This window comes from Nocardia carnea NBRC 14403, assembly GCF_000308515.1.
In the GTDB taxonomy this organism is placed as follows: Bacteria; Actinomycetota; Actinomycetes; order Mycobacteriales; family Mycobacteriaceae; genus Nocardia; species Nocardia carnea.
The window spans coordinates 1-57258 of the sequence record NZ_BAFV01000029.1 but is presented as its reverse complement, the minus strand read 5'-3'; the positions used below and the strand labels follow the sequence as shown (position 1 = coordinate 57258).

Here is a 57258-nt window from a genome sequence, read left to right as displayed (position 1 = left end):
TGCCCACATCCACGACCTGGAAGGAATCCTCGTCCTGGCGGAACTCGGCGTGACGGCGGCTGACAGTGACATCGTCGAGGAAGATATCGCTGTCGGGATGGCGGCCGGCCGAAGTGGTCGGCTGATCCAGCAGGAACCGCGAACCCGCGTTCGGGCCGCGTTTGACCACCAGCAGTGCCGCTCCGACCGGAAGACCTTCGACACCCTGCACCGGCTGTTCGCCGGTCGGCTCGCCGGAGCGCGATGCGTCGACCTCGTTCAGGAAATCCGCGCGGAAGACCGACGTCGTCTCGGCCGCGGTCTCCCCGTAACCCGGGTCTTTGTTCTCGCTCACCGTTTCTCTCCTCCTCGAACCTCATAAACCATGCAGGCAGATGCCGCGGTGCGACGTGGCTCGGCGGCCCCGACTCCGGGCGGCACATCCGTTGGCATTGACCGTACCCTGCCGGGCCGTGCCCGTGCAGGTAGAACCGGGAAGGCTGGATCAGCCCCCGATAACTCCTTGATAACCTGCGGCATCGAGCAGTTCACCGAGACTCGAGTCCAGTGCGGAGGCACTGTCCACCTCGAGTTCGAACAACCACCCGCCACCGTAGGGATCGGTGTTCAGCGTTTCCGGCTTCGCCTCCAGTTCCTGGTTCACCGCAACGACTTTCGCGCTCAGGGGAGCGTAGATGTCGGAAACGCTCTTGGTCGATTCGACCTCGCCGATACCGTCCCCGGCGGCAACGGCGGCACCGGTTTCGGGCAACTGAACGAACACGACGTCACCGAGTTGCGACTGCGCGTAATCGGTGATTCCCACCCGGACCCGGGTGGGCTCGATCCGACGCACCCATTCGTGTTCGGTGGTGTAGCGCAGGTCCTCCGGAGCCGGATTCACGTGGTGTCCTTTCCTCGTGTCGTCGTGCACGATGCAGCAACTCTATGCGAGCCCGTCACCGTTTGCCGCGCCGGTATCCCGGGCGGGCTCACCGCCGGGACGGGCCGGGGATCGGGGCACCGTCCGCGCGACGGCGATCGCGCGCCCCAGGTACAACAGTCCCGTCCAGACGTAGACCGCGGTGCCCCAGATCAGCAGCGCCGAACCGAACGCCCAGCTGAACCCGTCACCCGGCCAGTCCATCTCACCGGCCAGCAGCCAGGGAAACGCGGACATGAGCGCGAAGGTGGCGGCCTTTCCCAGGTAGATGACCTCGGGGGGATCGAGGCCGCGACGGCGATAGATCGGCAGTGTGAGCATGAGTACCGCATCGCGGCCGATCAACAGGACCGCCACCCACCAGGGAATGATGTCCCGGGCTACGAACGCGGCCAGCGTGGTCACCAGGTACAGGCGATCGACGAACGGGTCGAGCAGGGCCCCCAGCCGGGAGGACTGGTCCAGCAGACGAGCGAGTTTGCCGTCCAGGAAGTCGGTGACCGGGCTCAGGATCAGCAGGACGAACGCCCAGCCGTCGGCATGCTGCACCAGGAGCAGCCAGAGGAAGAGCGGCACGCTGAGCAAGCGCAAGACACTCAGCACATTGGGGACGGTGAGCATCCGATCCGACAGCACCGCCGCGAGGGCACCACCGGATCGCCGGTCCGCGGCCGCGGGCTCGGTTCCGCCGGTTCCCGAATCACTCGTCACATGCCAGTGCTTACCGCACGACCCCTGCCGATGCCAGCACGACCCCCCGTACGGTCTGCGGAGAAGTAACGAGCATCGAATACTCGGCGCCGCCGGTATGAGTGAGAGAAAGATCATGTCGGTGCGGGCCGCCCTGTCCGGCTCGCCCGTCCGGTCCCACCCTCCGGCTCCGGCACGTCGCCGCCTTCCCGCCACCCAGCCGATGGGTGTACGGGTCCCGGCCGCAGCCGGTGGTCCCGCTCCCGGGTGGCGTACCGGGCCCGCGCCGTGATGCCGGGCACGGTCCGGGGCGCCCGTGGGTACGGTTATCCGGTGTCGAACAGTCGTATCCCCTTGCGCTCGTATATCCCCGCCGAGGACATGCTGGCCCGCGGCCGTGCGGTCCGCGACCGGGTGTCACGGACCGCGCGCGATCGCGCGATCCGTACCGAGGGGCGGCCGTCGATCGTCGAATTCGTCGAGGCCACCAACAAGGGCCGGCTCGAGCATCTGGTCCCGTTGCGGATCGGCCGGATGCTGGCGTCGCCGTTCGCGTTCTACCGGGGCGCGGCCGGTCTGATGGCCCTCGACCTCGCGGGCAGCCCCGATACCGGGTTCCACGCCCAGCTCTGCGGCGACGCACATGCGGGCAACTTCGGCCTGTACGGCACCTCGCGGGGCGAAATCGTCATGGATATCAACGATTTCGACGAAACTGTGCCGGGGCCGTGGGAATGGGACCTGGAGCGGCTGGCGGCGAGCTTGGTCCTGGCCGGGCGGGTCGGCGGTGCGGACGAGGACGAATGCCGTACCGCCGCGGCCGATGCCGCGCGCAGCTATCGGCGCACCGCCGCGGCGCTCGCGCAGCGGCCGTTCCTGACCTCGTGGTCGGCACTGGCCGACGAATCGATTCTGGATCGCGTCGAGGCCGACGATCTGCTCGACAATTTCAAGAAGGCCGCCAAGAAGGCGCGTAAGAACACCAGTGAGAAGGTCGTCCGCAAGTGGACACATATCGACGATCACGAAACGGGTATAGAAAGTCACCGCTTCGTCAGTGATCCGCCGATCCTCACCACCGTGGCACAGGAGGTGGAGGACGCGGCCATCGATGCGTTGGAACGTTACGGGTCGAGTCTGCGCGAATCCCGGCAGGGACTGCTGGGACGGTTCGCCGTCGCCGATATCGCGTTCCGGATCGTCGGCACCGGCAGCGTCGGGATGCACAGCTATGTCGCTCTGCTGCACGGGAATTCAGGTGAAGTACTGGTATTGCAGCTCAAGCAGGCCGCCCCTTCGGCCTTGGCGCCGGTACTCGGTATCGCCGCACCGAAACACGAAGGTAAGCGAATTGTCCAGGGCGCCAGGCTGGTTCAGACGGAGACCGATATCCTTCTCGGCTGGACCACCATGGATATTCCGCAGCCCGGCGGCGGCAGCCGGGAACTGCCGTTCATCGTCCGCCAGTTCCGCAATCTCAAGGGCGGAATAGCGCCCGAAGAACTCGAACCGCACGATCTCGACGATTACGGCCGGCTCGCCGGCGCCCTGCTGGCGCGCGCCCACGCCCGCTCCCTCGATCCCCGGTTGATCAGCGGCTACCTCGGCGAAGAAGCCGACTTCGACGGAGCCGTGGCCGATTTCGCGGTGCGCTACGCCGATCGCACGGAAGCCGATCACGAGGAACTCGCCGCCGCGGTTCGGGCCGGGAAACTTCCGGCGGAGGAGCCGGACCGGTAGTTTCGAAAGGTGCGCCGCGCTCGGCGCCGCAGGAGTCTCGGTTCGGACGCGAAGGGCGGTCACCATGCTCGTGCAGGTTCAGGACAGCACCGACAGTTTTGCCGAGCGGTCCCTGATCGATTGGCTCAGCGGCTGGGGCACGGTCGACAGTCCGCACGGAGTGGCGATTCTCAACTGCGATCTGCGGTACGACAACGAGACCCACCACTTCGATGCCGTGGTGTGGACGCCCACCAGCTGCGTTGTCATCGATGTGGCGGGCCTGCGCAGCGAACAGGGTGGCACTCTGCACGTTCCGCTCACCGGCAGGTCGACGCTCAACGGGGTCCGCGCGGACTTGGAAGCCGCCGACGATCGCTCGCTACTGGAACGGTCCCGCGAACACACCTTCGCGATGCAGAACTGGCTCGCCGCGCGTGGGCTGGGACAGCGCATGGTCCACGGCGTCGCGTTGATCGTGCCGTTCCAGCCGGTACCGGTCCAGATCGACCAGAAGGTGCAGGATCCGAGTTTCGATGTGATCGTCGGTAACGACCCCGAACGACTCCGGCACTATTTCGGTGTCCTCGCCGAACGCGAATCACACCGCTGGACCGCCAACGATGTGGCCGCCGCATTCCGCGGCCTGGGAATCCTGGCGTACCTACCCGCACCCCAGCCACTGATCGACGAGGGTTTCCTCGGCCCGATCGATGTCACACGGTGGCACGGCAGCCCGGCCCAGGCCGAGGCGGAGCAGTACGCCGAGGATCTGGCCGAATTGGAACGGCTCGCGGGAGCACGCCGATTCCGCGCACCCTGGTACAGCCCGTGGTTGCTGTATCCCAGAGAGCCCGGCGATATCGACTTCGGCCGGGCCGTCATGCGCGCGCTCTACGCGCTCGGCATTTTCGTCGCGGTCGCGTGGGTCCTGTGGTTCGTGATCACGGCCTTCGTGACCTACGGGCCCGGCTGAACCGCGGCAGATCGGTGAGCCGGCCGACGGCAGCGGGCGTATCGGCACGACCGGACCGAGCCGGCCGTACATCGCTGCGCCGAACCGTCGCAGCACGACGGATTACCTCGTGGCCGCCCGCGATGGATATGGTCGGCTCGTGAGCACCGCATCCGGCGCGCCGAACCAGTGTCCCGCGGATCGGCCTACCGGAGACGATCACCGCCCGGCCGAGAACCGCCTGGGGCCACCGGCGCACCTGCCCCCTGCCCGCCGGGGTCGACCGCCGGGCCCGCACCCGGTTACCGCCTCGACTCCACCGGCCGCCGGTCCCGTGACCACCGGAATCGTCGGGGCGACCGCGGGGGCGGTGGCGGCGGCGTTACCGTGGTCGTTCCCGCCCGGTGGCGGGGCCACCACCTTCGATCTGGCTGTCGGGTCACGCGTGGACCCACGGCTGGACCCACGGCCCTGGGTGGCCGAGGTCCTCGCGCTGGCGACCAACACCGGAGTCGTACTCGCCCTGCTCTGCGGCAGTGCCGTGTGGTTCGCCTGGCAACGCCGGTGGTGGGAGACGGCGACCATGGTCCTGGCGCCGGAGCTCGCGGTGGCTGTCAACACCTGGGCGCTGAAACCCTGGTGGGGGCGGCCGCTGCACGACTATCTCGCGTATCCGAGCGGCCACACCGTGCATCTCGTATCGGTGATCACGGCATTGGTCCTGCTGCTGCGCTCCGCGCGGGCCCGGGCGGTGATCGTCGCGATCGCCACGGCCGCTTGGTGTGCGGGTACGGTCGGCATGATCGCGCTCGATTACCACTACGCCACCGATATCATCGGCGGGGCAGCCGTAGGAATCTCGCTGACCATCGGCCTCTATTGGGTCTCGGTGTGGATCCGCCGCACTTTCGGGCCGCGCCCGCGCTGACCCCTACGCCACGGCACCGCACCATCCGGCTCATCCCTGCCCCGCGGCGCCCAGCGCGACAGCCGCGACCACACACATCCATCCGGACCACGGCCAAGCGTGACCCACGGGACATCCGGTCTCGAGCGACCGGATCCGGGCCCGCCCGTAGTGGTCGAGACCGTACGCACCGATCGGTGCAATGGTCGACGTACACATCGGAGACGGGCCCGGCTGCCCGCAGGGCCGGCGCCCCGCTATTGCCGTTCGTAGACGCTGGCGTCGTCCAGCATGGCGGCGTCCAGCATCGATTCCGGCACACCGAGTGCTTCCACCAGAGTGAGGGCATCCGGGCGGAGGCGGTCGACCAGTTCGTTCATCCCGCGCCGGACGGCCTTCGCCCGTTCCACCGAGATGAAACGGTGCATGATGAACCAGGCCGAGTTCTCCTCCAGCACGGAGTACACGTAGAGATCGCAGACGGTTTCGGCGAGCGCACGAGCCTGCTCGTCCTCGATATCGGCGATCCCCTCGATGAACGCCTCGAGTACCAGCCGGTCGATATGGGCGGATCCGGCGGCGAGGATATGGTCCTGCGCGTTGTTGAATGCCTCGAAGGGCCCGGTTTCCTCGGCCCGGGCGCGTAGCCGGTGGGCGGCGGTGCGGGTGAGATAGTCCTCGCGGTCGGCGAACAGCGCCAACTGAGTGGCGCGTTTACCGAGATCGCCCTCGTCGACGGTTTCGCCGCCACGGTCGCGCAGGGTCTGGATCAGCTGGCGTACGCCGGAACGTTTGCGCACCACATCACCGGCCATGGTCGCGGCGAAACGGACCCAGCCGAGAGCATCCAGGTCGCGCACCTCGTCGGCGTAGGCGGTGAGAATTTCCTTGGCGACCAGCTGGGTGAGCACCACATTGTCGCCCTCGAAGGTGGTGAACACATCGGTATCGGCCTTCAGGGTGACCAGGCGGTTCTCGGTGAGATAGCCGGCACCGCCGCAGGCCTCCCGGCATTCCTGGATGGCGCGGGTCGCATGCCGGGTCTGCGCCACCTTCAGCCCCGCGGCCCGTTTCTCGAGGGCGCGCTGCGAATGCGGGTCGATATCCTGGCCGGTCTGCACCAGATGCATCCGGCGGACCAGATCGTTCTGCGCGAAGGCCAGCGCGTAGGAGCGGGCCAGCAGCGGTAGCAGCCGGCGCTGATGCATCCGGTAGTCCAGCAGCAGGGTTTCGCCGCCGTCGTCGGGGTTGCCGAACTGGCGGCGTTTCAGTGCGTAGCGCAGCGCGATACTCAAGGCGACCCGGGCACCGGCGGCCGCGGCGCCACCGACACTCACCCGGCCGCGCACCAAGGTGCCGAGAGTGGTGAAGAAACGGCGGCTGGGGTTGTCGATATCGGAGCTGTAGGTGCCGTCCGGGGCAACCTCGCCGTAGCGGTTGAGCAGATTCTCCCGCGGTATCCGCACCTGGTCGAAAACGATCCGGCCGTTGTCCACCCCCGGAAGGCCGCCTTTGCGGCCGCAGTCGGAGGTGGTGACACCGGGCAGATCGTTGCCCTGTTCGTCCCGGATCGGGACCAGCAGGCAGTGCACCCCGTGTTCACCCGCCGGTGTCCGCAGCTGCGCGAACACCGCTGCCATCCGGGCGTGTTCGGCGGCACCGCCGATATAGTCCTTGCGCGCCGAGGGGGTGGGGGTGTGGATCACGAACTCTTCGGTGGCCGGATCGTAGGTGGCGGTGGTTTCCAGATTCGCGACATCGCTGCCATGCCCGGATTCGGTCATCGCGAAACAACCGAGCAGGTCCAGCGTGATCAGGCGCCGGATGTATTCGGTATGCCGTTCGGTGCCCAGATTCTCCACGGCACCGCCGAACAGACCCCACTGCACACCCGATTTCACCCAGAGTGAGAGGTCGGCGTAGGCGAGCATCTCCAATCCGACCACGGCGGCGCCGGGTTCACTTGTGCCGCCGTGCTCGCGCCGGAACCCGCGATCGGCGAGGCCGAGTTTCGCTATCTCGCGCATCTGGTCCAGTACCCGGGCGCGGGCTGCGGGGACGTCCAGACCGGGGTCACCGGCGAATCGCCCGTCCGCGAGCTGGGTGCGGGCTTCTTCCCGGACTTCGCTCCACGGCCCGTCCAGTGCCTGCCGTAACTGTTGTGCTGTCGCAGTGCTGCCGGTGCTCATGCCTTCGACCCTAACGGCCGTGGTGGGGCGGAGCCCGGCGACAAACCGCACAGGGTCGCGGTGTCGGCGGGCGTACATGGTTGCGCGATGAGCGGGTATGCCCGGAACGCAGGGCCGGGCCGGCCGGAGTGCGCACCGCGGCCGGTGTGATGCGCGGAACGTATCGGCGTGGGGTGCGTAACGCAGGTCCGGCGCCGGCCGACGGCATAGGTGAAACCTCGCCTATCTGGGCAAACGCGTCTCTATTTCCATTTGAAACCTGGAATAAACCGACACGTAACGAAGATCACATTCATCCGACCTATTTTCCGGTGGATAAGAGCCCCCTTCGGCCACTACCTTCGCGGCTATGGCTGCGCAAGGATTCCTGGAAGGAGCGACCTCCCCACCACAGATCTCTCCGGACCCGTCGGGTTACGCCGAACATCGGCGCACTCCCCTGCGTTTGCCTGTGATCACCGGTGCCATCAAGAAACTGGTCGCCGACCGCCCCGCCACCGCCGATACGATCGTCTCCGCACCCGCCCCGCTGCAGCCGATCGACCTCACCGACGAAGCCACAGTGGCCGAGGTGATGGATCTGGCCATCCGGATGGGCGAAGTGGTGCTGGCCTCCGGCTCCGCCGTCACCGATACCGAGACCACGGTGCGCTTCATCGTCGCCACCTACGGCCTGTCGGAGTGCGATGTCGAGGTCACCTACAACGCCATCCGTATCTCGGTGCATCGCGGCCGGCGGCTGCCGCCGGCCAGCTCCATGCGGGTGGTGCAGTACCGCTCGCTGGACTTCACCCGGCTCGCGGCAGTGGACCGGCTCACCCGCCGGATCCGTCGCGAGATCGTGCCGCCGCACGAGGCACGTGCGGCCCTGGACGCCATCACCTCGGCACCGCATCCCTACAAGCGGTGGACGGCAACCTTCGGCTGGTCACTGATGGCCGCGGCGATCTCACTGCTGCTCGGCGGCGGCGTTCTCGTCGTCGCACTGAGCTTCATCACCACCGCCTTGATCGACCGGACCAACCGCGCACTCAATCGGTACGGGCTGCCGTTCTTCTTCCAGCATCTGGTGGGCGGTGCCATTGCGGCCACACCGGCGGTGGCGCTCGCCGCCGTCGCCGAACCGCTGGGTATCTCGGTGAGTCCGACGCTGATCATCGCGGCCGGGATCACTGTGCTGCTCAGTGGGCTGAGCCTGGTGGGTTCGGTGCAGGACGCGATCACCGGGGCGCCGATCACCGCGGGCGCACGGATGCTCGAACTGCTGATGATGACGGGTGGAATCATCGCCGGTATCGCGCTCACTCTGCGGGTCGGCGAGGCGTTCGACGCGACGGTGCCCCTGGACATCGGCCCGAGCCATGCGCTGACCAATCTGCCGGTACAGGTCCTGGCCGGAGCCACCGCGGCACTGGCGTTCTGCCTCGCCTGCTACGCGGAGAAACGGGCACTGGCCGCGGCCGCCGGGGGCGGGGCCATGGGCACCATCTGCTACCTGCTGGTGATGGCGGCCGGATTCGGTCCGGTGTTCGCCGCAGGTGCGGCGGCCGTGGTGATCGGTATGGTCGGTGGTCTGCTCGCCCGGCGGGCACTGACGCCGCCGCTGGTCGTAGCGCTGGCCGGGATCACCCCGTTGCTGCCGGGCCTCAGCATCTACCGCGGCCTGTACGGCATGCTCAACGACGAGATCACCCGCGGCGCGGACCAACTACTGGCCGCGTTCGGTGTCGGCTGCGCGCTGGCCGGCGGGGTAACGCTCGGTGAATGGTTCGACCGGACCGTGCGCCGCCCGCCGATCCTGCGCAAGTTCGGCGCCCTGCGGCGCCCGGTGGTCACGCGCAAGCGGTTGCCTTCGGTGAACCTGGCCAAACGCCTGTACTCGGTGAACCTCGGCAAGCGGCGGGCCGCGCCGTTGGGTCGCACGCACGGCCCGGTGCTGGGCGCCGCGCCCGCCGCGGTGATGGCTTCACCGGATATGCCGGTGGGATTCCCGGTCGCGGGACAACTGCCGCGGGCACCCATCCCGGTCGCCGCGCAGACCCCGCGGCCCACCACACCACGGGCTCCGCGGCCCACCGCACCGTATCCGGCGGTGCCGTCCGGGCGCGGCCGGTCCACGGTATCCGGTGTGGATCACCACGTCTGGACCCGCGATCTGGATCCGGCGCCGTTGAGTTCGGCCGTATCGGCGCAGTCGCCGGCCTCGGCCGCCGATACCGCGGGAACGGCCGCGGCGCCGGAGATGCGTGAGATGCCGGTACTACCCGCGGATCTGCTGTCGCTGCCCACCGCCGCACTGGGCATGGCCGAGGATATGCTGCCCACCGCGGCGATACCGTTCACCGCGCCCGAGCCGGTCGGCGTCGGCGCCGCCCCCGAGCCGGTGGGCGTGGGGGCCGGCGAATCCGGCCCGGTGCCGACCGAGCCGCTACCGGCGTCCCGGCGTTCCGACGCCGGCTGACGGACATCCCCACAGGTGATGCGCGCCCGGTATCGTCGGGTTGCCGGCTGTCGGCGGCGTGGTGATATGCCACGCCGCCGCCGGCCGCGTGATGGTGCGGCGATCGGCCGCCGTGTTCGCAGGAAGGGTTCGTTGTATGCCGGAGACCACCGAGACCGCCGACCCGGCCGCCCCCTTTTCCACGCGCATCCGGGAGGCCACCGCGCGCGAACACGAGGAAGCGGAGAATTCCACCTTCATCACCGAGATGCTCGCCGGAGTACTCGGCATCGAGTCCTACCGCCGCTACACCGCGCAGCTCTGGTTCATCTACCGGGCGCTGGAGGAGCACACCGCCGCCCTCGCCGACGACCCGGTGGCGGGCCCGTTCATCAAACCGGAACTCGCGCGTACGGCGGAGCTGGAACGCGATCTGGCGCATCTGGCCGGGCCCGGCTGGCGCGAACAGCTGGACCCGCTCCCCGCGACCGCCGCCTACGCCGCGCGGATCGAGGAATGCGCCCGCACCTGGCCGGGTGGCTATATCGCGCACCACTACACGCGGTATCTGGGCGATCTGTCCGGCGGGCAGGTGATCCGCGGGCATGCCGAAAAGCTCTGGGATCTGCCGCATCGCGGGGATGGCGTGCGCTTCTACGTTTTCGACGGCATCGGTAATCCGGCGGCGTTCAAACGGGAATACCGCGCCCTGCTCGACCGTATCGGCGCCGACGAGCTCGAACAGCGCCGCATTCTGGACGAGGGGAAACAGGCCTTCGTCTTGAATCGGGCGGTGTTCACCGAACTGGCGGGCGAATTCGCGGCCCGGCGTCCCGGCTGAACCCCGGTCGGCCATCCCGCGGGTCTGATAAGTTTCCCGCCGGTAACTACCGTGAGCGAAGGGTGAACCGTGTCCGAAACCTCCCCCGGTGACCGGGTATCCGGCGAATATCCGGTGATCGTCGTCGGCGCCGGACTGGCCGGGCTCGTCGCCACCTACGAACTGACCCGGGCCGGGCATCGTGTGCTCGTCGTCGACCAGGAGAACCGCAACAACCTGGGCGGGCAGGCCTTCTGGTCGCTCGGCGGGCTGTTCTTCGTCGACAGCCCCGAACAGCGACGGCTCGGAATCCACGACTCCTACGAACTCGCGCTGCAGGACTGGCTGGGTTCGGCCGGGTTCGACCGGGACGACGAGGACCACTGGGCCCGGCAGTGGGCGCAGGCCTACGTGCAGTTCGCGGCCACCGAGAAACGCGACTACCTCTACGACCTCGGGCTGCGGGTCACGCCGCTGGTGGGCTGGGCCGAACGCGGTGGAGCCCTCGCCGACGGCCACGGCAATTCGGTGCCGCGATTCCATATCTCCTGGGGCACGGGCCCCGGGGTGCTCGAAGTCTTCCTGAACCCCGTCCTGGAAGCGGAACGCAACGGTTTGGTGCGGTTCGCGTTCCGGCACCGAGTCGACGACCTGCTGGTCGACGACGGTGCGGTCACCGGAATCCGCGGCAGTGTGCTGGAACCCACGGAGCTGCCCCGTGGCGTCGCCACCTCGCGCACGGTGGTGGACGATTTCGAATTCCGGGCCGGCGCGGTCGTCGTCACCACCGGCGGTATCGGTCACAATCACGACCTCATCCGGCGCAACTGGCCGGCCGACCGGCTGGGCCCCGCGCCCCGCACCATGATCTCCGGGGTGCCCGCACATGTGGACGGCCGGATGCTCGGTATCGCCGAATCCGCCGGCGCCGCCCTGGTGAACCGGGACCGCATGTGGCATTACACCGAGGGCATCAACAACTGGGATCCGATCTGGCCCGACCATGCGATCCGGATCATTCCCGGTCCGTCGTCGCTGTGGTTCGACGCGAACGGTAAACGGCTGCCGGCACCGTGTTTCCCCGGTTTCGATACCAACACCACGATGAAGGCCATTCTGTCGACCGGTCACGACTATTCGTGGTTCGTGCTGACCCAGGCGATCATCGAGAAGGAGTTCGCGCTCTCGGGATCGGAGCAGAACCCCGATATCACCAGCAAAGACCGGCTCACCACCGTACGCAGCAGGTTCACCAAGGGCGCCCCGGCTCCCGTCGAGGCATTCAAGGAACACGGCGCCGATTTCGTGGTCGCCGATACCCTCCGCGAACTGGTGGACGGTATGAACGCAATCGCCCGCGGCCCGCAGCTCGACTGTGCGGATATGGAACGCCAGATCGTCGCACGCGACCGGGAGATCACCAACAAGTTCACCAAGGACGCCCAGGTGAGCGCGATCCACAACGCGCGCAGCTACTTCGGCGACAAGACCGCTCGCGTCGCGAAACCGCACCGGATCCTCGACCCGGCGGCGGGCCCACTCATCGCGGTCCGGCTCAATGTTCTCACCCGCAAAACCCTCGGCGGCCTGCAAACCGATCTGGACTCCCGGGTGATGCGCTCCGACGGCACGCCCTTCCCCGGGCTGTACGCCGCGGGTGAGGTCGCCGGATTCGGCGGCGGTGGCCTGCACGGCTATAACGCGCTGGAAGGGACGTTCCTGGGCGGATGCATCTTCTCCGGCCGCGCCGCGGGCCGTGCGCTCGCGCGGTCCCTGACAAAATCCTGACCAGGCTGTCACCTCGGACGATTACGGCCCGGGGCCTCGTCATATCGTCGAGCTGCCGTCAATTCCGCGTAGGCCTCATCGAAGAGCTCCCAGCCGTCGAGCGGACCGGCTGAGCGTACTTCGGCCGGCCATCCGCGCCGAACGGCCACGTCGAGGAGCGCCCGGACCGCGCCGGGCTCGTGGTTACCGGGCCTCATTCGCGGGAGAGCAGCCGGCCCGCTTCGGCCGCCAGCGCACCCAGTTGCCGCGCCTGGCGGCCGGTGTCGACGACGGGTCGGCCTGCGCCTATCCGGGTGGCCAGTGACAGCGCGGCCACCGCGACGCCGCGACGCCGGACGGGTACTGCCACGCAGCCGATTCCGGTGACCGCTTCCTCGTTGTCCACCGCGACCCCCTGGCGGCTGCGGATCCGGGCCAGTTCCCGGTGCAGTTCCAGCCGGTCACCGATCGTGCGGGCAGTGAGCCGGGGAAGCTGTTCGCGCAGCGATGTTTCCACGACACCGGGATCCAGGCCGGCCAGCAGCGCTTTACCGAGCGCGGTGCTGTGTGCCGGCAGCCGGCCGCCGACCCGGGTGGGGACCGTGGCGCTGTTGCGGCCACCGGTTTTGTCCAGGTACACCACGTCGCGACCGTCCAGGACACCGAGATGTCCCACCGAGGCGGTCCGCTGGCACAGTTCGTGCAGTAGCGGGCCGATCACTGCGCGCAGTTCGTTGTGCCCGGCGGCCAGCCCGCCCAGTTCCAGGGTGCGCAGGCCCAGGCGGTAGCCGCCGGGCGAATGCGCGAGCCAGCGCAACCGGATCATCTGGTCCAGGATGCGGTGCACCGTGGACCGGGGCAGACCGGTGCGCTCCACCAGGTCCTGCAGGGTGAGCACCGGTGTGGCGGGCGCGAACGCGTCCAGGATCGATGTCATCCGCTCGATCATCGATACCGGTGGAGCCGGCCGGACCGGCTGTTGCCCGCCCTGCCACGACCCGCCCGGTTCCGGGTCGGCCAGTACCTCGACCGTCAAGACTTACCTCCATCGTGCAGCCCGGCCAGCTTATGCGTAGCGAACCGGACGCTATCGACGATGCCCCGTTCCGGCGGTGTGCAAACCCTCACAGCACATTATCCCGGCATGAAAGGCGCATCGAACACGCTGCACAGCCACCGGCCGTCGACGAGTTCCATCACGGTGGACACCGAGAGTTCCCGTGATGTCTCGGCGGCACCGGGTTCGGCGTTGAGGGTGGTGAGCTGCACTTCGACCTCGGCACGGGTGTCGCCGGCGCTCATCGTCGCCGTGCAGGTGGCCTCCTGGACCCGGGACCGCTCGGGGTCGGCGGAGATGAGGACCCGGGCCATCGGCAGGACGGTTTCAGCCTGGCTCTTCCATTGTCCGGTGGCACCGGCCTGCACTTGCTGTTCCCAGCCCGCCGGGTCCGCGTAGTCGTATGTGCCGACCAATGTCGTGTACGCGCAGGCGGCCTGTTCGGCGGCGGCTGTCGCATTCGCGGGCGGTGCCGGTGGACCATCGGAGCCGGCGGTGCCGGTGCGCGATATCCCGGTGAGCCAGGCGGCCGTGCCGAATACCGCCAGGGCGAGGGCAGCGGCGAGCGCTGTCAGTACCCGCCGGCGGCCGCGCGGCGACCGGCCCGGTGGAGGCGGCGCGGACGGTGCGACCGGCGGCACGGGCAAGGTGGCCGGCATGGTGACCGCGGGTTCGGTGAGCGCCCGGCGAGCGGCCAGAGCCAGTTCACCGCAGCTCGGGAAACGCTCGTAGGGGTTCTTCGCCATGGCCTTGGCGATCACCCCGTCGAAACTGCGGGGCACCCGCGGATCGGCCTCCGACGGCCGCGGTACCGGGGCATTGAGGTGGGCGTTGATCAACGCGCCGGTGGTGGTGGCCGGATACGGTAACCGGCCGGTCAGCAGGTAGTACAGCGTGCAGCCCAGCGAGTACACATCGGCGCGGCGGTCGATATCGGGGCGCATCTCGAAGTATTCGGGCGCGGCGTAGTGGAAACTCGCGTACAGCTCGCCGGTGCGGGTGAGCCCGTCGGAACGGTCGAGTGCCTTGGCGATACCGAAATCGGAGAGGTACACCCGCTGGTGCTCGCCCCAGGCCAGCAGGATGTTCGCGGGTTTCACATCGCGGTGCAGGACCCCGGCGGTATGCGCGTGGTCGAGGGCGCGCGCGGTTTCCTCGGTGATCCGTACCGCGTGGTCGGGGCGGACGGGACCGTCATGCAGGACCGCCGCGACATCGGTGCCCTCGATGTACTGCATCGCCATCCAGAGGCGATTCTGTTCTTCCCCGCGGGCATATACGGCGACGATATTCGGGTGGGCGAACCGCGCCACGGTATCGGCCTCGCGCAGGAACCGGGCCCGGACCTCCCGCTCGTCCCCGGCCATCGGGTTCAGCAATTTCAGGGCGACCGGACGCGGCAGGTCACGGTCGCGGGCCAGATAGACCTGGCCCATCCCGCCCGTTCCCAGAAGCCGTTCGATGCGGTAACCGGCGAATACCGTGCCCGGTTCGAGTGCGCCGGTCACAGACCCGGCCAGCCGTAGGACTGCCGTCCCGGGGCCGGCCCGGCCCGGCCCGCCGCAGGTTCCGCGGGCACCGCCGTCTCCCGGGCCGGCTGCCGGTGTTCGCGCCGGAAGGTCTCCATATCCATCCACCGGATCTGCTGGACCAGTTCCTCGAGCTGATCGGCGGGCAGGAAACCGGCCTTCGAGTAGACCAGCATCCCCTCGCGGAACGCCATGATCCACGGGTAGCGGTCGACCTGCCCCGCCGCTGCCAGCGCGGGTTCGGCCTCGGCCTCGACCGTGGCGTGCACGATATCGCGATGCGTTTCGGCGGAGGCCTCGTAGACCGGTGCGAACCGGGTGCACCAACCACACCAGGTCGCCCAGAAATCCACCAGCACAATATGGTTGGTGGCCACGACCGTCTGGAAGTTCTGCTGGGTCAGTGGCGTCGTCGGCATCTGTCGTCCTCCCGGCGGCCCGAGCCGACCGCCCCGCGTGCGTATCACCTCGTCCGGAAATCCTCCCACGGACGGGCAGCGACCGCCCGGCGAAAAAGGGACTGCCGGACAGCCGTTGCCGGGCAGCCTACGCGGCCCGAGCAGCGCGGGGACGGCCGGTGCGCGGGCGCGCGAAAGTGCCCCGCCCGGCCGCGGCCCCGGACCCGAACGATAACGTGTTCTCATGAGCGAAGACGAGGCCGGGAACGCACTCCCCAGCGCGGAGCATCACGAAGGCGGATTCCGGCCGATGTCGGAGCTGATGAATCAGGTCCGATCGGTGGATACCAGCCGCGGCGGACCGCACTACGGCGATTTCGTCGAACAGGTCCGGACGCTCATGGACCGGGCGCGGCTGGCGGTACCGCCCGACGATCTGGTGCAGGAAGCGGCCGGCATCCTGGAGAAACTCAACGACCGGCTCGGCGCCCACGTCCACGAGGAATGGGACGCGCCCGGCTGGACCCGGTTCGATCTGCCGTCCCGGGGCAATGTGACCCTGCCGCCCTACCGGGTGGATCGCGCGAAACCGGACGGCGTGCAGGCCCGGATCACCTACCGCACCTTCCACCTGGGCGGAAACGCGGCGGCGCACGGCGGATACGTCTCGCTGGGCTTCGACGATCTGATGGGTCTGGCCGGTTCGCTGTATTCCGGGTCGGTCACCCGGACGGCCTCGCTCACCGTCGATTACCGGGCGATCACACCGCTGAACAAGGAACTGCAGCTGCGTGCCTGGGGCGAACGCCGGGAGGGCCGCAAGGTGTGGATCAAGGCCACCCTGCACGACGGTGACCTGCTCTGCGCCGAAGCCCACGGCCTGTTCATCGTGCTGAAACCCGGCCAGCCCTGAAACTCGAGCGTGAACAGGGCAGCCGCCACACCTTCTCGGCCGGACCCCGGAGACGCTCTCGGCAAGTGGCCTGAGACGAGTACACGCCATCGGGAGGAGGTCCGCCGAAGTGAACGCCGACCTACCCGCCGACCTGTACGACGTCGCTGCCGACACGGCCGTCCGCACCGGGGCGACGACCGGGCAGTGAGTGCCGGTACGGCTCACACTGCCCGGGCGCTCGGTTACTTACGGCTACCGCCCGGGTAGTGCTCGGCGAGGTACGGGGCGAACGCTTCGTCGACCCGGTCGGCCGTGAGACCGAAATCGGCCAGTGAGTACTTGTGGGCGGGTCGTGCCGCGCCCGAGGTGGATTCGCTGTGCAGGCCGGCCATCTCCGAGCGTGCTGCTTCGGTGAATTCGATCCCGAAGTGGTCGTAGACCCGCTCGACGGTGGCGATCGGATCGGTGACGAAATCCTCGTAGTACACATCGCAGAATTGCGCCGCGGGATACTTCGCGCGATCGGCGAGGAAGGTCCGTGCGCCGCGGGACCACAGCTCCAGCTGCGCCTCCCCTACCACCGGCCCGCGGAACTTCTCCGACCAGCCGTCGGTGGCCTGTTCGTTCAGACTGCATACCGAGGCCACAATGGTGCGTGGCTGCCGATGCATCTGGATGATCAGTGCGTCGGGGTAGACGGCGAGCAGGGCGTCGAGCGCGAACAGGTGGCTCGGGTTCTTCAGCACCCACCGGCGATCCGGATCGTTGAGCCCGATCAGCTGCAGGTTGCGGCGGTGGCGTTCGTAGGCGGATGTCCAGTCCTGGTCGCGTAGCCATTCGGAGTAGCGCGGCAGGTAGGCCAGGCATTCGTAGGAGATCGACATCGCCGACTGCCGCAGCAGCTGCCAGCATTCCTCCACCTGGTCGGCCGAGATATGGTGCACGCCCATGAACTCCGGATGCTCCACATGATGTTTCTCGTAGGCCGCCTGGAGCCGCTGGAACACCGGGTTCTGTTCCCACGTCTCCCGCGGAGGTCGCGGCTGCGGCATCTCCGTCAGCCACATCTCCAGGCCCTGATGGCCGGGGTCGGCGGTGAGCAGCCGGTGCACAGCGGTCGTGCCCGAGCGCGGTAGCCCGGTGACGAAGATCGGGCGGTCGACGGGTACCTCGGCATGCTGCGGATACTGTTTCCAGCCGGCTTCGCTCAACGCCCGGGCGATGAGCGCGCCGCGCAGGAATGCCCGGTTGACCTTGTTGCCGAACGGGGTGAGTTCGGCGTCGCGTTCGAACGATTCCAGCAGCACCGACAGTCCGGTGCGGTAATCGTCGGCGCCGAAATCGTCCAGGCCGATCACCTTGGTGGCGGAGGCGTGCAGATCGTCGATCGTGCCGACGTCTTCCCTGCCGATCATTTCTGTTTTCTCCTCAGTGGTGGAATTCGCCGCAGTTCACATCGAGACAGGTCCCGGTGATCGCCCGGGACATCTCGGAGGCGAAGAAGATGACGGCATCGGCGATTTCGTCGGGTTCGGGCAGCCTGCGCAGATCGATATCGGCGGCCGTCTCGGTGTAGACCTCCTCGGCCGTGACCCCGCGTTCCTTCGCCAGATAGCCGAAATACCATTTCAGCGTGTCGGCCCAGATCCAGCCCGGCGCCACCGAATTCACCCGGATACCCCGGGGTCCCAGTTCGGTGGCCAGGCTCTGCGCCAGCGCCAGCAGCGTGGTCTTGGCCATCTTGTACGGACCGTAGGGTTGCCGGGAATGGCGCAGGACGGCCGAGTTGATCATCACCACCGACCCGTTGCGTTCGGCGAGCGCCGGTGCGAACAGGCGGGTCAGGCGTAGCGCGGCGAAGACGTTGGTTTCGAAACTGGCGCGCAGATCGTCGATCGCCACATCGGCGAGGTCGGCCATCGGCGGCATGGCGAACGCATTGTTCACCAGGGCGTCGACCCGCCCGAACTCCTCCTGGGTGGCGTGCACGAGTTCCTGCGCCGCCGCGTCGTCGGTGATATCGGTGGGCACCACCAGTGCGCGACCGCCCAGTTCCTCGATTTCGGCCGCGACTTTGCGTAACCGTTTCTCGGTACGCGAGGCGAGTACGACCTTCGCGCCGGCCTTCGCACTCTGCACCGCGATGGCCTGGCCGAGCCCGGGGCCGATCCCCGAAACGACCACCACTTTGTCCCGCAACAGCATCAGCCCAGCATCCTTTCCGCCACCGCGGCCTGCCGGCCGGCGATACGCGCCATCCAGTCCTGCGGGGTGATCCGGGATTCCTGGTAGTAGGGCAGCCGGTCCGGCAGTTCGTCGAAGGACACCAGTTCCACCGTCGGACCGTCCTCGGGCTTCAGTTCCCGGGACAGGCGCTGCCAGCGGAACTGCACGTAGGCACGTTCGTGGCCGGTGCGTTCGATCCAGTTGACCAGGCCGGGGTCGCGTTCGCTGATCACCAGGCGGATCATGCCGTCCGGGTCCGTCTTCGCCTGGTCGGCGTTGAGGCTGGTCTGGTGGTTGATGTAGTCCAGCGACAGGTACCACATACTGCCGAGCTGGAAGCCCTGGTAGGGGGCATCGGATTTCGGCACGGTCAGGATCATGACCTGATCGCCGGTGAGTTCGTAGTGTCCGACCGAGGAGAACTGCGTGGACAGCCCGCCGGGGGTGCGCCGCGGTTCGGTCATGGTGTTGACCGGCAGGTTCAGATAGAACCACTCCGGGAAGGCCAGGAAGGTCTTCAGCCGGGAGACCAGCATCTTGCCGGCGACTTCGTACCGTTTGGCCATCAGATCGGTGGTGACCGCCGGTGGGGCCGTGCCCGCGGTGTCGACCCGGCGGATCCGGACGGTACCGGCCTTCTCGTTCGCCCAGTCGCCGTAGACCTCACGTACCGCGAGCATGGTCGAATCGGCGGCGAGCTGGATATGGTTGCGGCCGCCCGTGCCGGGTCCCAGTGTCAGTTCGTAGGTACCGTCGGCCGCGATATCGATGGAGCGGTCGTCGAAGGCAGTTTCCCCACCGGGTACCTCCGACGGCGAGTAGTTGCCGTTGAGCACCTGGAAGCTCAGGTCGCGGGTGGTGCCGCGGGTTCCGGTGACCACGTATTCCGCGTCGGAACGCAGATTGGCGTGCCAATAGAGGGTGTCCGGGTTGTCCAGACCCATCTTCGTGTAGGGACCGGTGGAGGTCACGAAGAACGGGTAGTCCCGTTCGAAGGCCCACGACATCTGGATGGCGGCGCGGATACTGGCGCCCAGGTAGTCGTAGCCCTCAGCCAGATCCTGTTCGGTGCGGATATGGGGGGCGCCCTTGATGATTTCCTCGGCGGCGGCGATCGCGTCCGCGAACGGCTGAGTGAGCACGATACTCCCGGTGTTCCATATATGTACCACCCTGGTACATTCTGATATCGAAAAGATTAGAACCTGTTCTAGGAGTGGTCAATGGCAACGGGCTCGGCGGAGGTGCGCGAGGTGGGTCGGCGGTCCGCGCCCACCCAACGTGTGATCCAGGTGATCGACTACCTCACCGCACGGCGGGGCCGGCGGGCCGGACTGTCGGAAATAGCGCGCGACCTGGACCTGGCCAAACCCACCTGCCTGGGCATCCTCACCGAACTCACCGCCGCCGGTTACCTCACCCGTGACCCACGCACCCGCGACTACGGCCCGGGCCCCGCGCTCATCGCCGCGGGCCGGGTCGCCCAGGACAGTTTCGCCATCGCCGGCCTGGCCCACCCGGAGCTGGAACGCCTCAGTGCCGAATACGGCACCACCTGCACCGCTTCGGCCGTGGTCGGCGAACGGATCAGCGTCCTGGACAGTGCGGGACCGGCCATGGTGCGGGTCGGGGCGACCTATCGTTTCGCACCACCGGTCGGCCTGATGTACGTGCTGTGGGATACCGATGCCGCCTTCGACGCCTGGCTGGCAACCCCGCCGACGGTCCCCCTGAACCAGGACGAGACCCGGCTGCGCCGCCTCGTCGAGGAATGCCAGGAGCGCGGCTACCTGGTGGAGAGCATGACCGGCGCGGGCCGGCAGTTGTATTCCATGCTGGCCGGGGTCGGTGGTCACGAAATGCCCGATGAGCTGCGCACCGCCGTCGCGGAACTGGTGACCACACTCGGCGAGCGGGTGTACCTGGGTGCCGATCTGCGGCCGCGTAAGGAGCATCCGGTGAGCCTGCTGGCCGCGCCGACCTTCGACACCGACGGCCGCCAGCAACTGGTGCTCACCATGTACGTGGGTACCTCGATCACCGGCGCCGAGATCGCCCGCCGCGGCAGCGCGCTGGTCGCCGCGGCCGATGCGGTCACCGCGGCGGCGGGCGGGCACCGGCCGCCACACCATTGACCGATCATAGAAACGTGTTCTAGTTTTTAAGCGTGAGCCAGCACACGAAGTCGGCGGCGGGCACCTACGAGCTCTCGCATCAGGCCGCACTCGAGGCCGAATCGGTCCACATCCTGCGGGAGGTGGCCGCAACATTCGAACGACCGGTTCTCCTGTTCTCCGGCGGCAAGGATTCGGTGGTGATGCTGCACCTGGCCACCAAAGCGTTCTGGCCGGCGCCGGTACCGTTCCCGATCCTGCATATCGATACCGGGCACAACTTCGACGAGGTGATCACCTACCGCGACCAGGCCGTCGCGAAGTACGGGTTACGCCTGCTCGTGGGCCGGGTCCAGGACGATATCGACGCCGGGCGGGTCACCGAGGACACCAGCCCCCGAGGCAGCCGCAACCGGCTGCAGACCACGACGCTGTTGCGCAGTGTGCGCGAAGGCCGGTTCGACGCCGTATTCGGCGGCGCCCGCCGCGACGAAGAGAAGGCCCGCGCGAAAGAACGGGTGTTCAGTTTCCGCGACGAGTACGGCCAATGGGATCCGCGCCGGCAGCGCCCGGAACTGTGGAATCTGTACAACGGCAAACACCGTCCGGGCGAACATATCCGGGTCTTCCCGCTGTCCAACTGGACCGAGCTCGATATCTGGAGCTATATCGCGGCCGAAGGTATCGACCTGCCGCCGCTGTACTACGCCCACCGCCGGCCGGTGGTCCAGCGCGACGGGATGCTGCTGGCCCACACCCGGTTCCTGACCCTGCTCGACGGTGAGGAACCGCAGGAGGCACTGGTCCGGTTCCGCACCGTGGGTGATGCCACCTGCACCGGCTGCGTGGAATCCACTGCGGCCACACCGGCCGAGGTGGTTGCCGAGGTGGCGGCCGCCCGGGTCACCGAACGCGGCGCCACCCGCGCCGACGACCGGATCTCCGAGGCCGGTATGGAAGACCGTAAACGAGAGGGTTACTTCTGATGGGCTCCCTGCTGCGCCTGGCCACAGCGGGCAGTGTCGACGACGGGAAATCGACCCTCATCGGCCGGCTGCTGTTCGATTCCAAAACCCTGTTCACCGATCAGCTCGACGCGGTGGAACGCACCAGCCGCGATCGCGGCGAGGACCTTCCGAACCTGGCATTGCTCACCGACGGGTTACGCGCGGAACGGGAACAGGGCATCACCATCGATGTCGCACACCGCTATTTCGCCACCCCGCGCCGTAAATTCATCATCGCCGACACCCCGGGGCATGTGCAGTACACCCGCAACATGGTGACCGGCGCTTCGACCGCCGATCTGGCGCTGATCCTGGTGGATGCCCGCCACGGCGTGGTGGAACAGACCCGCCGGCATGCCTTCCTGGCCTCACTGCTCGGTGTACCGCATCTCGTGCTGTGTGTGAACAAGATGGACCTGGTGGACTGGTCGGCCCAGCGGTTCACCGAGATCCGGGAGGAATTCGCGGGTTTCGCGTCCCGGCTCAATATCGCCGATCTGACCTTCATCCCGATGTCGGCGCTGCACGGCGACAATATCGTGCACCGCAGCGCCACCATGGACTGGTACGAGGGCACGCCGCTACTGCACCACCTCGAAGAGGTGCATATCGCCTCCGACCGCAACCTCATCGACGCCCGATTGCCGGTGCAGTATGTGATTCGCAGCCACACACCGGATTTCCGCGGGTATGCGGGAACGATCGCCAGCGGCGTCTGGTCGCCCGGTGACGAGATCACCGTTCTGCCGTCGGGGCTCTCCACCACGGTGACCGGAATCTGGGGCCCGGGCGGCGCCCCGCTCACCGAGGCGTTCCCGCCGCAGGCGGTGACCGTCGCGCTGGCCGATCAGCTCGATATCGGCCGCGGGGATATGCTGTGTCGCCCGGCCAACCGGCCGCAGACCAGCCGCGATCTGGACACGATGGTCTGCTGGTTCAGCGACGAGGCCGAACTGCGGCCCGGCGCCTCGTACACGGTGCGGCACACCACCCGCAGCGTCGCGGCGGAGATCCGTTCCCTGGACTACCGGCTCGATGTGAACACGCTGCACCGCGACGAGAACGCGAATGCCTTGGCGCTCAATCAGATCGGTCGCGTCCAGTTGCGCACCCGGCAGGCGCTGCAGTTCGACCCGTATCGCCGTAACCGCACCACCGGCAGCTTCCTGCTGATCGACGACACCACCGGCGATACCGTCGGCGCCGGTATGATCACCGGGCCCAGCCTGCCCGCCTCCCGGGTGGTGTGGCATTCGAGCGCGGTCGGCCGCGCCGAACGTCCGACGCGTGGTCGCACGGTCTGGCTCACCGGACTGTCCGGTTCCGGGAAATCGTCGGTGGCGGTGGAACTCGAACGCCGCTTGGTGGCGGCGGGGCGGCCGGCGTTCCTGCTCGACGGCGACAATCTGCGGCACGGTCTCAACTCCGATCTGGGATTCTCGGCCGCGGACCGGACGGAGAACATCCGCCGTGTGGGTGAGGTCGCGCGGCTGTTCGCCGAGTCGGGGACGGTCGCCATCGTCTCGCTCATCAGTCCCTACCGAGCCGACCGTGAACGGGCCCGGGCGGTGCACGACGCCGCCGGTATCCCGTTCCTGGAGGTCTTCGTGGACACCCCGCTAGATATCTGCGAGGCCCGCGATCCCAAAGGCTTGTACGCCAAGGCCAGGACCGGGGAAATCCGCGGGTTCACCGGTATCGACGATCCCTACGAACCGCCCGCGACCCCGGCACTGGTGCTCCGGCCGGAGGACGGTGACCCCGCCGCGATGGCCACCGCGATCCTCGCATTGCTGGCCAGGGACGACGACGCCTGAGAGACACAGCCGGCCCAGCACAGAAACCCACGGCACCACGCCGGTCGCGGGGTGACGGTGATACTGGATTCGGGCGAGCGTACGGCCCGGTTCGGAACCACGACCTCCGGCCATATTTGATACTCTGGCCGCAACTTGTACCGAAAGGGTGGTTATGCGGTCTACTCTGCTGTCCCGGCGTGACCTGGAGTTCCTGCTCTACGAATGGCTCGATGTCGAGAGCCTCACCCGGCGGGCCCGGTATGCCGAGCATTCGCGGGAGACCTTCGATGCCGTCCTCGACCTGAGCGAGCAGCTGGCCACGAAATATTTCGCCACCCACAACAAGCTGAACGACACCCGCGAACCCACCTTCGACGGTGACAAGGTCACCCTCATCCCCGAGGTCGAGCAGGCGCTGGCCGCGTTCGCCGAGGCCGGGATGGTCGGCGCGACCATGGACGCCGAACTCGGTGGTGCGCAGCTTCCCGCCGCGGTCGCGCAGGCAGGTTTCGCCTGGTTCCACGCCGCCAACCCGGGTACCAGCGCCTATCCCCTGCTCACCATCGGCAACGCCAACCTGCTCGCCGCCCACGCCGACCCAGGCCTGGTACGGCGGTTCGTACTACCGATGATCGACGGCCGGTTCTTCGGCACGATGTGCTTGTCGGAACCGCAGGCCGGATCCTCGCTCGCCGATATCGTCACTCGTGCCGAGCCTCGTGACGACGGCGTTTACCGGTTGTTCGGCACCAAGATGTGGATCTCGGGCGGCGATCACGAACTCGGCGACAATATCGTGCACCTGGTGCTGGCGAAGATCCCCGGCGGCCCGGCGGGCACCAAGGGAATCTCACTGTTCGTGGTACCGCGGTTCCTGGTGCACGAGGACGGCTCGCTCGGCGAGCGCAACGATGTGGCACTGGCCGGGCTGAACCACAAAATGGGATTCCGTGGCACCGTCAACACGGTCCTCAACTTCGGCGAGGGCCGCTGGACACCGCAGGGCGGGGCGGGTGCGATCGGCTATCTGGTCGGCGAACCGCACCAGGGCCTGAAATATATGTTCCACATGATGAACGAGGCGCGCAGTGGGGTCGGTCTTGTCGCGGCCGCTCTCGGCTACACCGGCTACCTCGAATCCCTCGAGTACGCCCGGGCCCGCCCCCAGGGCCGTACCAAGGGTGCCGCCGATCCGGCCGCCCCACAGCGCCCGATCATCGAACACGCCGATGTGAAACGGATGCTGCTGGCGCAGAAGAGTTACGCCGAGGGCGGGCTGGCCCTGGTGCTGTACTGCGCCCGGCTGATCGACGAACAGCACACGGCCGAATCCGACGAGGAACGCCGCGCCCGCACGCTGCTGCTGGATATCCTCACCCCGATCGCCAAGAGCTGGCCCTCGCAGTGGTGCCTGACCGCCAACGATCTCGCCATCCAGGTTCTCGGCGGGTACGGCTACACCCGCGAATACAACGTCGAACAGCACTACCGCGATAACCGCCTCAACCCCATCCACGAGGGCACACACGGCATCCAGGGCCTGGACCTGCTGGGCCGCAAGGTCACCCAGCAGGGCGGGGCGAGCCTGCGGGAACTCGACGGCCGCATCCGGGCCACCCTGGCGGCCGCACAGGAACTCGGCGGTGAGCCCGCCGAACTCGCCGGCCGGCTGGAGAAATCCTGGACCCGCCTGATCGCGGTCACCGGCAGTCTGTTCGCCACCGGGGATATCGAGGCCGCCCTGGCCAACAGCTCGGTCTATCTGGAAGCCTTCGGCCACCACGTGGTGGCGTGGATCTGGCTGGACCAGATGCTCGCGACCCACGGCCGCACCGGCGATTTCTACGACGGCAAACGGCACGCGGCCCGCTATTTCTTCCGCCACGAACTCCCCCGCACCGGACCTCAGCTGGATCTGCTGGCCGATCTGGACACCACCACTGTCGATATGGCCGAGAGCTGGTTCTGAGAAAACCGGGCGACAGGCGCCTCCGGGTGCCGATAGGTTCGGTGGGATGACCTGGATCGCACCCCATATCGACCGGATCGAGACCGAACCCACCGGCCCGGAACGACCGATGCTGCAATCCTGGCTGGACTTCCACCGGCAGACCCTGCTCGCCAAATGCTCCGGCCTCGGTACCGCGCAGCTGAAACAGTGCGCGGTACCGCCTTCGGCGCTGTCGTTGCACGGTTTGGTACGCCATATGTCCGAGGTGGAGCGCGGCTGGTTGCGGATCACCGCGGCCGGACAGCGGCTCGAGTACCTCTACTGCACCGAAACGGACCCGAACGGCGACTTCGACAATATCGGCACCGCCGATCCCGCCGCCGATTTCACCGTGTACCGGCGGGAGACAGAGCTGGCGGACGCAGCGGTGGCCGAACTCCCGCTCGACCACCGCTGCCGCCATCCCGCCGGCACCGAGTACAGCCTCCGCTGGGTGTATCTGCATCTCATCGAGGAATACGCCCGGCACAACGGTCACGCGGATCTACTGCGCGAGCAGATCGACGGCCGTACCGGAGAATGAGCGCCGGCGCCCCGGCTCAGTGCGTCCGGTCGCCACCACGAAGGACCGCACAGCCGGCTCAGCTGCGCTCGGTCGTCCCGGCTGCCCGGACCACCGCCGCCACAGCGGCCGCTGACGCGGAATCGGCTCGAGCACAGGACCATCCGATCCGGCCTGCCCGCCGATACTCCAGATAGGCGATCGTATGCCCGGCGACGGGATGCCCGGACAGGCTCAGCACCTCGATCGGCCGGCCCGCCTGCCCGAGTGCCGACACCACGGCGGATACCTGGTCTTTCTCCTCATGGGTGCTCCGGTGTGGCCGGCCGTCGACCACGAGCCCCACGGTGAGCACCGCAGACTCCGCCGGACCGGTCACGCGCAGATCCTTCAACTGCACCTCCGGTGGTTCGGGCGTATCCAGATAGGTCGCGTCGAACAGCGCACGCAGTTCGGCCGCACTGATTTCCGCCCCGGAACCGTCGGTGTGGCGCTGCACCTGCCGGGCGAAATCGATCTGCAACCGCCGGGGCAGGTCCAGACCGTGTTCGGCCTCGAGCAGATAGGCGATTCCCCCCTTTCCGGACTGCGAATTCACCCGGACCACAGCGTCGTAACCACGCCCGATATCGGCCGGGTCGATCGGCAGGTAAGGCACCCGCCATTCGATCTCGCGTTCGGGGCGGGCCGTGCGCGCGGCGCGTTCCCGATGCTCGGCGAAGCCCTTCTTGATGGCGTCCTGGTGGGTACCGGAGAAGGCCGTATGCACCAAATCACCGACATAGGGGTGCCGCGGGTGGACCGGCAGGCGGGTGCAGTATTCGACGGTGCGCCGGATCTCGTCGATATCGGAGAAATCGATCATCGGGTCCACCCCCTGGGCATGCAGATTCAGGGCGAGGGTGGCGATATCGACGTTGCCGGTGCGTTCGCCGTTGCCGAATACGCAGCCCTCCACCCGTTGCGCACCCGCCAGGACCGCGAGTTCGGCGCAGGCCACCCCGGTGCCGCGGTCGTTGTGCGGATGCACCGACAGGACCACGCTGTCGCGGCGGGCCAGGTTGCGGTGCATGTATTCGATCTGGTCGGCGTACACGTTGGGGGTCGCGATCTCCACCGTGGCCGGCAGATTCAGCGTGACCGGGCGCTGAGGGTTCGCCTGCCACAGGTCGGTGACGCTGTCACAAATATCCAGGACATAGCCGGGTTCGGTCTGGTTGAACACCTCCGGGGAGAACTGGAAGCGCACCCGTGGCAGGTCACCGGCGAGTTCGAGAACATCGCGGGCGCCGACCAGAATCAGTTCGCGCACCTCGCGAGAATCCTTTCCCAGCACGGTATCCCGCCACACCGGGGCGGTCGCGGTGTACAGGTGGATCACGACCTCGTTGGCCAGCCCGCGTACCGATTCGACCGTGCGTGCGATCAGATCCCGCCGGGCCGGGGTGAACACCACCACGGTGACGTCCGGCGGCGCGATACCGGTATCGGCCAGTAGCCGCACGAAATCGAAATCGTCCTGCGAGGCAGACGGATAGCCGACCTCGATCTCCTTGTACCCCATGGCGACCAGGAGCGTGAAGAACCGGCGTTTGCGGTCGGGATCCATCGGTTCGGCCAAGGCCTGGTTACCGTCGCGCAGATCCACCGGCACCCACAGCGGAGCCTGCCGGATGCGGGCACTCGGCCAGTGCCGCTCCTGTTCCGGAATCTGCACACGATCGTGGATATCGCGGTACCGGTGCGACGGCATCTGTGAGCGACGCTGCCGGAACCAGTCCGGCGCGGTCTCGGGGATCGCACCGGCGGGGGTATCGATGGCGGGGTATGTCTGCGTGGTCATGGGGATCTCCCCGACCCTTTCTGTTCGTTCGGCCGCACGGAAACGGTGATCGGCCGACGACAAGACCCCACGGCGGGGTGGCCGATCGTTCAGGCCCCGCCGTGGCGGCCGAGGAGAAGCTGCTGCGACATATGGCAGACTGTACACAACTCCTCAGACAAGTAGCGAGGTTCGGATGGTTACCCAGGTGCGACGCCACCCCTTGGCCGAGCAAGCAGCCGATCTACTGCTCGCGCGTATCCGCGCCGGCGAATGGCCGCTCGGACACAAACTTCCCGGCGAGACGACGCTCGCCGCTCAGCTCGGCGTGGGCCGTTCGACACTGCGCGAGGCCGTACGTGCCCTCGCCGGCAAGGGCGTCCTCGCCAGCCGGCAGGGCGCGGGCGTCTTCGTGACGGCACTGGATATCCCCGAGGACTGGGATACCGTGCTGCGCCGGGCCACCATCGCCGCGGTTCTCGAAGCCCGGATCGCCATCGAGGCCGAGGCCGCCGCATTGGCCGCCGAGCGGCGCACTCCGGCCGATCTACGGGCCATCCGGCGGACACTGTCGGTCCGGGCCACCCAGAGCCGGACGATCACCGACCTCGTCGATGCCGATACGGCGTTCCACCGCGCCGTGATCGTCGCCGCCCACAACGACATCCTGACCCAGCTCTTCGATACCTTTCTCCCCCGTTCCCGCGCCGCGATGATCGATATGCTGCAACTGCGCCCGATGCCCGCCCCGGACGAGGATCACGCCGCACACGAACGGCTGGCCGAGGCGATCGCCGCCCGCGACCCCAAGGCAGCAGCCACATACAGCCGCGCGCATCTCCACACCATCAAGGAAGCCTTTGCGTAAGCGCGCCCCCGGCCGCCATCGTGGTGATCGCCGATCGGTCGAACCCGCCGGCTCCGGCGTCGAGCAACGCCGGGCGGCCACGCCTGGCAGCGGAGGCTCCACCCCGTTCCGCACCCGGCCGCACAGCATGAGCGAGGCGCCCCGGAGCCACCGGCCATGCCTCACCCAGAGCCCCTCCCCGGACCCGAAGGAAGAACAGTGCGCACAACCGTTCTGGAGCTGACCGACGTCACCTTCCGGCGCGACGGTAATCCGATCATCGACGGTATTTCGCTGACCGTCCGCGCGGGTGAACACTGGGCCCTGCTCGGCCCGAACGGGGCGGGTAAGAGCACCCTGCTCGGTTTCTGTGGCGCGCTCACCCATCCCACCGGCGGCACGGTGCGCATCCTCGGGGAGCAACTCGGACGGGTGGAACTGCAGAAACTGCGACGCTCCATCGGGCATGTGAATCCGCGCCACCCGCTGCGGTCGCCGCTGACAGTGCGGGAGGTCGTGCTCACCGGACTCACCGGCACGGTCGACATCCCGATGCGCTGGACAGCGGGCCGGGCCGATATCGATGCTGCGACCGATGCGCTCGAGGCGGTCGGCATGGCCGCCAAGGCCGAACGGACCTGGCCCACACTCTCCCAGGGCGAGCGGGGCCGTACCCTGATCGCCCGCGCGCTGATCACCGCACCACGACTGCTACTGCTCGACGAGCCGACGACCGGCCTCGATGTGGCAGCGCGCGAACAACTGCTGCATACCGTCGACACCCTGGACCGGACATTGCCCGGCCTCGCGTCCGTCCTGGTGACCCACCATCTGGAGGAACTTCCGACGAGCACCTCTCATGCGTTGCTGATCGCCGCGGGGCGTACGGTCGCCGCGGGGGTGGCGGACGAAACCATCACCACGGCAAATATTTCCGCCGCATTCGACCATCCCGTCCTCGTCGACCGCCGGGGCGGCCGCTGGTCCGCCCGATCCCCGCTGACCCTGCCGGTGGCCTGAGGCCTACACTCGGAGCCCGGTGCCCGCCGGAATCCCCCTTTAGATACACGAGACATTATGTGTATCGTAATTGGGGTGACCACAGCCAGCCGCACCTCCCGACCGCCCGGCCGCCCCGCCTCGGCCACCCGCGAAGAAGTCGTCGCCCTCGCCCGGCAGGCCTTCCTGGCGGGCGAACGCGTCGATGTCCAGGCGATCGCCGCCCAGCTCAAATTGAGCCGCGCCTCGATCTACCGCTGGTTCGGCTCCCGCGACGGTGTCCTGGGCGCGGTCCTGTCCGGGGAGTTCGAATCACTCATCGAACGTGCGGACGCCCGGCGCAAGGATACGGCCGCCCGCCGCATCCTGACGGTGCTCGACCGGGTCAACCGCTGGATGGCCGGTAACGAACCGTTCCGGCGTTATTTCGAGAACGAACCCCTGGCCGGGCTCCGCATCCTGACCTCCAGCGACGGCCCGGTCCAGCCGCGCGTCCTGACCGCGGTGGAAAAACTCATCACCCGCGCCGAGGAACAGGACGGATACGCACCGCAGCTGGAACGCCCCCTGCTCGCCTACTCCCTGGTGCGGCTGGGCGAGGCATTCCTGTACCACGACAACGTGACCGGTCTGCGCGGCGACGTCGACCGGCTGCACCAGGTGCAGGCCGCGCTGCTGGGTATCGATCTGCCGCAGGAATAGGCCGGGCAGTCGTGAATGCCGACAACGTACGCGCGGACGCCGCGGGGATCGTACTCGCCGCCGGCGCCGGACGCCGGTTCGGCGGGCCGAAGGCGGAGGTGCGGTTCGCCGGGGAGCGGCTGGTGGACCGCGCAGTCGGGTTGCTACGTGACGGCGGTTGCGCGCGGGTGGTGGTGGTATCAGGTGCGGTGGCGTTGCAGGTCGAGGGTGCCACGGTGGTGCACAACCACGACTGGGCCACCGGCATGAGCTCGTCGCTGACGGCTGGGTTGCGTGCGGTCCACGAAAGTGCGGCGGTGGTGGTGCCGGTCGATACGCCCTGGCTGGGGTCCGGTGCCGTGCGCAGGCTTCTCGACAGCGGTGCACGCCTCGCTGTAGCGACCTACGGCGAACGCACCGGGCACCCAGTACTCCTGGGGTCCGAATATTTCCCGGCGATCACGGCCACCGCAGTCGGCGATATCGGCGCACGCACTTTCTTGGCTGCCAATCGGGAACTGGTTCAATACGTTCCGTGCGACGACACCGGCTCACCCGATGATGTCGACACTCCCCAGGACCTGATCCGCTGATCCCCGGACCACTCCGCCGCGACGGACACGTGAATCGGCCGGGTAGTGGCCGACAGCGACCGCGCCGAACCACCGTGCCGGTGCGCGACGATCTCCGCACCGATGGCGACTGCCGTCTCCTCGGGCGTACGGCCACCCAATTCGAGTCCGATCGGGGAATGCAACCGGGCGAGTCCGGCCGTGGTGACGCCGGCCTCGCGCAGCCGGGCCCGGCGTTCGGTATCGGCCCGGCGCGACCCCATCGCGCCCACATACGCAACCGGGAGCCGGAGCGCTTCGACCAGTACCGGGATATCGAACTTCGGGTCGTGGGTGAGCACGCACAGCACGGTCCGCGAATCCACCTCGGTGGTGCGCAGATAGCGGTCCGGCCATTCGGTGACCACGTCGTCGACGTCCGGGTACCCGGCACGGTCGGCGAAAACCGGCCGGGCCTCGCAGAGGGTGATGTGATATCCCAGCAGCCGCCCCACCCGGGCGAGCGCGCCGGCGAACACATTCGCGCCGAAGACGATCAACCGTGGCGGTGCGGCGAAGGATTCGACGAATACCTCCCGGGCCGCGGGCCCGCATCCGATCGTCCGTATTCCACAGGAGCCCTGGAGCACCATGGCGCGGGCGAGGTCCACCGTCGAATCCGGCGGGTCGCCCGCTGATCCGATCGCCGAATCCGGCGTGACGGCTACCGTCTCGCCGGTCACGAGATCGCGGACCAGCGCCGCGGAACCGGGTGCGTGCCACGCCGCGTCCAGCACCGGCCGCTCGGCCGCGGTGACCCGCTGGACGTAAACCTCGAGTTCACCGCCGCAGGTGAGGCCCACGGCGAACGCGTCGGAATCGCTGTAACCGAAGCTCTGCCGGGCAGGTACTCCCGAGGCCAGCACCGCGATACACAGGTCGTAGACGGCGCCCTCGACACATCCTCCGGACAGGCTGCCGCGGACCGATCCGGCGGCGTCCACCGCCATACTCGCCCCGAGCGGTAGCGGTGCGCTTCCACGGATATCCACCACTGTCGCCAGGGCGTACTCGACCCCCTCGGCATGCCACCCGGCAAGCTGTGCGGCCAATTCGCGCATACGCCACCTCCTCACCGCAGCGGTAGCCGGAAACCTCGGACCACATGCGAGAATACCACTTTCCTAAATCGACATTGCAATTCTTGCAATCGACATATTCTATATTGACACTGCAGAGAGGCCGATGCTAAACAAGTGCTCAGCACCGGTGTGCCGAACCCCGCAACACCGGCCCGCCGACCGGACCGGGCCGGCCGGATCGGGTACCGCACAGCGGTTCCGGGCGCCCGCACACCGGCACCCGGGATATCCCGCGAACGGAGGAACGCACCGGATGGGTCGAAACAGGCTGTTCCGCAGCGCCACACCCCCTACCCCGACGCGACGGAGCCGACCATGAGCACAACCGAGAAAACAACAGCCGTCGGCGCACGTGTCCCCCGGATCGAGGATCTGCGCCTGCTCACCGGCGCCGGGACCTTTGTCGACGACATCACCCGCCCCGGCATGGTCCACGCCAATTTCGTGCGCAGCCCGCTGCCCAGAGCCCGGATCACGGCGATCGACATCACCGAGGCCGCCGCGCTCGACGGCGTCGTGGCCGTCTACACGGCCGCCGAACTGAACCCGCTGGTCACCGAGATCTCCTACGCCCTGGACACTCCGGGCTTCCCCGAGGTGCCCCGGCCGCCACTGGCCGAGGGCGAGGTGCGTTTCGTCGGCGACCCGGTCGTCATGGTGGTCGCGACCGACCGCTATATCGCCGAGGACGCCGCCGAACTGGTCGTCGTCGACTACGACCCACTCGAACCCGTGGTCGACTACGAAACCGCCGGTACCGCCACCGAACTCGTCCACGCCGAACATCCGGGCAACTCCGCGGGCGGTCTGGCCGGGCGGGCCCCCGCCGATCTCGCCCCGGTCTTCGACGCGGCCCCGCATGTGGTACGCCAGACCGTGCACCAGCAGGCCTACGCTCCGGTCCCGCTGGAAACGCGCGGCATCGTCGCGGAATGGACCGCGCCCACCGGCGAAATGACCATCTGGACCTCCACTCAGTCGCCACACGAAGTACGCGGCTTCTGTTCCCGGCTGCTCGGTGTCGACGAACACCGGGTCCGGGTGATCGTGCGCGATACCGGTGGCGGATTCGGGCAGAAAGTGGCGCCGCAGCGGGAAGACACCTGCGTGATGCTGGCCGCCCGCACCCTGCGGTATGCGGTGAAATGGATCGAGGACCGGCAGGAGAACCTGATGGCCGCCGGGGCCGCCCGCCACGAACACGGCGAGGTCGCCATGGCCTTCGACGACGACGGCCGCATCCTGGCCGCCACCATCGAGCATGTGCAGAACGTGGGCGCCTACCCGATCCCCTCGCCGCTCACCTCCTCGATCGCGGTCGGGATGCTGTTCCCCGGCCCGTACCGGATTCCGGAAGCCGGATTCAGCACCGCCTCGTACTATTCGAACACCGTGGGCCGGGTCGCCTACCGTGGCCCGTGGCAGTTCGAATCGGTATCCCGCGAGCTGCTGCTGGATACGGCCGCCCGCCGGCTCGGCCTGGACCCGGTGGAACTGCGGCGGCGGAATATGCTCAGCCACAAGGAGATGCCGGTCGCCAACCCGAACGGTATGCCCTACTCCGATGCCTCGCCGCTGGAAACCTTCGAACAGGCGCTGCAGATCCTCGATTACGACGCCTTCCGTGCCGAACAGGCCCGGGCCCGCGCCGAAGGCCGCTATCTGGGCGTCGGAACCTGCACCTATGTGGAACCCACCACCGGCAGCACCCCGTTCCTGAGCACCGAGGGCGCGACCATCCGGATCTCGGCCACCGGCAAGGTGAACGTCTATCTCTCGGGCGGCTCGGCGGGTAACAGCCTGGAGACCACCGCGATCCAGCTCACCGCCGACGCGCTCGGCGTGGATATCGCCGATGTGCAGACGGTCCAGGGCGATACCGCGGTGGCCCCGCAGGGTGGCGGCACGAACGGCAGCCGGTCCGGTTCCATGGCCGCCGGCGCCATCGCGCAGACGGCGGCGGTACTGCGCGAACGAATCATCGCCATCGCGGCACATCAGCTCGGCGCCGCGGTCGAGGATGTGGAGTTCGCACACGGCCGCGCGGGAGTCGCGGGGACCGAGAAATCACTGTCGCTGGCCGAGATCGCGCAGATCGCGTACTTCCAGACCGAACTCCTCCCGGAGGGTGTCGTCCCCGGGCTCGAGGCCACCGGCCGCCACCGCGCCGATCAGATGATGATCTGGGCCAATGCCTCCCACGTCTGCACCTGTGAGGTCGATATCGACACCGGTGCGGTGAAACTGCTGCGGTTCGTCGTCAGCGAGGACGTCGGACCGATGATCAATCCGAATGTGGTGGAGGGCCAGATCTACGGCGGCACCGTGCAGGGTATCGGCGGCGCGCTCTACGAGCACCTCGCCTACGACGACGACGGGAACCCGGTCGCCACCACCTTCCTGGACTATCTGCTGCCCACCGCAGCCGAGGTCCCGGTGATCGAACTCGGCCATGTGGAGACTCCGAGCTCCGGGCCGGGCGGGTTCAAAGGTGTCGGCGAGGGCGGCGCGATCGGCTCGACCCCCGCGGTCCTCAATGCCGTCGCCGACGCGCTGGCGCCGTTCGGCGTACAGATCGACCGGCTCCCCCTCTCCCCGGCCCGGATCGTGGCCATGATCGACGAAGCCCGCGCGAACGGGAACACGGAGGTGACAGCATGAAACCCGCGGCCTTCGACTATCACGCCCCCGCCACCGCGGACGAGGCAGTGGCCCTGCTGGCGGATCTCGGCGACGAAGCCAAGATCATCGCCGGCGGGCAGAGCCTGGTGCCGATGCTGGCACTGCGGCTCGCCGTCTTCGACCATCTGGTCGACCTGCGCCGCCTGGACGAACTCCGCGGTATCGAAACCCGCGGCGATTCGGTATGGATCGGCGCCGGCACCACGCACGCCGCGGTGGGCCGGTCCGCGGAGATCCGCCGCGATCTACCGCTACTGCACCGGGCGACCCCACTGATCGGCCATTTCCAGATCCGCAATCGCGGCACCCTCGGTGGTGCGATCGCCCACGCCGACGCCGCCGGCGAATATCCGGTCGTGGCGCTGACACTCGATGCGCGGATGCACACCCTGTCGCCGCGCGGGACCCGCGATATCGCGGCGGCGGACTACTTCACCGGAATGTGGAGTACCGCCATGGAACCCGACGAACTGCTCACCGGGATCACCTTCCCGGCGTGGCGGGGACGTACCGGTTTCGCGATCGAGGAATTCGCCCGCCGGGCCGGTGATTTCGCCATGGCCGGCGCGACGATCGCGGTCCGGCTGGATGCGGACTCCCGGATCGAGCAGGTCGCGCTGGGGCTGTTCGGCCTGGCACCGACCCCGATGCGGGCCACCACCACCGAATCCGAAGTGCTCGGGCGCCCGGCAGCCGATATCGATCCGGCGGAGGTCGGGCGGGCGGCCACCGCGGCACTGAACGCTGTACCCGCCGATATCCACGGATCCGCCGAATACCGGCGCCGGATCGGGGCGGTCATGGTCGCGCGGGCCTGGACCCGCGCGGTAGAGGAGGCGAGCAATGACTGATATCGAGATCTCGGTGGTGGTCAACGGGGTCCGGCGCCGGGACCGGATCCCGCCCCGGCGCACCCTGGCCGACTACCTGCGCGAAACCTGCGGACTCACCGGCACCCACCTCGGCTGCGAGCACGGTGTCTGCGGTGCCTGTTCGGTCCTGCTCGACGGGGCGGCGGTGCGCGCCTGTCTGGTGTTCGCGGTCCAGGCCGACGGCGCCGAGGTGACCACGATCGAAGGCCTGGCCGAACCGGACGGCCGGCTCTCCCCGGTGCAGCAGGCGTTCCGCGATCATCACGGCCTGCAGTGCGGCTTCTGCACACCGGGATTCGTCGTCTCCGCCACCGCCTTCCTCGCGGAGAACCCCGATCCCGATGACGACGAGATCCGCGAGGCACTGTCCGGGAACATCTGCCGGTGCACCGGCTATCAGAGCATCATCCGGGCCGTCCGGGACGCCGCCACCACGATCGACGCCGAAACCCCCGCGACACCGCAGGCCTGAACCGGCCCACCGAAGCCAAGGACCGCGTATGAAACTCGAGAACACTTTCCGGATCCCCGTTCCCGCCGACGACGCCTGGCCCGTTCTGCTCGACCTCGAGCGGCTCGCGCCCTGCGTTCCGGGTGCCACCCTCACCTCCCGGGACGGCGACGACTTCCACGGCAAGATCAAGGTGAAACTCGGGCCGGTGGGACTCACCTACAACGGTGTCATCAAAATCCTGTCCCAGGACGCGGACGCCAAAATCGCGGTCCTCGAGGGCGGCGGCCGCGAAACCCGCGGTAACGGCACCGCGAAAGCGGTGATCACCTGCCGCCTGGTCGAATCGGGCAGGGTCACCGATGTTTTCGTCGACACCGATCTGGCGATCACCGGTAAACCCGCCCAGTTCGGCCGGGGCGCCCTGGCCGATGTGGCGGGCACGCTGATCGGCACCTTCGCCGACAACCTCGCCGCGGAGATCACCTCGTCGGCGGGCGAAGTCACCGACGAGGCACTCGGCGCGGCAAGCAGCTCCGCCTCCGCTGAGGCCACCGGGTCCGTGACCGCCGCGCCCACCGAAGTCGCCGACACCGAACTCGGCGGGGCGACAGGATCCACGCCTGGCACCATGTCCGCCCCTGTCGGGTCGGCATCGAGGCCCCAACCGGCTGCGCCGACGCGTATCGCCGCGCGACCCGCCGCCGAGCCCATCGACCTGATGGCGGCGGCCGGCTTGTCCGCCAACCGCCAACTCCTGCTCGCGCTGGGTGCGGCAGCACTGGTGATCCTGTTCCTGCTCACCCGAAAACGCTGCAACCTCGCCGAATAGCCTCCGCCTCTCGAGCCGCGCGGTCTGTATCCGAACCTCACCGCGGGGCGGCGTGGGCAGTGCCGAACTTCCCGGCTGCTGCGGCCGCACCCCGGCGTGGCACCGACACACCGCACGGATGCGACCTGCGTCGGCGTCGCCGAGAACAGCGTCGACCAGGGTGACGCCCACGATGTCGGGCGAATCGCTCGCCACCTACTCGGGTTCGAGGCACCCCGGCCAGATGGATTCTCCCGTGGGGTCCCACGCTGCCCCACGGGGCGGGCATGGCACGACGCCTTCCGCTCCCCGCTCGTTGCCTAGCTCGATTGCTTCGCGTCCGTCCGCGCCGCCCGCCGGTCCCAGGGCTCCAGGCCACCCTGGTGCAGCGCGGAAGGCGCGCGGGCAGCCGGCATGGACCTCAGCCCAGCGGCCCAGTTCCAGCGGCTCCTCGCCCCGACGGGCCAGATCGTCGACGAGCACCCGGTAGCCCATGGCATCGGCCGCAGTCATGTCCAGGTGCACTCGCCCGGTCGCATATACGCGGATCTCCCGGGGCGGGACGCCGTGCGCGTCGATGCGGCAATATGTACGTTTGTCCATGGACAGACGTACATATTACGGAGGGACCGGTCATGGCACTGGTAATGCTCGGGCTGGCGATCGTCGCCGAAATCGTGGGGACCAGCCTGCTCAAGGCCACCGAAGGCTTCACCAAGCTCTGGCCGACCGTCGCGTCGCTGGCCGCGTACACCGTCGCCTTCGTTCTCCTGGCCCAGGCCATCGCACGCGGAATGCAGGTCGGTTTCGCGTATGCGGTGTGGTCGGGCCTGGGCACGACGTTGATCGTCATCGTCGGCGCATTGTTCCTGGGCGAATCGCTCGGCCCCGCCAAAATCGCCGGGGTGGCGCTGGTGGTCGCCGGTGTGGTGACCCTCAACCTGGCGGGCGCGCATTGACACCGCGGGACCCGCATCGCCGTCGGCGCATCCTCGACGCCACCCGCGCACTGATCCCCCGTCACGGAATCGCGGGAATCACCCATCGCCTGGTGGCGGCCGAAGCCGGAGTTCCGGTCGGCTCGACGACCTATTACTTCGCCGACCTGGCCGATCTCACCGCGGCAGCGCTCGCCGAAACCACCGCGGCCACCCGCGACGCCCTGACAGAGTGGGCCGAGGAACTGGCCGGCACCGCCGACCTCCCCGCAACCCTGTCCGCGCTCACCGCGCATTGTCTCGACCACCCCGAGCAGATGCTCACCGTGAACGAGCTCTATCTCGCCGCGACCCGCCATCCCGGACTACGCCCGCTGGCCCGGGTCTGGTTCGACGGACTCGTCGATATCCTCACCCCCCATATCGGCACCACCGCAGCCCGAGCGACCGCAATGTATCTCGACGGGGTGCTGCTGCACGCCCTCTCCAGCGATTCCGTGGTCGACGCGACCACACTCACCGCCCCCCTGGCCGCCCTCGCCACCCTCGGAGAAGACCCGTCGGCCGGCTGACCGGGACGCAGCGCGTCCGTGACGTCCGGAGACCACGAACACCGCCTCCGATCCGTCGATGGCGATACCACGCCTGAGCGCCCGCGGGGAGTCCGTTCCCTGCGCCGGAACAGTGCGGCGATTCGCCATGAGCCCGGCCCGCGGAGGTCCGGAGGAGCCGGCGGTAGCTCCGGCTCTGCTGGATCCTGGTGCTCCGACCGCGGGCCCCGGCGGCGGCGGTCCGCAGCGGACAGACCCGGTGAGCGAGCGGGACGGGCGGCGATTCGACGCCGCCGATAGACCCGCGACGGCCCCGGGGAAGACGGGAAGCGACCCGGCCGCGCGAAACACGGCCGGGTCACCCCGTACGGTCAGCCTTCCAGGATCGCCTGCATCTCCGCGATCTCGGCCTGCTGGGCGTCGATGATCTGCTGGGCCACGGTCCGGGCCTGCGGATCGCCGCCCTCGGCCAGCTCGGTCTGCGCCATCTGGACCGCGCCTTCGTGGTGGTCGATCATCATGGTCAGCCACATCCGGTCGAATTCCGCGCCGTGGGCTGCCTCGAGTTCGGCCATCTGCTCATCGGTCATCATGCCCGGCATACCGTCGTGATGGGCGCCGGAATGGCCGGTGCCCTCGGGTACCGGGGCGCCCCACGCCTGCAGCCACCCCGTCATCGCGGTGATCTCGGGGTCCTGCGCCTGCTGGATGCGGGCAGCCAGGTCGATCACGCGGGGGTCGGTCGAATGCGTGGGCACCAGCGCCGCCATCTCCACAGCTTGCCGATGATGCGGGATCATCTCCTGCGCGAACCGGATATCGGCCTCGTTGTGCTCACCGTCCACCGGCGCAGTGCCCGACGGGCTCGCGGATTCCGATGTCGTCATCGCTCCACTCGTCGCCGGTGTACCCGATTCGCCGGTGTCGTCGCCGCAGGCGGTGAGCACCGCGGCCGAGGCGAGGAGGGCGATTGCGGTGGCGGTCAGCGGCTTTCTGTTCATGAGTTCGTTCTCCCTGAGTGTCGGTTGTCGTGACTGGCACAACAGCGCCGCGACCCGGATCACCGGGTCCGGCGGGCGTCGGTCACAGCCGCAACACACCCAGGGCGGCCAAACGTCGGGAGAGCGGTGGCGGGGGTCGCGCCCAGACGAGCGGGACGGCCGGGATCACCGCAGCGGGGGTATGTCCGGTCACTCCGCAGGCGACGACGAACAATGCCAGCACGATTCCGGCCAATGCGGTCAGCACGGCCATGCACAGATGCAGCAGGTCGTGACCCGCACCGTGATCGCCGGGACTGTCGTGCCCGGGCTCCGGCGCGAGCACCGCCGCCGTCGTACAGCAGTGCGCCGGATCGGACTGTGCACCGACCGGCGGACCGGCTTCCGGTTCGACAGACCGGAGCAGCTCATGCTGTGTAGAAGCGGCAGCGGGCTCGCCGGCGGGGAGGTGATGCATGCCCAGCAGGGCCACTGCCAAGAAGAGCGGCAGCAACCACCGAACGAATGTTCCCGCGGCGCCGGAGTGCACGAACCCGAATCTAGCAACCACTCCGAACGCGGCCGGCACGGGCAGTACCGTGACCTGAAACGGTGGGACCGGTCAGGCGCCCATGATGGCGTTCATGATCGTGCCCGCACTGGTGGCGACCGCACCGCCCATCATGGCGCCGGCGATCTGTTTCGGCGCCGTGAGCGCGCCGCCGTTCCATTTCTCCCAGGCGAACTTGCCGCCGCCGAACATGATCGCGGTGACGCCGGAGAGCAGGACGAACCAGGTCAGATACCTGGTCATCTGGGTGATCTTGTCCGACAGTGGCGGCGCCTCGGGGGTCGGATTGCCGACTTGGGCCAGTGTCGTATAGCTGTCGTGCAGGGCGGGAAGGCCGTCGTGCAGTGCGGTGAGGATCATGCTCATTCTGGTCGTGCCCCTCTCGGATGCCGGTGTATCCGGTGGCGGACGAATGCCGTTTCCGTAAAGCCGAACCCGATCGGTTATTGAAGCGCAATCGCGGCCTCCATGGGGAGAGACTCGCCGATTTCTTCTGGTCAGCGCCGTAAATCGCGGCGTGTCGCCGATGCGACACGCGGGGAGGGCTCCGGGACAGCACTCGATCGGCATCCGATTCGCCCCGGTGGTCGCGCAGGGTCACCGAAGCGTTGCGGTTCCACGACAGCTGCGTCACAGGCTCCGCGCGGCGGCCGACGCAACACCCGGAGCCGGGCCCGTCACGGCGAACGGTGCCGCGGTCGCACGGAGTAGCCCGTGGTCGCACGCAGTAGCCGGCGGACCGTGCGGTCGACTGTCCAGATCAGGAGGCCGGCGCCACGGATACCCCGAACAGCTCCATCAGTTCGGCGAAGGTCTGCGCGGAGGCCACCTGCCGGTCGGGCAGTTCGATCTCGTACTTCTTCTCGACCAGCACGATGATCGACAACACGGTGAGCGAATCCAGCCCCAGTTCGGCCGGGGTCGCCTGGGGTTCGATGGTGTCGAATTCCAGATCGCAGTGGGTACGCAGGAATTCGGCGATATAGTCGCGGATCGGCATATCGGACATGGCGACTGGCCTTCCCCGGCGCATGGAACCGGTCGAGAGAGGTGGACAGTGGTCGTCGCGGTCACCGACCCGTACCAGGATATCGCACCGAGACGACGACCAACGGATCCGCTCTACTGCGAATGGTTTTCGTCCGCCGGCTGCCGCCGGGTTCCCGGACCGGGAACCGTACGCCGCCTCACCAGGTGAGTACCGGTTTGATCACCGAACCCGCATGCTGGGCGGCCAGCGCCGTCTCGATTTCGGTGTGGGGGAATCGGGTCACCAGCCGGTCCACCGGCAACTCGCCCTTGCCGTACAAGTCGAGCAGGTGCGGGATGAAGGTGGCCGGGTCCGCATCGCCTTCGAGACAGCCGCGGATCGTTTTGCCCTGCAGCACCATATCGCGCACATCGATCGGCGGCACACCGGCACCGAGACCCACCGCGACCACCGTTGCCCCGGTCGTGAGAGCCGCGAACGCATCGGCGAGCACGGCGGGAATCCCGGTGGTGTCCAACGCATGGGTGGACCCGCCGCCGGTGATCTCCCGAACCGTTTCCGCGGTACCCGCGCCGGCCGGGTCCAGGACGATATCTGCGCCCAGTCCCGTGGCCAGCTCGCGCCGCGCCGCGGAGGTTTCCACCACGACGGTCCGCACACCGGCAACGGTGCGGGCGGCGAGCAGTGCCGCCGAACCGACCGCTCCCCCACCGTAGATCGCGAGCCAGGCCCCGGGTTCCGGCCGCAGGGCGTTGAGTACCGCGCCCGCGCCGGTCTGGAATCCGCAACCGAAGGAGGCCACGACGGCCGGATCGGCCGCCGGGTCGACGACGACGGTGTTGTCCGCGGTGGCTATTGCGTACCCGGCGAAACTGGATTGCCCGAAGAAACCGTCCCGTACCGGGGCACCGTCGACGGTGACGCGCGGTGATCTGTCGGCGCGGCGGCCGAAATGGTTGAGCGCGGTGGAGTGCCGGCAGTAGGCGGGGCGGCCGGCCATGCAGTTCGGGCAGGCGCCGCAGTGCCGGAATGTGAGAACCACATGGTCGCCGGGCGCCACCGAGGTCACCGACGCACCGACCGCGGCCACGACTCCGGCGCCCTCGTGTCCCAGCAGCACCGGCCGATCGGGTTTGCCCAGCACCCGGTTGACCAGGTCGGTATGGCAGATCCCCGAGGCGAGGATGCGCACCAGGATCTCGTCGTCACGGGGATCGTCGAGATCGACCGCTTCCGCGGTGAACGGTGCGGACGGATCCCGGGACAGGAGCGCCGTGGTCCGCATCGCTACGCCCGTTCCAGCAGGAAGTAGAAGTATTCGCCGCCGGCCAGGACGAGTTCCGGGCGGCCGTTCATGATGCCCATCAGAGTGGTGTCGTCGAGCCATTTGAAATGGTCGAAAACGGCGCGGCCGTCGTAGACCATGGTGGCGGTCACCTCACCGCGGAATTCGATATTCCACAGGGTGGCCTCGCCGCCGCCGAGTTCCACATTGGAGAACAGCGTGCCGTCTTCGGCCCGGCAGATCAGCGGCTTCGCATCGTCGAGCGCATGGAAGGTTTTGCCGTACCAGCGGCTCTTGGGCAATGCCCGGCACAGTGGATGGCCGGTCTGGAAGGCGTCACCGCGCCATTCGCCGAGAATGTCCTCGGCGCGCGCGGGCCGCAGCCGCCCCCAGAGATCGTCGAGTTCGGCGACCGACACGCCCTCGGTCTGCTCCCGCAACTGCTGCCACCGTGGCGTGTCCGCACTCATATCTGTCCCATCGACCGGTTCGGCGAACCATCTGGTTCGGCAACGACCTTAGTTCCGAACCAGATGGTTCGGCAAGCTACGATTCCCGGTATGCGTGCGGCAGGCCAGGCGACCCGGGAGCGGATCCTCGCGGCGGCCAAAGCGGAGTTCGCCGAATACGGCACCGCCGGTGCGCGGATCAATCGGATCGCCGCGGCCGCGCAGGCCAGCAAGGATCGCCTCTACGCCTACTTCCCGGGTAAATCGGAACTGTACGCCGCGGTCACCGAACAATGGACCGCGCAGACCACCACCGAAACCGCTCTGCGCGCCGACGATCTCCCCGGCTACGTGGGCCGGCTGTTCGACCATTTCCGTGCCCACCCGGAGAACGCGCGATTACAGGCATGGGCGGAGCTGGAACCGGCCGACGAGCGGATCGCACAGGTACTGCGCCGCACACTCGACCCCAAGCTGGCCGAGATCAGACGTGGACAGCGCGCGGGATCGGTCACCACCGATATCGCGGCGCCGACCCTGTTACGCATGCTCACCGAACTGGCCCGGAGTACCGCGGTCCACAGCGGCCAGGGGCCGGCCCGCCGGGTCGCCGAGCAGCGCGCCGCCGTCGTACTGGCTGCGCGGCGGCTGGTCGAACCTGCGGCCTGAGCCCGCCGCGACGTCAGGCCGGGCCGGTCGGCGCGTCACCGTAGACCACCAGCCAGATCGAGCGGCCCAGGGTCCGCGCCAGTTCCGCATCGGAGATGCCGGTACGCACCGCGAACGCCGTGCTGATGGACCGCTCCACCATGGCCGCCAGTACCAGCGCCGTCGCGGCCGGATCCAGTTCAGGCGCCACCCGGCCGGCGGCCCGGTCGGCCTCGAGGCGATGGCGTACCAGCTCGACGAAACCGGCGACCCGGCCGCGCCAATAGGCGCCGACATCGCGATCATAGGAGGCGAGTTCACTCAGGGCGAGCAGCAGATACCGGTGCCGGCGGAAGCCCGCGATCATGGCGCTCATCGCGTTGCGCACACCCGCTTCACGGTCGGTGTGTTCCGCGCTCCACCAGCGCTCGGCGGCGGCGAACAGATCGCTGGTCGCCAATTCCGCCATCCGGATGAGCAATCGGCTCTTGTCCGGGAAGTAGCGATAGAAGGTGGACCGCGCCACCTCGGCGGTCGCGGCGATCTTCTGTACCGCGATCTCGGTGTACGGAGTGCCGTCGGCGAGCAGATCCTCGACCGCGCGCAGGACCCGCTGCTCGAATTCGGCCCGGCGATCGTCATCCGGTTTCCGGGCGGGCCGCCGGGCCCGGGTCAGCGAGGGCATCCGGGGACCGCCGTATCGCTCGGCCACGGGCGTGGATATCCGCTCACAAGGTCCATGGGCCCATTGTGCCCGTCGGCCGGGCTCGGATCACCGTTGCCGGCTCTCTACTTCTGCGGAAAACTGTGCGGGACAGTGCGGCCCGGATGGTTGACAATGCCGCCACCGCACCGCACCATCAATCGGACATAGTGTCCGAGACTCGATGACCGAGGCGGTTCGTATGACTGACTCCCCCGCCGCGGTCGAACAAGCCGATGTCGTGGTCGTGGGTGCCCGCTGTGCAGGTTCCGCCACCGCGGCCACGCTGGCCCGGGCCGGACGCCGGGTCGTCGTCCTGGACAGCGCCCGTTTTCCGTCGGACACGCTGTCCACCCATCTGTTGTGGCCGGCCGCGGTCGCCGAACTGTCCCGGCTGGGTGCGCTCGACGCGGTCTCCGAACTCGGCGCTCCCGCACTCACCCATGCCTTCGCGGCAGGCTCCGGGTATACCATCGCGACACCGTTTCCCGAGGTGGGCGGTATCGACTACACGCTGTGTGTCCGCCGGACCGGCCTCGATCACGCACTCGTCCGCACAGCCACCGATGCGGGGGCCGAGGTACGGCAGCGCTGCCGGGTGACCGAACTGGTCTGGGACGGTGCGCGGTGCATCGGCGTCCACTACACCGGACCCGAGGAACGCACCGTCGAACTCCGTGCCGCGTTGGTGGTCGGGGCGGACGGCCGGCGCAGTACCGTCGCGCGACTGGCGGGCGTGGAAACACCGTACGAGGCCGACCCCAGCGGCCGCGACTGCTATTTCGCCTACTGGCGCGACAACTCCACCGAATGGCGCTCGACCGCCGCGCAATGGCGGGTGGGAGCCGATCTCGGCACGGCTTTCCCCTGCGACGACGGCCTGCTGCTCTGTCTGGTCCAGCCGCCCGCCGCCCCCGGCCGGCTCCGTCCCGGCGATGCCGAACGGCGCTACGCCGCGGCCCTGGACCGGATCCCGCCGCTGCGTGAACGTCTGCGCGGCTGCGAACGGGTCGGGCGGGTGCGGTCGGCCACCGGAATCGTTTCCTATTTCCGGCGGTCGAGCGGGCCCGGGTGGGCCTTACCCGGCGACTCCGGGCATTTCAAGGATCCGGTGACCGCCCAGGGGATTCGCGACGCTCTGCACTACGGCCGTCTGCTGGCCGAGGAAGTGGCCCCAGTGCTCGACGATCCCGTGCGACTGGACCACACGGTCGCCGCGTGGGAACAACGCCGCGTTCGCGAATGCCGGGAGATCTACCACTGGACCAACCGGCTCGCCCGCGGTACGGCGATGAGTCCGCTGGAGGTCGAACTGTATCGCGCCGCGACCACCGACCCGGATCTGGCGGCCGTCACCACCGGAATCTTCTCCCGCACCAGACGTCCCGCCGAGCTCTACACACCGGCCCGGATGGCCCGGCTCACGGCCGGCGCCCTGTGGCGGCACCGTCGCGCCCCCGGGCCGGTGTTCCGCGATATCGCGCACGAGGCCGCTTCCACCGCCCGCGAATTCCGTACGTCGCGCACCACGCTGCGCGGCGCCCCACCCGTCACCGGAATCTCAACCGTTTGACCAGGAGAGCACCATGTCGGATCAGCTGCCGAAGAAGTCAGCATCGATCGACCGCCGCACCGCGCTACGCGGCGCATTCGCCGGCGCGGCGATACTCGCCGCCGGACAGGCGACCGCCACCGCGGCCCCGGCCCGGCACCGAACCCCCGGCCTACGCACCGGTGGTAAGGAGGTCGCGATCTTCGGCGGTGGAATGGCGGGTTTATCGGCCGCCCACGAACTCGCCGAACGCGGTTTCCGGGTGACCGTCTACGAACCGTCCTATCTGGGCGGGAAGGCGCGCAGTATGGGAGTTCCCGGCACCGGCACCGGCGGACGCGCCGATCTGCCCGGTGAGCACGGGTTCCGGTTCTTCCCGGGCTGCTACCGGAACATTCCCGACACCATGCGCCGGATCCCGTTCCCCGGCAATCCGAACGGTGTCCTGGACAACTTGATCCGCGTCGAGGGCACCGTGGCCGGTTTCCGCGACCGGCCACCGATCGTGGCGCCGGTGGAGATCGCCGGATTCGATCAGCTCACACCGCAGAACCTGCAGAACAGCATCGTCAGCGCATTCGGCTTCATCCCGGAACTGCCGCCGCACGAACTGGCCTTCTTCGGCAAGCAGATGCTCATGTGGTTCACCTCGAGTACCGAACGGCGGTTCGGGCAATGGGAATACCTGACCTGGGAACAGATCATGCAGGCCGACGGCAAATCCGCAGCCTACCGGGCGTATCTGGTCAACGCGCTGACCCGCATCACGGTGGCCGCCAAACCGCATCTGAGTTCGGCGCGCACCATCGGCACCATCGGCGAAGCACTGGTACTCGCCGGGAGCGGGATGATCCCGGAGTTCTCCGGTGGTGTGGACCGAATCCTGAACCGGCCCACGAACGCGGCGTGGATCGACCCGTGGGTGGCCTATCTACAGTCGCGCGGCGTGCAATTCGTCATGGGACAGCGGGCGAGCCGGCTGTCCTGTGCGGGCGGCCGGATCGACTCGGTCACCGTCACCGACGCACAAGGCACCGCGACCTCCGCGGTCGCGGATCACTACATCTGCGCCATGCCGGTGGAGAGAACAGTGCCGTTGCTGAACGACCAGGTCCTCTCGGCCGATCCGCACCTGGCCGGGATGCGGGAACTGCTCACCGATTGGATGGTCGGGATCCAGTTCTATCTGCGCCGCCCCACCGAGATCCCGGAGGGCCATATCGCCGCCCTGGGTTCACCGTGGGCACTCACGGCGCTGCGCCAGGCACCGATGTGGGTCGGCGATTTCGCCGGCCAGTACGGCGACGGGTCGGTACAGGAATGTTTCTCGGTGGATATCTCCGATTGGGATACCCCGGGGATCCTGTACCGGCGGCCCGCCAAACAGTGCACCGCCGCGGAGATCGCGGCCGAAGTCTGGGCCCAGCTGAAGGTATGGCTGAACGCCGGGACCGGCTGGCTGCGCGACGAGGATATTCATTCCTGGCATCTGGATCCGGGAATCAGCTGGTCCGGCGGCACCACTCATAACGAGACACCGCTGCTGGTCAACACCGTGGGCTCCTACGATCATCGGCCGCACGCGCATTGCGCCATTCCGAATCTGTTCTTCGGCGGCGACCATGTGCGCAGTCATATCGACCTGGCAACCATGGAGAGCGCCAACGAATCCGGCCGTAATGCCGCGAACGCCATTATCGACGCCGCCGACGACTCCACCCCGCATGCCCCGGTGTTTCCGCTGGTCGCGCTACCGGCGTTCGAGGCGGCCAAGAAGCTCGACGCCGACCGGTTCCGGGCGGGACTCCCGCACATACTGGATATCTGACAGCCGGTCGGCGAACTCGCCGGGTACTCGAACCACGGCGTGTCTGCGTCGATTCGACCGAAAGCATTGTCCGTCGTATCCGGTTCTTCGAGAATGGGTTCCGGGCCGAAATCCGGCCGCTGGGGACCGGCCGGCGGCACCACGCCGGCAGAACATGTGGGGAAATATCATGAGAATCAAGCACATCGCCGCGACCGCGCTGATCTCCATCGGCGCTCTCGGTGCGGCCGCGGGCACCGCGCACGCCGATCCGCAGGCCGCCGCCGAGGTCGCCGTGCGCGGCACCGAGCAGGGGGTCGGGTATGTCGTCGCACCGAACGAGGCGGGGACGGCACTCGTCACGACGCTGGACACCGGCAGTTTCCGGCTCGCCGCGGGCGGAGCCGCGGTACTACTGGCCGATGCGGCGGGGCACACGCTGACCACCCTGCCGCTCGGGGTTTCCGCTGCCGGCACGACCGCACCGTTGGCGGCCGCGGTCTCCGCGGACGGCCGGACGCTGACGCTCACCCCGGAGGCCGCCACACCGGCGGGTGAACATATCGCCCAGCTGGTTGCCGATCCGGGCACCGAAGCACGCAAGATGCACAATGCCGGGATCGGTGCGCTGATCGGCGGTGGAATCGGTGCGGTACTCGGCTTCTTCCTCGGCGGTGTGGGTGCCTTGATCACCATCCCGATCGGCGCGGGTATCGGCGCGCTGATCGGTTATTCCACTCCGTGATACCGGTTCTCGGCCGTGCACTGCCGGATGGGGCAGCGCACGGCCGGGGCCGTTCCCCGTCGTAGTGACGCCGATTCTGTTGGCGCCGAGCGGATATCGTCCCGGCCGCTGCCTGTGCATCGCCGCTGTGCGGAGCCGTTTCTGTCGGACCCCCGCAGTAAAATCATGCAGGTAGGACACAGTCGGAGATGAGTCGCGATCGGCCGACCGATCACGGCGGATAGTCTCCGGCGCAACGGAACCGGGGGTTCTGTGATGAGTGAATTCGGACAACAACGACTGCTGCCGCCGCGTCAGCACGGCACCTCGTGGCGGGAATCGGAGTATCGGACCATCGTGTCGGAACTCCGGGCCGGCAAGGACCTGACCGGGATAGCCGATGATCTCGGCCGCACACCGTCGGCCGTTCGGGCCGCGCTACGCAATTTCATACCCCCGCGGGAAAGGGTCCGCGCCGCCGATCGCGCCGGCTGGATCCGGGATCGGCTGGCCGCCGAACCGGAATGGGACTGGTGGGCGACAGTGGTCGACAATCACCGCCACGGCCCGTCCGCGCTGTGGCTCACCGAACACGAGCATCTCACCCGTCAGGCGTGGCGCGAGCGCACGCCGATGCCGGTGCTCGCGCAGCGGCTCGGCACCGCGGAGATCGAGGTGGCCGGATTCCTGCGGGCGCTGGGGTTGGCCGAGAGCCTGGCCGAGGTGGCCGACCGGCTCGGCGCCACCCCGGGGCAGGCGTTGGCCAAACGGGTGAACGCGGCCCGGGACCAGGATCTTTCCGGTGGCTGGGTCTTGGTTGTCGACGGTGCGGCGGGCACTGTACAGCATCGCAGCGCGCCGATTCGGCGGCATGTTTCGGTGCACGAGAGCCGGGCCGCCGCCGAGGACGGTCGCGATCGGGTGCTCTACCGGCACCGCCGGAATGCCGGTGCCGGTTCCGCGCCGGTGTGGTGGACCATCGCCCACCGCGGTGTCGGTGATACGGCCGGCCGGACCTACTGCGGGGTGTACAACCCCCAGGCGGCCCCCAGCGGTGTCCGTGCCGATGCCCTAGAGGTCGGCGATCGCCTCCGTATCGCCGGATCCGACGGTCGACCGGTGGATGCGATCGTCGAATCGCTGACCCGGCGCGGTGAGGTGGTGCTCGCCGATCTCGGTCCGGTCGGCGATTCCCGGGTCCACCAGGTGATCGAGTTCGAGGCCGGTGAACGAGTGGAGGTTCTCGGCCGCGAGGCGTAGCCGCCGCGGCGCCGGGCCGCTACCGGCCGGATCCGGAGCGGCCCGGCATGAGGGCGCCGGCACCCACGATCGCCACCGTCATCACCAGCACAGCCACGAAAACCAGGTGCACCCCTTCGGCCAGTGCCTCGGGTGCGGGGACGGCGGCATCACCGATCCGCGAGTTGACCAGCGCACCGAATACGGCCACCCCCACCGCGCTGCCGATGGATCTGGCGAACATATTCGCCGAGGTCACCACGCCGCGTTCGTGCCAGGAGGTGGCGGTCTGCGCGGCAATCAGGGTGGGGCTGGCCACCAGGCCCATCCCGAGACCGATGAGGAAACAGGTGGCCGCGATCTGCCCGATCGACGATTCGGTGTCGATGAACAGTGTCGCGGATGCTCCGATCGTGGCGATTATCCCGCCGAGGACGGCGGTGAACCGGAAACCGATCCGTAGATACACCCGGCCGGATTGGGAGGCCGAAATCGGCCATCCGAGAGTGAGCGCGCCTACCGTCAGGCCGCCGACGAGTGCACTGGCGCCGAGTACGCCCTGGGTGAAGGTCGGGACGTAGGAGGTGAGACCGAGCAGCAGCGCCCCGACCAGCAGTGAGATCACCGAACTGGCCACCACCACCCGCCGGGTGAACAGCCACAGCGGCAGAATCGGATTCGCCGCCCGGCGTTCCACGAGAACGAACGCCACCAGGGCGGCCGCGCCGCCGGCGAAGATCCCGATTCCGGCCGGCGAATCCCACGCCCAGGACCGGCCGCCTTCGAGCAGGCCGAGGATTATCGCTCCCGCCCCGGTGGTCAGCAGTATCGCGCCGGAATAGTCGAGACGAGTCCGCTGCCGCGGTACGGTCTCGGTGAAATGGCGGGACAGCATCCAGGCCGCCCAGGCCGACAGCGGAATATTGATCAGAAATATCCACCGCCAGCCGAGGTGATCGGCGAATACCCCGCCCAGCAGGGGGCCGGCCACCGAGGACAAGGCCCAGACTCCGGCGATATACCCCTGTGCCTTCGCGCGTTCGGCCAGGGTGTAGATATCGCCGGCGATGGTCATGGTCATCGGCTGGATGGCGCCCGCGCCGATGCCCTGGATACCCCGGAACACGATGAGCCACATCATATTCCCGGCAAGGCCACAGAGCAGCGAGCCGAGGGCGAATACCGCGATACCGAACAGGATCACCGGTTTGCGGCCCACCATATCCGCGACCTTGCCGTAGATCGGCACGGTGACCGCCTGGGCCAGCAGATAGATCGAGAACAGCCACGGGAACTGTGCGAAACCGCCGAGGCTTGCGGTGATGGAGAGGACCGCGGTCGCGATAATCGTCGAATCGAGTGCGATCAGGCCGGTGGCCAGCATCAGTGAGCCCAGTATCGCGCCACGGTCGGATCGAAGCCCTACGCCGGCCTTTGCGGTATCCGCCACCACCGGCGCACCCCTTTCCTCGGACAACAGACCGGCCAACACGGCCGTTCGGTAACGCTATTCCCGGAACCGCCCGTCGACCGTCCGGATTTCCACATAGTGGGAGAGCGATTGCCCACAACACCGGCGGCAACCGGCTTGTGCCGATCCGCAACAGTCGTCCCATGGTCTCTGTGAGGCCACACAGAGACCCTGTGCCGCACCGTAACCCGCGGCTAGCATCCGCGTAATGACGACTTCGGCAACTGCCCCGGGCAGTCTCGTCCGCCACCGGATGCTGTGGTGCGTGCTCACCGCTGCCGTACTCGGCGCCGGCGCCTGCGGGACCGCGGAGGTCACGGATCCGGCCGCGGTGTGGGATCCGTGCGACCTGCCGGCCGGCCTCCTCACCGAGGCCGGGTTCCCGGCCGGATCGCAGCGGCGGGATGTCGCCGCCGAGCCGGGCTGGGCCGGGTGCGGCTGGAGCAGCGGCGAGGCCGCGGTCCGGGTGCTGTTCACCACCACCGGGTCACCGGAGAGTGTGGGCGGCGCCGGGGCCCGCCGCACGGAGATCAGCGTGGCGGACCGGACCGGGCAGCGAGTGCAACCCGCCGATACCGCGGCGACCTGCACGGTTGCCCTGCCTACCGAGGGCGGCGGGCTGATCCGGGTCCGGCTGGACAGTGCCGGCCCCGGAACCGGCGCGGAAATCTGCGGCCGGGCGGAGCGGGTGACAAGCGTCCTTGCGCCCGCCCTACCGGCCTGATCAGCGGGTTTAGACCATAGTGCATACCACTGTGACCAGTCACAATGCGATGGGCGCGCCCCTTTACGGTCGTCCAGTCCAGATCGCAAAGCGGTACCCGGTTCGACATCCGCTCGTTACTGTGTAGCCGCAGTCTCACCGTCCGGGGGTAGAAGGAGTCAGCATGACCGTCGACACGACCAGAACCAAGCTGACGCTATCCGGGCAACCCATGTCCGCCCCGCTGCAGGATGTCCGCAAACTGTCCCGCCGGATGGTGGGTCATTTCGTGGAGAACGTGGTGCCGTGCGGGACCCTGCCCGGCGACGCGATCTACGGCGATGTCACCACCATCACCCGCACCTGTCTGGAGCTGGCCGTCAGCATGCTCGACGGCCAGGACATCCCGGAGAAGACCCGAAGACTGGAGAACGCCGCCGCCGGCTGGGCACGGGAAGGGGTGCCGATCGACACCATCCACCACGCCGTCCACGAAGGGTTCCGGCTGGGTCTGGACCTCGTGGTGTCGCAGGCGACGGTGACCGACTATTCCGCCCTGGTCGACGGCGCCAAACTCGTCGTCGAAATGCTCGACAAGATGACGGTCTGTATCTCGATGGCCTACGTGCGGGAACTGCGCTCGGTGGTCAACGAACACCATACGGCGGTGCATACGCTCACCTCGGCGCTACTGGGCGGGCACAGTACGTCGACCATGGCCCGCGAATGCGGTATCGAGATCGCCCCCGCGTATATCGTGCTGGCCGTGGCGATTCCGGCCCATCCCGACGAATCCATTCCCGCGCTCGACGGGAAAGTGGTGGCCCGCCGCAAACTGCGCCGGGTGCAGGCGGAACTGGCAACCCGCTGCACCGACGCGGCGTTGTCGCTGCTGAGCGTGGACGGTGGCACCGTCCTGCTGCCGGCCGAAACTCTGGGCGCCGAGGAGCTCGACGAATTGATCCCGCAACTGTCGCGGGCGGCGCAGGTCCCGATCAGTGCCGCCATGGTGGAAACGCCCACCGCGGATATCCCCGCGGCCGCCGACCAGGCCCATGAGCTGCTGGATATGGTGCAGCGGCTCGAATGCGTTCCCGGGCTCTACCGGTTCGACGATATGGCACTGGAGTACCAGCTCACCCGCCCCGGGCCGGGCCGGGAATATCTCGGTTCGCTGCTCGAGCCGCTCGACGACCACCCGGAGTTGCTGGAGACGCTGCAGCGCCATATCTCCAACAATCTCAACCGCCAGCGCACAGCCCGGCTCATGCATATTCACACCAACACCATCGATTACCGGCTCAAACGGGTCGCGCAACTGACCGGTTTCGACCCGACCCAGCCGTCGGGCCTGTGGTATCTGCGTTCCGCGCTCGTCGCGCGCAGTTATCGGGCGAGGTGAGCACATCAGGCCGAGGCCTGGCCGCTACGCACCTGCGCCACATAGGCTCGGGACACCGCGGCAGTCAGCGTATCGAGCACATCCACCACAAACGATCCGTCGACACCGCCGGACGCCGCGTCCGAACGTCGCAGTAATGGCGAATCACGCAGTCCCAGCCCGCTTTTGACCCCTTCGTGCAGAGCATGCTGGATCACCTCGAGCGGGACCTCCTCGCGGGCCCAGCGCGCGGCCGCCACCTCGAGCCGGGCCAGCACCTGCCGGCCCGAGGGATCGGAATCGTCGAGCAGCGCCAGCGCCAGGCCCAACCCCACCCGGAACGCCGTGCCGAAATCCGCGACCGGCCGCGGCGCGCTCGCGGCACCCGTGCTACGCACGGACCAGATCCGCAGCAGCTCGGTGAGTTCCGGCACTTCGAAGACTTCGGCGGAGTCCTCCGGTTCGGGGTCGTACTGTCCACTCGTGCACATCCGTGCTCCCTCCGCCAGCGACCGACTACCGATATGGACAAACGTATAGTTATTCATGGTTCTGTGAACGACCCAACGCCGAGACTTCGGTCCACCTCGGAATACAGTCGGCCAAAGATAGTGAAACGTCCCATCAACAGATATCCGGACGTCGTGGTAACGCCCACCCCGGCCGGGTTTCGGTGGCCGCCCTCCCGGCGCCGCGCGCCGCGGCGCGCTCCCCGGTTATGGTGCGGCAGTGGATACCGGTGATCTGATAGACCGCAGCAGTTCCATCGCGGAGCGGCTCACGACGACCCAGGCGGCCCCGCCGTCCTGGTTGGTACTGGCGACCGCGGTGGTAGCCCTGATTCTCGTCGGCTACGGGCCGCTGTGGCGGGTGACCCGCAATGTTGTCACCATTGCGCACGAGGGCGGGCACGCATTGGTCGCACTACTGAGCGGCCGGCGGCTCAACGCGATCACCCTGCATTCCGATACCTCCGGACTCACCGTTTCCAGCGGAAAACCCTATGGATTCGGCATGATCCTGACCGCGCTCGCCGGTTATCCGGCGCCACCGCTGGTCGGACTGGGGTTCGCCGCCCTACTCGGCGCCGGGCGGATCACCCTGATGCTGTGGATCGCCATCGCCGCCCTGGCCATCATGCTGGTGATGATCCGCAACGTGTACGGCGTGGTATCCGTACTGACCACGGGGGCCTTGGTTTTCGGGGTGTCCTGGTTCGGTTCCGATGCGCTGCAAGCCGGTTTCGCCTACCTGGCGACGTGGCTGCTGCTGCTCGCCGGCAGCCGTCCGGTGCTGGAATTACAGCGCACCCGGTCGCGGATGCGCGACGGCACCACCGACGCCGACCAACTGGCCCGGCTCACCCGGTTGCCCGGCCTGCTGTGGGTAGGAGTGTTCCTCGCGATCGCCCTCGGCTCGCTGGTAGCCGGCGCCGGGCTCCTGCTGTCGGCCACGGCCGGGATCTGCCTGCCGCTTCCCGGCAGCGCCGACTGCCCGGCCGGCTGACTCGCGGCCCGGGTTATCCGGCGGTCTCGGCCTCGGCGAGCTCCTTCTTCCATACCCGGAAGCCTTCCTCGGTGCGGCCGCGCCGCCAGTATCCGGAGATCGATGCGAACTCGGCGGAGACACCGCGCTCCCGGCGGATATAGCGGCGCAGGTTGTGCATCACCGCCTGCGCCTCGCCGTGGATGAACACCTGCGGCTGCCCCGGCAGCCACGCCGCGCCGCGCACCGCGGCGATCAGCGGAGCGTTGTCCCCGGCCCGGTCGTCGCCGACCTCGTGGGCTGCACCGCCACGATGCACCCAGGTGATATCGACCAGCGCCTTGGACGGTAGCGCGATCTCGTCGGACGCATCGGCGACCTCGACGAAAACCTTCGCGGGAGCATCCTCGGGCAGAGCTTCCACCGCCGCCGAGATCGCGGGTAACGCGGCTTCGTCACCGGCCAGCAGATGCCAATCGGCGTCCGCACGCGGCGCGTAGGCCCCGGACGGACCGAAGAAGGTGATCTGCTCACCGGGCCGGACGGTCGCCGCCCACGGTCCGGCGATCCCCTCGTCACCGTGTACCACGAAATCGATGGCGATCTCGCGGGCCGCGGTATCCACCGAGCGGACGGTGTAGGTGCGCATCACCTCGCCGTCGGGCCGGTCGAACAGCAGCTTCACATAGGCGTCGGTGAATTCGTTCGCGGTGAAATCGTCGAATCCGGGATCGCCCAGATGTACGCGGACGAGATGGGCGCTGAGCTGCTCGGTCCGGGCCACGGTCATGGTCGTGCGTTTCCTGGCCATCCGGCCTCCTCACTAATTAGGTATACCTAAGCAACGTACCAGCCCCGTCGGAGTCACTGTGTAGCGTCCATCTCGTCCGGACCGAAATATGAGGCAATAACGCCTTTTTGGGTTAATCTCTCACCAACATCCGGACAGAGGCACCACCATGACCGCGGCTACCGTCATCCGACCGCTGGCTCCCAGCGAGCAGATCTTCGCGTTCAGCGGGGTTTTCGTCGGATACTGCGCGCGCGTATCCGGCCGGGTGGACATCTCCGCCCTGGCCGCCGCGTACGAGGCACTGGTCACCGCCCACCCCATGCTCGGCGCCCAGCTCGTACCCAGTGAACCGTTCGGGCATACGCTGGTCACCTCCGGTCCGCCCGAGATCGTGCTCACCGTGGCGGACGGCGATCCGGAACTCCTGCTCACCGGGGCCTTGCCCGACCAGCGGCGCGCCCTCGGTTCGGCCCACGTGGTGCGATCGGCGACCGGCGCGAGCGTCACCCTGCTCGTCCACCACAGTATCGCCGACGCGACACATGCGCTGCACCTCTACGAACGACTGTGGCAGTGCTACTCGACCGCCGTCACCGGCCGGGCCCCGGAACTCCCACCCGCCCGGCAGCCGCAACCGGTCGAAGATCTGCTCGCCGCCCGCGGGATCAGCCGCCGCCCCCTCCCCGGCCGGGCGGGACCTCCCCGCAGCGAACCGCCGCTCCCCCCGCCCGACGCGCTCGCCGCGAACGATCACGAATACCCGCCACTGGTCACCACCCGGTGCCGGCTGAGCCGGGAGCACACCGGCGCTCTGGTAGCCCACGGGCACCGCACCGGGGTGACGGTGCACAGCCTGGTGGCCGCGGCCCTGCTGCTCACCGAAGCCGAGGCCCGCCGGCTTCCGGTGACCGGCCTGCAGTGTTCGTATTCGGTGGATCTGCGGCGCCGGGTCCGGCCGGCGATCGGGCCGGCCGAGGGCACCAACGTCCTGGGCTTCGCGGGTTACCGCCCCGCGCCCGGCGGGGCGCAGACGCTCACCTCGCTCGCGCACGGGGTCGTCGGCGCATTGCGTGCGGGTCTCGCCACCGGCTACGTCCAGCAGACTCCGTTGCAGCTGCCCGACACCCTGGCGGCACCGCCGGCAAATCCGTTCGACACGGTGATGACCACGAATTGGGGCCGATTACCCGGACTGTCCGGGCCTGCGGTCCGGATCGACGATTTCCGTACCACCATGATCGCCAAACCCGACCCCACCGGCCGCCGGCCCCCGCAGCCCGGCGGCGGAACCAGTATCGTCACCACCTACGACGACCGGCTCAGTATCGAGATCCACCACCCACCGGAATTCACCCCGGTCCAGCGTCCACGCATCGAACGCCTGCGTACACTGCTCACCCGGCTCTGAGCCGGGTATCCGCTCCCCTTCGCGGCGCGATCAGACTCCCTGTAGCGAAGCCAGCTCCAGCACGGTGATATCCGATGGGGCCGCGACCCGGACCGGCGGCCCCCAGGCCCCTGCGCCGCGGGTGACGTACAGCGCCGTCGCACCGTACAGTTCCAACCCCGCCACGGTCGGGTTGGCCAAGCGCGCGATCAGGTTACCCGGCCACAACTGCCCGCCGTGGGTATGGCCGGACAATTGCAGGTCCACGCCGTATCGCACCGAATCGTGCACCACGATCGGCTGGTGGGCGAGCAGGACGCAGGCCCGTTCGCTGTCCCGGCCGTCCAGTGCCGCCGCGAAATCGGGGCCGCGGCCGATGAGGCTGCCCGCGGGATCGTCGACCCCGGCGAGATCGAAATCGGGCAGGCTGACCCGCTCGTTGAGCAGAACCTGCATCCCGAGTTCCCGGACCCGGTCCAGCCAGACGTCGGCATCGGAGTAGTACTCGTGGTTGCCCGGAACGAAGTAGGTGCCGAATCGGGCGCTGAGCCCGGCCAGCGGTTCGGTTTCCGCGCGCAGATCCGCGACGCTGCCGTCGGCGAGGTCGCCCACCAGGGCGATGAGGTCGGGGCGGGTGTCGTTCACCGTACGGACGACCCGTTCGCAGAACCCGCGGCCGAGCGCGGGGCCGAGATGTAGATCGCTGACCAGCGCGATCCGCAGGCCGTGTGCCTGGGCGGGAAGTTTGGCCAGCGGTACGGTGACCCGTCGCACCATCGGCCCGTCGAGCACCCC

The 57258-nt window shown here is 68.2% G+C and carries 54 protein-coding genes (1 of these 54 only partly in view); 31 read left to right on the top strand and 23 right to left on the bottom strand.

What is annotated here, in order from left to right; all coding sequences use genetic code 11:
• From odhI to ON22_RS10865, 3 genes are all read right to left on the bottom strand, one after another.
• Positions 1-334: the 5' portion of an oxoglutarate dehydrogenase inhibitor Odhl gene (odhI, locus tag ON22_RS10875; RefSeq protein ID WP_030520553.1), read on the bottom strand. The gene continues 152 nt to the left of window position 1, outside the view; only the first 334 of its 486 coding nucleotides appear in the window; it begins with the start codon at positions 332-334; its stop codon lies beyond the left edge, outside the window.
• 150 nt (positions 335-484) lie between these two features.
• Positions 485-883 (bottom strand): glycine cleavage system protein GcvH, encoded by a 399-nt coding sequence (gene gcvH / locus ON22_RS10870; RefSeq protein WP_033242048.1) that lies wholly within the window; start codon positions 881-883, stop codon positions 485-487.
• 42 nt (positions 884-925) lie between these two features.
• Positions 926-1633, bottom strand: a complete 708-nt coding sequence (locus ON22_RS10865) for a CDP-alcohol phosphatidyltransferase family protein (RefSeq protein WP_373280851.1) — start codon at positions 1631-1633, stop codon at positions 926-928.
• A gap of 360 nt (positions 1634-1993) precedes the next feature.
• Here ON22_RS10865 and ON22_RS10860 point away from each other — a divergent pair, with 360 nt between their 5' ends.
• The 3 genes from ON22_RS10860 to ON22_RS34550 all read left to right on the top strand — a co-directional run bounded on the left by ON22_RS10860 (position 1994) and on the right by ON22_RS34550 (position 5214).
• On the top strand, positions 1994-3352 hold the full coding sequence (locus ON22_RS10860; RefSeq protein WP_373280854.1) for a DUF2252 domain-containing protein: 1359 nt from the start codon (positions 1994-1996) through the stop codon (positions 3350-3352).
• 64 nt (positions 3353-3416) lie between these two features.
• Positions 3417-4307 carry a hypothetical protein gene (locus tag ON22_RS10855; RefSeq protein WP_033242047.1) on the top strand — a complete coding sequence of 297 codons (891 nt, stop codon included), beginning with the start codon at positions 3417-3419 and terminating at the stop codon, positions 4305-4307.
• A gap of 313 nt (positions 4308-4620) precedes the next feature.
• Positions 4621-5214, top strand: a complete 594-nt coding sequence (locus ON22_RS34550; protein ID WP_051157419.1) for a phosphatase PAP2 family protein — start codon at positions 4621-4623, stop codon at positions 5212-5214.
• Positions 5215-5450: 236 nt separating this feature from the next.
• On the opposite strand, the gene ON22_RS10845 is transcribed toward ON22_RS34550, so the two are convergent.
• The gene (locus ON22_RS10845) at positions 5451-7382 is read right to left on the bottom strand and encodes an acyl-CoA dehydrogenase family protein (protein WP_033242046.1); all 1932 of its coding nucleotides are present in this window, start codon (positions 7380-7382) and stop codon (positions 5451-5453) included.
• Positions 7383-7731: 349 nt separating this feature from the next.
• On the opposite strand from ON22_RS10845, the gene ON22_RS10840 reads away from it, so the two are divergent.
• The 3 genes from ON22_RS10840 to ON22_RS10830 all read left to right on the top strand — a co-directional run bounded on the left by ON22_RS10840 (position 7732) and on the right by ON22_RS10830 (position 12430).
• Positions 7732-9843, top strand: a complete 2112-nt coding sequence (locus ON22_RS10840) for a threonine/serine exporter family protein (protein ID WP_081595484.1) — start codon at positions 7732-7734, stop codon at positions 9841-9843.
• A 136-nt stretch (positions 9844-9979) separates the two neighbouring features.
• The gene (locus ON22_RS10835) at positions 9980-10663 is read left to right on the top strand and encodes a biliverdin-producing heme oxygenase (protein ID WP_033242045.1); all 684 of its coding nucleotides are present in this window, start codon (positions 9980-9982) and stop codon (positions 10661-10663) included.
• Between the two features lie 69 nt (positions 10664-10732).
• A complete protein-coding gene (locus ON22_RS10830; protein WP_081595483.1) occupies positions 10733-12430 on the top strand; it encodes an FAD-binding dehydrogenase in 1698 nt (565 codons plus the stop codon).
• A 193-nt stretch (positions 12431-12623) separates the two neighbouring features.
• On the opposite strand, the gene ON22_RS10825 is transcribed toward ON22_RS10830, so the two are convergent.
• The 3 genes from ON22_RS10825 to ON22_RS10815 all read right to left on the bottom strand — a co-directional run bounded on the left by ON22_RS10825 (position 12624) and on the right by ON22_RS10815 (position 15414).
• Positions 12624-13445, bottom strand: a complete 822-nt coding sequence (locus ON22_RS10825) for an IclR family transcriptional regulator (RefSeq protein ID WP_033242044.1) — start codon at positions 13443-13445, stop codon at positions 12624-12626.
• Between the two features lie 98 nt (positions 13446-13543).
• Positions 13544-14974, bottom strand: a complete 1431-nt coding sequence (locus ON22_RS10820) for a serine/threonine-protein kinase (RefSeq protein ID WP_051157418.1) — start codon at positions 14972-14974, stop codon at positions 13544-13546.
• A complete protein-coding gene (locus tag ON22_RS10815) occupies positions 14971-15414 on the bottom strand; it encodes a thioredoxin family protein (protein WP_033242043.1) in 444 nt (147 codons plus the stop codon). The genes ON22_RS10820 and ON22_RS10815 overlap by 4 nt, the downstream gene beginning before the upstream one ends.
• A gap of 223 nt (positions 15415-15637) precedes the next feature.
• Between ON22_RS10815 and ON22_RS10810 the strand changes: the two genes are divergently transcribed.
• Complete coding sequence (locus ON22_RS10810; RefSeq protein ID WP_033242042.1) at positions 15638-16306, top strand: PaaI family thioesterase; 669 nt, start codon at positions 15638-15640, stop codon at positions 16304-16306.
• Between the two features lie 224 nt (positions 16307-16530).
• On the opposite strand, the gene ON22_RS10805 is transcribed toward ON22_RS10810, so the two are convergent.
• From ON22_RS10805 to ON22_RS10795, 3 genes are read right to left on the bottom strand one after another with little or no spacing between them, the layout of a single operon-like run.
• Positions 16531-17703: a sulfotransferase family protein gene (locus ON22_RS10805; RefSeq protein ID WP_033242041.1), complete on the bottom strand. Its 1173-nt coding sequence runs from the start codon at positions 17701-17703 to the stop codon at positions 16531-16533.
• A 13-nt stretch (positions 17704-17716) separates the two neighbouring features.
• Complete coding sequence (locus tag ON22_RS10800; RefSeq protein ID WP_033242040.1) at positions 17717-18493, bottom strand: SDR family oxidoreductase; 777 nt, start codon at positions 18491-18493, stop codon at positions 17717-17719.
• Positions 18493-19656, bottom strand: a complete 1164-nt coding sequence (locus tag ON22_RS10795; RefSeq protein WP_033242484.1) for a hypothetical protein — start codon at positions 19654-19656, stop codon at positions 18493-18495. The genes ON22_RS10800 and ON22_RS10795 overlap by 1 nt, the downstream gene beginning before the upstream one ends.
• An 81-nt stretch (positions 19657-19737) precedes the next feature.
• Here ON22_RS10795 and ON22_RS10790 point away from each other — a divergent pair, with 81 nt between their 5' ends.
• The 5 genes from ON22_RS10790 (at position 19738) to ON22_RS10770 (ending at position 25968) form a co-directional block, all read left to right on the top strand.
• Positions 19738-20649, top strand: coding sequence for a helix-turn-helix domain-containing protein (locus ON22_RS10790; RefSeq protein ID WP_081595482.1), 912 nt, complete (start codon positions 19738-19740; stop codon positions 20647-20649).
• 32 nt (positions 20650-20681) lie between these two features.
• Entirely contained in the window at positions 20682-21614 is a 933-nt protein-coding gene (gene cysD / locus ON22_RS10785; RefSeq protein ID WP_033242039.1) for a sulfate adenylyltransferase subunit CysD, read from the top strand.
• Positions 21614-23452, top strand: a complete 1839-nt coding sequence (gene cysC, locus ON22_RS10780; protein WP_033242038.1) for an adenylyl-sulfate kinase — start codon at positions 21614-21616, stop codon at positions 23450-23452. Before cysD ends, cysC begins: the two co-directional genes overlap by 1 nt.
• A gap of 154 nt (positions 23453-23606) precedes the next feature.
• Positions 23607-25403, top strand: coding sequence for an acyl-CoA dehydrogenase (locus ON22_RS10775; protein WP_033242037.1), 1797 nt, complete (start codon positions 23607-23609; stop codon positions 25401-25403).
• A 46-nt stretch (positions 25404-25449) separates the two neighbouring features.
• Positions 25450-25968, top strand: a complete 519-nt coding sequence (locus tag ON22_RS10770) for a DinB family protein (RefSeq protein ID WP_033242036.1) — start codon at positions 25450-25452, stop codon at positions 25966-25968.
• Between the two features lie 58 nt (positions 25969-26026).
• Here ON22_RS10770 and ON22_RS10765 read toward each other — a convergent pair whose 3' ends face one another.
• A complete protein-coding gene (locus ON22_RS10765; RefSeq protein ID WP_197039628.1) occupies positions 26027-27700 on the bottom strand; it encodes a 2-isopropylmalate synthase in 1674 nt (557 codons plus the stop codon).
• 265 nt (positions 27701-27965) lie between these two features.
• Here ON22_RS10765 and ON22_RS10760 point away from each other — a divergent pair, with 265 nt between their 5' ends.
• From ON22_RS10760 to ON22_RS10745, 4 genes are all read left to right on the top strand, one after another.
• The gene (locus ON22_RS10760) at positions 27966-28637 is read left to right on the top strand and encodes a FadR/GntR family transcriptional regulator (RefSeq protein WP_033242034.1); all 672 of its coding nucleotides are present in this window, start codon (positions 27966-27968) and stop codon (positions 28635-28637) included.
• 198 nt (positions 28638-28835) lie between these two features.
• Positions 28836-29636 carry an ABC transporter ATP-binding protein gene (locus ON22_RS10755; protein ID WP_033242033.1) on the top strand — a complete coding sequence of 267 codons (801 nt, stop codon included), beginning with the start codon at positions 28836-28838 and terminating at the stop codon, positions 29634-29636.
• A gap of 75 nt (positions 29637-29711) precedes the next feature.
• Positions 29712-30317, top strand: a complete 606-nt coding sequence (locus tag ON22_RS10750; protein WP_231508046.1) for a QsdR family transcriptional regulator — start codon at positions 29712-29714, stop codon at positions 30315-30317.
• 11 nt (positions 30318-30328) lie between these two features.
• Entirely contained in the window at positions 30329-30889 is a 561-nt protein-coding gene (locus tag ON22_RS10745) for a nucleotidyltransferase family protein (RefSeq protein ID WP_033242031.1), read from the top strand.
• Here ON22_RS10745 and ON22_RS10740 read toward each other — a convergent pair.
• On the bottom strand, positions 30820-31968 hold the full coding sequence (locus tag ON22_RS10740) for an XdhC family protein (protein ID WP_063820569.1): 1149 nt from the start codon (positions 31966-31968) through the stop codon (positions 30820-30822). The genes ON22_RS10745 and ON22_RS10740 overlap by 70 nt on opposite strands.
• Before the next feature lie 336 nt (positions 31969-32304).
• Here ON22_RS10740 and ON22_RS10735 point away from each other — a divergent pair, with 336 nt between their 5' ends.
• From ON22_RS10735 to ON22_RS10705, 6 genes are all read left to right on the top strand, one after another.
• Positions 32305-34650: a xanthine dehydrogenase family protein molybdopterin-binding subunit gene (locus tag ON22_RS10735; protein WP_043740020.1), complete on the top strand. Its 2346-nt coding sequence runs from the start codon at positions 32305-32307 to the stop codon at positions 34648-34650.
• Positions 34647-35522 carry an FAD binding domain-containing protein gene (locus tag ON22_RS10730; RefSeq protein WP_033242030.1) on the top strand — a complete coding sequence of 292 codons (876 nt, stop codon included), beginning with the start codon at positions 34647-34649 and terminating at the stop codon, positions 35520-35522. Before ON22_RS10735 ends, ON22_RS10730 begins: the two co-directional genes overlap by 4 nt.
• Positions 35515-36015 (top strand): (2Fe-2S)-binding protein, encoded by a 501-nt coding sequence (locus tag ON22_RS10725; protein WP_033242029.1) that lies wholly within the window; start codon positions 35515-35517, stop codon positions 36013-36015. Before ON22_RS10730 ends, ON22_RS10725 begins: the two co-directional genes overlap by 8 nt.
• A gap of 28 nt (positions 36016-36043) precedes the next feature.
• Positions 36044-36826 (top strand): SRPBCC family protein, encoded by a 783-nt coding sequence (locus tag ON22_RS10720; protein ID WP_033242028.1) that lies wholly within the window; start codon positions 36044-36046, stop codon positions 36824-36826.
• A gap of 614 nt (positions 36827-37440) precedes the next feature.
• Positions 37441-37764, top strand: coding sequence for a DMT family transporter (locus ON22_RS10710; RefSeq protein WP_033242026.1), 324 nt, complete (start codon positions 37441-37443; stop codon positions 37762-37764).
• Positions 37761-38315 carry a TetR/AcrR family transcriptional regulator gene (locus ON22_RS10705; protein ID WP_033242025.1) on the top strand — a complete coding sequence of 185 codons (555 nt, stop codon included), beginning with the start codon at positions 37761-37763 and terminating at the stop codon, positions 38313-38315. Before ON22_RS10710 ends, ON22_RS10705 begins: the two co-directional genes overlap by 4 nt.
• A gap of 350 nt (positions 38316-38665) precedes the next feature.
• On the opposite strand, the gene ON22_RS10700 is transcribed toward ON22_RS10705, so the two are convergent.
• The 6 genes from ON22_RS10700 to ON22_RS10675 form a co-directional block, all read right to left on the bottom strand.
• Positions 38666-39295 carry a DUF305 domain-containing protein gene (locus tag ON22_RS10700; RefSeq protein WP_051157470.1) on the bottom strand — a complete coding sequence of 210 codons (630 nt, stop codon included), beginning with the start codon at positions 39293-39295 and terminating at the stop codon, positions 38666-38668.
• Between the two features lie 82 nt (positions 39296-39377).
• Entirely contained in the window at positions 39378-39824 is a 447-nt protein-coding gene (locus ON22_RS10695; RefSeq protein ID WP_156052214.1) for a hypothetical protein, read from the bottom strand.
• 72 nt (positions 39825-39896) lie between these two features.
• Positions 39897-40211, bottom strand: a complete 315-nt coding sequence (locus tag ON22_RS10690; protein ID WP_033242023.1) for a hypothetical protein — start codon at positions 40209-40211, stop codon at positions 39897-39899.
• 394 nt (positions 40212-40605) lie between these two features.
• Positions 40606-40854 (bottom strand): acyl carrier protein, encoded by a 249-nt coding sequence (locus ON22_RS10685; RefSeq protein WP_033242022.1) that lies wholly within the window; start codon positions 40852-40854, stop codon positions 40606-40608.
• A 178-nt stretch (positions 40855-41032) separates the two neighbouring features.
• Positions 41033-42121 carry an NAD(P)-dependent alcohol dehydrogenase gene (locus ON22_RS10680; protein WP_033242021.1) on the bottom strand — a complete coding sequence of 363 codons (1089 nt, stop codon included), beginning with the start codon at positions 42119-42121 and terminating at the stop codon, positions 41033-41035.
• A 2-nt stretch (positions 42122-42123) separates the two neighbouring features.
• A complete protein-coding gene (locus ON22_RS10675) occupies positions 42124-42591 on the bottom strand; it encodes a DUF4334 domain-containing protein (RefSeq protein ID WP_033242020.1) in 468 nt (155 codons plus the stop codon).
• 90 nt (positions 42592-42681) lie between these two features.
• Between ON22_RS10675 and ON22_RS10670 the strand changes: the two genes are divergently transcribed.
• Positions 42682-43239 carry a TetR/AcrR family transcriptional regulator gene (locus tag ON22_RS10670; RefSeq protein ID WP_033242019.1) on the top strand — a complete coding sequence of 186 codons (558 nt, stop codon included), beginning with the start codon at positions 42682-42684 and terminating at the stop codon, positions 43237-43239.
• A 13-nt stretch (positions 43240-43252) separates the two neighbouring features.
• On the opposite strand, the gene ON22_RS10665 is transcribed toward ON22_RS10670, so the two are convergent.
• Positions 43253-43903 carry a TetR/AcrR family transcriptional regulator gene (locus tag ON22_RS10665; protein ID WP_033242018.1) on the bottom strand — a complete coding sequence of 217 codons (651 nt, stop codon included), beginning with the start codon at positions 43901-43903 and terminating at the stop codon, positions 43253-43255.
• 220 nt (positions 43904-44123) lie between these two features.
• Here ON22_RS10665 and ON22_RS10660 point away from each other — a divergent pair, with 220 nt between their 5' ends.
• The 4 genes from ON22_RS10660 (at position 44124) to ON22_RS10645 (ending at position 49264) form a co-directional block, all read left to right on the top strand.
• The gene (locus ON22_RS10660; RefSeq protein WP_081595500.1) at positions 44124-45494 is read left to right on the top strand and encodes an NAD(P)/FAD-dependent oxidoreductase; all 1371 of its coding nucleotides are present in this window, start codon (positions 44124-44126) and stop codon (positions 45492-45494) included.
• Between the two features lie 13 nt (positions 45495-45507).
• Positions 45508-47301 (top strand): hydroxysqualene dehydroxylase, encoded by a 1794-nt coding sequence (locus ON22_RS10655; protein WP_033242016.1) that lies wholly within the window; start codon positions 45508-45510, stop codon positions 47299-47301.
• Positions 47302-47470: 169 nt separating this feature from the next.
• Positions 47471-48025 carry a DUF8020 domain-containing protein gene (locus tag ON22_RS10650; RefSeq protein ID WP_033242479.1) on the top strand — a complete coding sequence of 185 codons (555 nt, stop codon included), beginning with the start codon at positions 47471-47473 and terminating at the stop codon, positions 48023-48025.
• A 255-nt stretch (positions 48026-48280) separates the two neighbouring features.
• The gene (locus ON22_RS10645) at positions 48281-49264 is read left to right on the top strand and encodes a hypothetical protein (protein WP_033242015.1); all 984 of its coding nucleotides are present in this window, start codon (positions 48281-48283) and stop codon (positions 49262-49264) included.
• 19 nt (positions 49265-49283) lie between these two features.
• Here the strand turns inward: ON22_RS10645 and ON22_RS10640 are convergent, their stop codons facing one another.
• On the bottom strand, positions 49284-50696 hold the full coding sequence (locus ON22_RS10640) for an MDR family MFS transporter (RefSeq protein WP_033242478.1): 1413 nt from the start codon (positions 50694-50696) through the stop codon (positions 49284-49286).
• Positions 50697-50922: 226 nt separating this feature from the next.
• Here ON22_RS10640 and ON22_RS10635 point away from each other — a divergent pair, with 226 nt between their 5' ends.
• Positions 50923-51438, top strand: coding sequence for a DUF3558 family protein (locus tag ON22_RS10635; protein ID WP_081595480.1), 516 nt, complete (start codon positions 50923-50925; stop codon positions 51436-51438).
• A gap of 163 nt (positions 51439-51601) precedes the next feature.
• On the top strand, positions 51602-52819 hold the full coding sequence (locus ON22_RS10630) for a PucR family transcriptional regulator (protein ID WP_033242013.1): 1218 nt from the start codon (positions 51602-51604) through the stop codon (positions 52817-52819).
• Positions 52820-52824: 5 nt separating this feature from the next.
• Here ON22_RS10630 and ON22_RS10625 read toward each other — a convergent pair whose 3' ends face one another.
• A complete protein-coding gene (locus ON22_RS10625; RefSeq protein ID WP_033242012.1) occupies positions 52825-53289 on the bottom strand; it encodes an RsbRD N-terminal domain-containing protein in 465 nt (154 codons plus the stop codon).
• A gap of 238 nt (positions 53290-53527) precedes the next feature.
• Between ON22_RS10625 and ON22_RS10620 the strand changes: the two genes are divergently transcribed.
• On the top strand, positions 53528-54304 hold the full coding sequence (locus ON22_RS10620) for a M50 family metallopeptidase (protein WP_033242011.1): 777 nt from the start codon (positions 53528-53530) through the stop codon (positions 54302-54304).
• Between the two features lie 13 nt (positions 54305-54317).
• Here the strand turns inward: ON22_RS10620 and ON22_RS10615 are convergent, their stop codons facing one another.
• Positions 54318-55094 carry a siderophore-interacting protein gene (locus ON22_RS10615; protein ID WP_033242010.1) on the bottom strand — a complete coding sequence of 259 codons (777 nt, stop codon included), beginning with the start codon at positions 55092-55094 and terminating at the stop codon, positions 54318-54320.
• 148 nt (positions 55095-55242) lie between these two features.
• Between ON22_RS10615 and ON22_RS34545 the strand changes: the two genes are divergently transcribed.
• Positions 55243-56484 (top strand): phthiocerol/phthiodiolone dimycocerosyl transferase family protein, encoded by a 1242-nt coding sequence (locus tag ON22_RS34545; protein ID WP_051157416.1) that lies wholly within the window; start codon positions 55243-55245, stop codon positions 56482-56484.
• Between the two features lie 30 nt (positions 56485-56514).
• Here ON22_RS34545 and ON22_RS10605 read toward each other — a convergent pair.
• Positions 56515-57258: metallophosphoesterase (locus ON22_RS10605; protein WP_043739996.1), on the bottom strand; the 744-nt coding region annotated here is incomplete at its 5' end.

Excerpts from the sequence above, each read along its gene's own strand:
- ON22_RS10860 (WP_373280854.1), top strand. The coding sequence starts at position 1,994 with ATGCTGGCCCGCGGCCGTGCGGTCCGCGACCGGGTGTCACGGACCGCG.
- ON22_RS10855 (WP_033242047.1), top strand. The coding sequence starts at position 3,417 with ATGCTCGTGCAGGTTCAGGACAGCACCGACAGTTTTGCCGAGCGGTCC.
- ON22_RS10845 (WP_033242046.1), bottom strand. The coding sequence starts at position 7,382 with ATGAGCACCGGCAGCACTGCGACAGCACAACAGTTACGGCAGGCACTG.
- ON22_RS10840 (WP_081595484.1), top strand. The coding sequence starts at position 7,732 with ATGGCTGCGCAAGGATTCCTGGAAGGAGCGACCTCCCCACCACAGATC.
- ON22_RS10835 (WP_033242045.1), top strand. The coding sequence starts at position 9,980 with ATGCCGGAGACCACCGAGACCGCCGACCCGGCCGCCCCCTTTTCCACG.
- ON22_RS10815 (WP_033242043.1), bottom strand. The coding sequence starts at position 15,414 with ATGCCGACGACGCCACTGACCCAGCAGAACTTCCAGACGGTCGTGGCC.
- ON22_RS10810 (WP_033242042.1), top strand. The coding sequence starts at position 15,638 with ATGAGCGAAGACGAGGCCGGGAACGCACTCCCCAGCGCGGAGCATCAC.
- ON22_RS10805 (WP_033242041.1), bottom strand. The coding sequence starts at position 17,703 with ATGATCGGCAGGGAAGACGTCGGCACGATCGACGATCTGCACGCCTCC.
- ON22_RS10800 (WP_033242040.1), bottom strand. The coding sequence starts at position 18,493 with ATGCTGTTGCGGGACAAAGTGGTGGTCGTTTCGGGGATCGGCCCCGGG.
- ON22_RS10790 (WP_081595482.1), top strand. The coding sequence starts at position 19,738 with ATGGCAACGGGCTCGGCGGAGGTGCGCGAGGTGGGTCGGCGGTCCGCG.
- cysC (WP_033242038.1), top strand. The coding sequence starts at position 21,614 with ATGGGCTCCCTGCTGCGCCTGGCCACAGCGGGCAGTGTCGACGACGGG.
- ON22_RS10775 (WP_033242037.1), top strand. The coding sequence starts at position 23,607 with ATGCGGTCTACTCTGCTGTCCCGGCGTGACCTGGAGTTCCTGCTCTAC.
- ON22_RS10770 (WP_033242036.1), top strand. The coding sequence starts at position 25,450 with ATGACCTGGATCGCACCCCATATCGACCGGATCGAGACCGAACCCACC.
- ON22_RS10765 (WP_197039628.1), bottom strand. The coding sequence starts at position 27,700 with ATGCCGTCGCACCGGTACCGCGATATCCACGATCGTGTGCAGATTCCG.
- ON22_RS10760 (WP_033242034.1), top strand. The coding sequence starts at position 27,966 with ATGGTTACCCAGGTGCGACGCCACCCCTTGGCCGAGCAAGCAGCCGAT.
- ON22_RS10740 (WP_063820569.1), bottom strand. The coding sequence starts at position 31,968 with ATGCGCGAATTGGCCGCACAGCTTGCCGGGTGGCATGCCGAGGGGGTC.
- ON22_RS10735 (WP_043740020.1), top strand. The coding sequence starts at position 32,305 with ATGAGCACAACCGAGAAAACAACAGCCGTCGGCGCACGTGTCCCCCGG.
- ON22_RS10730 (WP_033242030.1), top strand. The coding sequence starts at position 34,647 with ATGAAACCCGCGGCCTTCGACTATCACGCCCCCGCCACCGCGGACGAG.
- ON22_RS10725 (WP_033242029.1), top strand. The coding sequence starts at position 35,515 with ATGACTGATATCGAGATCTCGGTGGTGGTCAACGGGGTCCGGCGCCGG.
- ON22_RS10720 (WP_033242028.1), top strand. The coding sequence starts at position 36,044 with ATGAAACTCGAGAACACTTTCCGGATCCCCGTTCCCGCCGACGACGCC.
- ON22_RS10710 (WP_033242026.1), top strand. The coding sequence starts at position 37,441 with ATGGCACTGGTAATGCTCGGGCTGGCGATCGTCGCCGAAATCGTGGGG.
- ON22_RS10700 (WP_051157470.1), bottom strand. The coding sequence starts at position 39,295 with ATGAACAGAAAGCCGCTGACCGCCACCGCAATCGCCCTCCTCGCCTCG.
- ON22_RS10690 (WP_033242023.1), bottom strand. The coding sequence starts at position 40,211 with ATGAGCATGATCCTCACCGCACTGCACGACGGCCTTCCCGCCCTGCAC.
- ON22_RS10685 (WP_033242022.1), bottom strand. The coding sequence starts at position 40,854 with ATGTCCGATATGCCGATCCGCGACTATATCGCCGAATTCCTGCGTACC.
- ON22_RS10680 (WP_033242021.1), bottom strand. The coding sequence starts at position 42,121 with ATGCGGACCACGGCGCTCCTGTCCCGGGATCCGTCCGCACCGTTCACC.
- ON22_RS10675 (WP_033242020.1), bottom strand. The coding sequence starts at position 42,591 with ATGAGTGCGGACACGCCACGGTGGCAGCAGTTGCGGGAGCAGACCGAG.
- ON22_RS10670 (WP_033242019.1), top strand. The coding sequence starts at position 42,682 with ATGCGTGCGGCAGGCCAGGCGACCCGGGAGCGGATCCTCGCGGCGGCC.
- ON22_RS10665 (WP_033242018.1), bottom strand. The coding sequence starts at position 43,903 with ATGCCCTCGCTGACCCGGGCCCGGCGGCCCGCCCGGAAACCGGATGAC.
- ON22_RS10660 (WP_081595500.1), top strand. The coding sequence starts at position 44,124 with ATGACTGACTCCCCCGCCGCGGTCGAACAAGCCGATGTCGTGGTCGTG.
- ON22_RS10655 (WP_033242016.1), top strand. The coding sequence starts at position 45,508 with ATGTCGGATCAGCTGCCGAAGAAGTCAGCATCGATCGACCGCCGCACC.
- ON22_RS10650 (WP_033242479.1), top strand. The coding sequence starts at position 47,471 with ATGAGAATCAAGCACATCGCCGCGACCGCGCTGATCTCCATCGGCGCT.
- ON22_RS10645 (WP_033242015.1), top strand. The coding sequence starts at position 48,281 with ATGAGTGAATTCGGACAACAACGACTGCTGCCGCCGCGTCAGCACGGC.
- ON22_RS10635 (WP_081595480.1), top strand. The coding sequence starts at position 50,923 with ATGACGACTTCGGCAACTGCCCCGGGCAGTCTCGTCCGCCACCGGATG.
- ON22_RS10630 (WP_033242013.1), top strand. The coding sequence starts at position 51,602 with ATGACCGTCGACACGACCAGAACCAAGCTGACGCTATCCGGGCAACCC.
- ON22_RS10625 (WP_033242012.1), bottom strand. The coding sequence starts at position 53,289 with ATGTGCACGAGTGGACAGTACGACCCCGAACCGGAGGACTCCGCCGAA.
- ON22_RS10615 (WP_033242010.1), bottom strand. The coding sequence starts at position 55,094 with ATGGCCAGGAAACGCACGACCATGACCGTGGCCCGGACCGAGCAGCTC.
- ON22_RS34545 (WP_051157416.1), top strand. The coding sequence starts at position 55,243 with ATGACCGCGGCTACCGTCATCCGACCGCTGGCTCCCAGCGAGCAGATC.